The organism is Streptantibioticus silvisoli, assembly GCF_027947535.2.
GTDB lineage: Bacteria > Actinomycetota > Actinomycetes > Streptomycetales > Streptomycetaceae > Streptantibioticus_C > Streptantibioticus_C silvisoli.
In genome coordinates this window covers 1-57671 of sequence record NZ_JAAGKO020000004.1, presented here as the reverse complement: position 1 = coordinate 57671, position 57671 = coordinate 1, and the positions used below count along the sequence as shown (strand labels likewise).

The 57671-nt window shown below is 72.3% G+C and carries 47 protein-coding genes (1 of these 47 running past the window's edge); 26 read left to right on the top strand and 21 right to left on the bottom strand.

Annotated elements, in window-relative coordinates; translation table 11 throughout:
- From cydD to hisC, 4 genes are all read right to left on the bottom strand, one after another.
- Positions 1–3208: the 5' portion of a thiol reductant ABC exporter subunit CydD gene (cydD, locus tag POF43_RS04310; RefSeq protein WP_282704411.1), read on the bottom strand. It extends 548 nt beyond the left edge of the window; the window shows 3208 of its 3756 coding nt (coding positions 1–3208); its start codon is at positions 3206–3208; the stop codon falls past the left edge of the window.
- A 487-nt stretch (positions 3209–3695) separates the two neighbouring features.
- Entirely contained in the window at positions 3696–4700 is a 1005-nt protein-coding gene (gene cydB, locus POF43_RS04305; protein ID WP_271325682.1) for a cytochrome d ubiquinol oxidase subunit II, read from the bottom strand.
- Positions 4701–4715: 15 nt separating this feature from the next.
- Entirely contained in the window at positions 4716–6545 is a 1830-nt protein-coding gene (locus tag POF43_RS04300) for a cytochrome ubiquinol oxidase subunit I (protein ID WP_282704410.1), read from the bottom strand.
- 280 nt (positions 6546–6825) lie between these two features.
- Positions 6826–7923, bottom strand: coding sequence for a histidinol-phosphate transaminase (gene hisC, locus POF43_RS04295; RefSeq protein WP_271313972.1), 1098 nt, complete (start codon positions 7921–7923; stop codon positions 6826–6828).
- Between the two features lie 482 nt (positions 7924–8405).
- On the opposite strand from hisC, the gene POF43_RS04290 reads away from it, so the two are divergent.
- The 4 genes from POF43_RS04290 to POF43_RS04275 all read left to right on the top strand — a co-directional run bounded on the left by POF43_RS04290 (position 8406) and on the right by POF43_RS04275 (position 12749).
- The gene (locus POF43_RS04290) at positions 8406–9506 is read left to right on the top strand and encodes a LacI family DNA-binding transcriptional regulator (RefSeq protein ID WP_271313973.1); all 1101 of its coding nucleotides are present in this window, start codon (positions 8406–8408) and stop codon (positions 9504–9506) included.
- A 219-nt stretch (positions 9507–9725) separates the two neighbouring features.
- Positions 9726–10793 (top strand): metallophosphoesterase, encoded by a 1068-nt coding sequence (locus tag POF43_RS04285; protein ID WP_271313974.1) that lies wholly within the window; start codon positions 9726–9728, stop codon positions 10791–10793.
- 345 nt (positions 10794–11138) lie between these two features.
- Complete coding sequence (locus POF43_RS04280) at positions 11139–12152, top strand: hypothetical protein (RefSeq protein ID WP_271322990.1); 1014 nt, start codon at positions 11139–11141, stop codon at positions 12150–12152.
- Between the two features lie 258 nt (positions 12153–12410).
- Positions 12411–12749 (top strand): SH3 domain-containing protein, encoded by a 339-nt coding sequence (locus POF43_RS04275; RefSeq protein ID WP_271313976.1) that lies wholly within the window; start codon positions 12411–12413, stop codon positions 12747–12749.
- Positions 12750–12855: 106 nt separating this feature from the next.
- Here the strand turns inward: POF43_RS04275 and POF43_RS04270 are convergent, their stop codons facing one another.
- Positions 12856–13413 (bottom strand): hypothetical protein, encoded by a 558-nt coding sequence (locus POF43_RS04270; RefSeq protein ID WP_271322989.1) that lies wholly within the window; start codon positions 13411–13413, stop codon positions 12856–12858.
- Positions 13414–13536: 123 nt separating this feature from the next.
- Positions 13537–15318 (bottom strand): phosphomethylpyrimidine synthase ThiC, encoded by a 1782-nt coding sequence (thiC, locus tag POF43_RS04265; protein WP_271313978.1) that lies wholly within the window; start codon positions 15316–15318, stop codon positions 13537–13539.
- 195 nt (positions 15319–15513) lie between these two features.
- Here thiC and POF43_RS04260 point away from each other — a divergent pair, with 195 nt between their 5' ends.
- The gene (locus POF43_RS04260) at positions 15514–15711 is read left to right on the top strand and encodes an NfeD C-terminal domain-containing protein (protein WP_271313979.1); all 198 of its coding nucleotides are present in this window, start codon (positions 15514–15516) and stop codon (positions 15709–15711) included.
- A gap of 133 nt (positions 15712–15844) precedes the next feature.
- Positions 15845–17341 carry an SPFH domain-containing protein gene (locus POF43_RS04255; RefSeq protein ID WP_271313980.1) on the top strand — a complete coding sequence of 499 codons (1497 nt, stop codon included), beginning with the start codon at positions 15845–15847 and terminating at the stop codon, positions 17339–17341.
- Positions 17342–17479: 138 nt separating this feature from the next.
- Here the strand turns inward: POF43_RS04255 and POF43_RS04250 are convergent, their stop codons facing one another.
- Together POF43_RS04250 and POF43_RS04245 are read right to left on the bottom strand one after the other, a co-directional pair.
- Positions 17480–17695, bottom strand: coding sequence for a DUF5326 family protein (locus POF43_RS04250; RefSeq protein WP_271313981.1), 216 nt, complete (start codon positions 17693–17695; stop codon positions 17480–17482).
- Between the two features lie 148 nt (positions 17696–17843).
- Positions 17844–18161 (bottom strand): cupin domain-containing protein, encoded by a 318-nt coding sequence (locus POF43_RS04245; protein ID WP_271313982.1) that lies wholly within the window; start codon positions 18159–18161, stop codon positions 17844–17846.
- A gap of 51 nt (positions 18162–18212) precedes the next feature.
- On the opposite strand from POF43_RS04245, the gene POF43_RS04240 reads away from it, so the two are divergent.
- The 3 genes from POF43_RS04240 to POF43_RS04230 all read left to right on the top strand — a co-directional run bounded on the left by POF43_RS04240 (position 18213) and on the right by POF43_RS04230 (position 20420).
- Complete coding sequence (locus POF43_RS04240; protein ID WP_271313983.1) at positions 18213–18593, top strand: phage holin family protein; 381 nt, start codon at positions 18213–18215, stop codon at positions 18591–18593.
- A gap of 104 nt (positions 18594–18697) precedes the next feature.
- On the top strand, positions 18698–19825 hold the full coding sequence (locus POF43_RS04235; RefSeq protein ID WP_271322988.1) for a cystathionine gamma-lyase: 1128 nt from the start codon (positions 18698–18700) through the stop codon (positions 19823–19825).
- Positions 19826–19919: 94 nt separating this feature from the next.
- Positions 19920–20420: an NUDIX domain-containing protein gene (locus POF43_RS04230; RefSeq protein WP_271313985.1), complete on the top strand. Its 501-nt coding sequence runs from the start codon at positions 19920–19922 to the stop codon at positions 20418–20420.
- A gap of 3 nt (positions 20421–20423) precedes the next feature.
- Here the strand turns inward: POF43_RS04230 and POF43_RS04225 are convergent, their stop codons facing one another.
- From POF43_RS04225 to POF43_RS04215, 3 genes are all read right to left on the bottom strand, one after another.
- The gene (locus tag POF43_RS04225; protein WP_271313986.1) at positions 20424–21416 is read right to left on the bottom strand and encodes a pyridoxamine 5'-phosphate oxidase family protein; all 993 of its coding nucleotides are present in this window, start codon (positions 21414–21416) and stop codon (positions 20424–20426) included.
- Positions 21417–21476: 60 nt separating this feature from the next.
- Positions 21477–23768 carry a globin domain-containing protein gene (locus POF43_RS04220; protein ID WP_282704409.1) on the bottom strand — a complete coding sequence of 764 codons (2292 nt, stop codon included), beginning with the start codon at positions 23766–23768 and terminating at the stop codon, positions 21477–21479.
- Positions 23769–24196: 428 nt separating this feature from the next.
- Complete coding sequence (locus POF43_RS04215; protein ID WP_271318385.1) at positions 24197–24829, bottom strand: HAD family hydrolase; 633 nt, start codon at positions 24827–24829, stop codon at positions 24197–24199.
- A 292-nt stretch (positions 24830–25121) separates the two neighbouring features.
- Between POF43_RS04215 and POF43_RS04210 the strand changes: the two genes are divergently transcribed.
- Positions 25122–25886, top strand: a complete 765-nt coding sequence (locus tag POF43_RS04210; RefSeq protein WP_282698735.1) for a hypothetical protein — start codon at positions 25122–25124, stop codon at positions 25884–25886.
- A gap of 191 nt (positions 25887–26077) precedes the next feature.
- Here the strand turns inward: POF43_RS04210 and POF43_RS04205 are convergent, their stop codons facing one another.
- Together POF43_RS04205 and dnaB are read right to left on the bottom strand one after the other, a co-directional pair.
- Positions 26078–26323: a hypothetical protein gene (locus POF43_RS04205; RefSeq protein WP_282704408.1), complete on the bottom strand. Its 246-nt coding sequence runs from the start codon at positions 26321–26323 to the stop codon at positions 26078–26080.
- A 526-nt stretch (positions 26324–26849) separates the two neighbouring features.
- Positions 26850–28406, bottom strand: a complete 1557-nt coding sequence (gene dnaB / locus POF43_RS04200; protein ID WP_271313127.1) for a replicative DNA helicase — start codon at positions 28404–28406, stop codon at positions 26850–26852.
- 471 nt (positions 28407–28877) lie between these two features.
- Between dnaB and POF43_RS04195 the strand changes: the two genes are divergently transcribed.
- A complete protein-coding gene (locus POF43_RS04195) occupies positions 28878–30263 on the top strand; it encodes an MATE family efflux transporter (RefSeq protein ID WP_372515819.1) in 1386 nt (461 codons plus the stop codon).
- Positions 30264–30797: 534 nt separating this feature from the next.
- On the opposite strand, the gene rplI is transcribed toward POF43_RS04195, so the two are convergent.
- The 4 genes from rplI to rpsF all read right to left on the bottom strand — a co-directional run bounded on the left by rplI (position 30798) and on the right by rpsF (position 32510).
- A complete protein-coding gene (gene rplI / locus POF43_RS04190; protein WP_271313128.1) occupies positions 30798–31244 on the bottom strand; it encodes a 50S ribosomal protein L9 in 447 nt (148 codons plus the stop codon).
- Between the two features lie 17 nt (positions 31245–31261).
- Positions 31262–31498, bottom strand: coding sequence for a 30S ribosomal protein S18 (gene rpsR, locus POF43_RS04185; protein ID WP_271313129.1), 237 nt, complete (start codon positions 31496–31498; stop codon positions 31262–31264).
- Between the two features lie 42 nt (positions 31499–31540).
- Entirely contained in the window at positions 31541–32143 is a 603-nt protein-coding gene (locus POF43_RS04180) for a single-stranded DNA-binding protein (protein WP_271313130.1), read from the bottom strand.
- A 76-nt stretch (positions 32144–32219) separates the two neighbouring features.
- Entirely contained in the window at positions 32220–32510 is a 291-nt protein-coding gene (gene rpsF / locus POF43_RS04175; protein ID WP_271313131.1) for a 30S ribosomal protein S6, read from the bottom strand.
- A gap of 217 nt (positions 32511–32727) precedes the next feature.
- Between rpsF and POF43_RS04170 the strand changes: the two genes are divergently transcribed.
- From POF43_RS04170 to POF43_RS04160, 3 genes are all read left to right on the top strand, one after another.
- Entirely contained in the window at positions 32728–33036 is a 309-nt protein-coding gene (locus POF43_RS04170; protein ID WP_271313132.1) for a hypothetical protein, read from the top strand.
- Between the two features lie 134 nt (positions 33037–33170).
- Positions 33171–34289 carry a lipid II:glycine glycyltransferase FemX gene (locus POF43_RS04165; protein WP_271313133.1) on the top strand — a complete coding sequence of 373 codons (1119 nt, stop codon included), beginning with the start codon at positions 33171–33173 and terminating at the stop codon, positions 34287–34289.
- Between the two features lie 58 nt (positions 34290–34347).
- Entirely contained in the window at positions 34348–35379 is a 1032-nt protein-coding gene (locus tag POF43_RS04160) for an alanine racemase (RefSeq protein ID WP_271313134.1), read from the top strand.
- A 60-nt stretch (positions 35380–35439) separates the two neighbouring features.
- On the opposite strand, the gene POF43_RS04155 is transcribed toward POF43_RS04160, so the two are convergent.
- Positions 35440–36951, bottom strand: coding sequence for a glycosyltransferase family 87 protein (locus tag POF43_RS04155; protein ID WP_271322955.1), 1512 nt, complete (start codon positions 36949–36951; stop codon positions 35440–35442).
- A gap of 114 nt (positions 36952–37065) precedes the next feature.
- Positions 37066–39858: a transglycosylase domain-containing protein gene (locus POF43_RS04150; protein WP_271322954.1), complete on the bottom strand. Its 2793-nt coding sequence runs from the start codon at positions 39856–39858 to the stop codon at positions 37066–37068.
- 372 nt (positions 39859–40230) lie between these two features.
- Between POF43_RS04150 and POF43_RS04145 the strand changes: the two genes are divergently transcribed.
- The 5 genes from POF43_RS04145 (at position 40231) to POF43_RS04125 (ending at position 44850) form a co-directional block, all read left to right on the top strand.
- The gene (locus tag POF43_RS04145; protein ID WP_271313137.1) at positions 40231–40860 is read left to right on the top strand and encodes a PadR family transcriptional regulator; all 630 of its coding nucleotides are present in this window, start codon (positions 40231–40233) and stop codon (positions 40858–40860) included.
- Between the two features lie 67 nt (positions 40861–40927).
- Entirely contained in the window at positions 40928–42010 is a 1083-nt protein-coding gene (locus tag POF43_RS04140) for an inositol-3-phosphate synthase (protein ID WP_271313138.1), read from the top strand.
- Positions 42011–42090: 80 nt separating this feature from the next.
- A complete protein-coding gene (locus POF43_RS04135; protein ID WP_271313139.1) occupies positions 42091–43386 on the top strand; it encodes an MFS transporter in 1296 nt (431 codons plus the stop codon).
- A 121-nt stretch (positions 43387–43507) separates the two neighbouring features.
- A complete protein-coding gene (locus tag POF43_RS04130) occupies positions 43508–44092 on the top strand; it encodes an LppU/SCO3897 family protein (protein ID WP_282704407.1) in 585 nt (194 codons plus the stop codon).
- 74 nt (positions 44093–44166) lie between these two features.
- Entirely contained in the window at positions 44167–44850 is a 684-nt protein-coding gene (locus tag POF43_RS04125) for a hypothetical protein (RefSeq protein WP_271324949.1), read from the top strand.
- Between the two features lie 96 nt (positions 44851–44946).
- Here the strand turns inward: POF43_RS04125 and POF43_RS04120 are convergent, their stop codons facing one another.
- Positions 44947–46440 (bottom strand): CCA tRNA nucleotidyltransferase, encoded by a 1494-nt coding sequence (locus POF43_RS04120; RefSeq protein ID WP_372515817.1) that lies wholly within the window; start codon positions 46438–46440, stop codon positions 44947–44949.
- A 156-nt stretch (positions 46441–46596) separates the two neighbouring features.
- On the opposite strand from POF43_RS04120, the gene POF43_RS04115 reads away from it, so the two are divergent.
- From POF43_RS04115 to trxA, 7 genes are all read left to right on the top strand, one after another.
- A complete protein-coding gene (locus tag POF43_RS04115; protein ID WP_271313142.1) occupies positions 46597–49152 on the top strand; it encodes a DUF6049 family protein in 2556 nt (851 codons plus the stop codon).
- Positions 49153–49195: 43 nt separating this feature from the next.
- Entirely contained in the window at positions 49196–51454 is a 2259-nt protein-coding gene (murJ, locus tag POF43_RS04110) for a murein biosynthesis integral membrane protein MurJ (RefSeq protein WP_282698736.1), read from the top strand.
- 125 nt (positions 51455–51579) lie between these two features.
- The gene (locus POF43_RS04105) at positions 51580–53292 is read left to right on the top strand and encodes a protein kinase family protein (RefSeq protein ID WP_271323823.1); all 1713 of its coding nucleotides are present in this window, start codon (positions 51580–51582) and stop codon (positions 53290–53292) included.
- A 27-nt stretch (positions 53293–53319) separates the two neighbouring features.
- Positions 53320–54006 carry an RNA polymerase sigma factor SigM gene (gene sigM, locus POF43_RS04100; protein WP_271323822.1) on the top strand — a complete coding sequence of 229 codons (687 nt, stop codon included), beginning with the start codon at positions 53320–53322 and terminating at the stop codon, positions 54004–54006.
- Positions 54003–54959, top strand: coding sequence for an anti-sigma factor family protein (locus POF43_RS04095; RefSeq protein WP_271323821.1), 957 nt, complete (start codon positions 54003–54005; stop codon positions 54957–54959). Before sigM ends, POF43_RS04095 begins: the two co-directional genes overlap by 4 nt.
- A 225-nt stretch (positions 54960–55184) precedes the next feature.
- Positions 55185–56168, top strand: coding sequence for a thioredoxin-disulfide reductase (gene trxB / locus POF43_RS04090; protein ID WP_271315129.1), 984 nt, complete (start codon positions 55185–55187; stop codon positions 56166–56168).
- 42 nt (positions 56169–56210) lie between these two features.
- On the top strand, positions 56211–56540 hold the full coding sequence (trxA, locus tag POF43_RS04085) for a thioredoxin (RefSeq protein ID WP_271315130.1): 330 nt from the start codon (positions 56211–56213) through the stop codon (positions 56538–56540).
- A 122-nt stretch (positions 56541–56662) separates the two neighbouring features.
- Here the strand turns inward: trxA and POF43_RS04080 are convergent, their stop codons facing one another.
- Complete coding sequence (locus tag POF43_RS04080) at positions 56663–57280, bottom strand: GNAT family N-acetyltransferase (RefSeq protein WP_271315131.1); 618 nt, start codon at positions 57278–57280, stop codon at positions 56663–56665.
- Positions 57281–57671 lie beyond the last annotated feature (391 nt).

Sequence of the window (57671 nt, the reverse complement as noted above, 5' to 3'; positions counted from 1 at the left end):
GCGCCGCGGCGTCCACACCGCCCAGCCGGTAACCGCCGGACTGCGGCTCGACGAACCGCAGCAGCGCCTGCGCCAGCGTGGTCTTACCGGCCCCCGACACGCCGACCACGGCGATCCGCTGCCCGGCCGCCAGCGTCAGCCCGACACCGTCCAGCGCGGCGTGCTCACGGCCGGCGTGGCGAACCGTCAGGTCCGTCACCACCAGCGGGAACGGCGACGCGGGCGGCGTGCGCGGCACGGCGGGTTCCCGCACCGGCACCGGTGCGTCCAGCACCTCCCGCACCCGGGCCGCCGCCCGGTGGCCGCGCTGGCGGTGCCGCACGGCGAGCGGGATGCCGGCGACCGCCTCGAACGCGGCCAGCGGCGTCAGCACCACCACCGCGAGCGCCACGCCCGGCAGCCGGCCGGCCGCGACCGCGGCGACCCCCGCCCAGGCGCTCGCCACCACCGTCAGCCCGGTGATCAGCGCGGTCAGCCCCGACCCGAGCGCCGCCGACGCCGCCGACCGCGCGGCCAGGCCGGTCAGCGCCCGGTCGGCACGTTCCACCGCCGCCAGCCGCCGGGGCAGCGCACCGGCCACCGTCAGCTCCGCGGTGCCGGACAGCAGGTCGACGACCTCCGTCGACAACGTGCCCCGGGCCGGGGCCAGCCGGGCCTCCGTCCGCCGCGACACCGCCGCCGTCAGCCACGGCACACCCGCACCGGCGGCCAGCAGCCCCACCGCCAGCACGGCACCGGCCTGCGGCAGCAGCCAGGCGGTGAGGCCCACCGCCGCCAGCCCGGCCGGAACCGCGCCGGCCACCGGCAGCACCCAGCGCAGCAGGTAGTCCTGCACCGAGTCGACGTCCGCCACCAGCCGCGACAGCAGGTCGCCGCGCCGCGTCTCCCGCAGGCCCGCGGGCGCCAGCCGTTCCAGCCGGGCGAACACCGCCGCCCGCAGATCCCCCAGCGAGCGCAGCACCGCGTCGTGCGACACGAGCCGTTCCGCGTACCGGAAGACCGAACGCCCGATGCCGAACGCCCGGGTGGCCGTGGTCGCCACCAGCAGGTACAGCACCGGCGGCTCCTGCGACGCCCGCGAGATCAGCCACCCCGACACCGCCAGCAGCCCGGTAGCGCTCACCAGGGCCAACGCCCCCAGCACCACCGCCAGCGCGAACCGCCCCCGCAACGGCCCCGCGAGGCCGCGGACCCAGCGGAGGGGGGTGGTGGGGGGTGGCGGCGGTGCGGTGGCGGGGGACGTTGCTGTGGGGGCCGGGACGAGGGCGGCAGGCGGGGCCGTGGTGAGGGACGGCGCCGTGGCGGGCGGAGCCGTGGCGGGCGGGGCGAGGGGTGCCTGGGCGGTAGGGGCCGGGGACGGCGCCGTGGCAGGCGGTGCGGTCGGCACCGGGGCCGGTGTCGGAGGCCGCGTCCCGGTCATCAGGTCAACGCATTCCGCGAATTCACCCGAACCGATGACCGAGTCCAGGCCGATTACCGAGTCCAGGCCGATTACCGAGTCCAGGCCGATTGCCGAATCCGAGTCGACGACCGAGTCCGAACCGACGACCGAGTCCGGGGCGGCGGCCGTCTCCGGGGCGATCCGGACGACGCGGTCGGCCAGGGCCAGCAGGGCCGGGCGGTGGGCGACGAGGATCACCGTGCGGCCCTGGGCCAGTCGCCGCACGGCCTCGACGACGGCGGCCTCCGTGCGGTTGTCCAGGCCCGCGGTGGGCTCGTCGAGCAGGAGCAGCGGCCGGTCCGCGAGGAACGCGCGGGCCAGCGCGAGGCGTTGCCGCTGCCCGGCGGACAGCCCCGCGCCGCCTTCGCCGAGGAGAGTGTCAGTGCCGCGTGGCAGGCTTTTCACGAAGTCGAGGGCGTTCGCGGCGGCGAGCGCTCCGGTCAGCTCTTCGCCGGTGGCGTCGGGGCGGGCGAGGCGCACGTTCTCCGCGACCGAGCCGGCGAAGAGATGGGGATGCTGGGGGAGCCAGGCGATCTGCTCCCACCAGCTGTGAGGATCGAGGGAGGTGAGATCGGTGCCGCCGACACGAATACGCCCGACGCTGGGCGTCACGAAACCGAGCAGCGCGGCCAGCAGCGTCGTCTTGCCCGCTCCGGACGGGCCGACCACCGCCACCGTCTCACCCGGGACGACGGTGAACGTGGTCCGCGGCGGCGAGGCCGGCTCCCTGCCCGGGTGACGGACCGACAGCCCCTCGACGGACAGCACGGCACCGCGCAGGTCCGGCGCCGGCACGGTGCCGGCCGCCAGCGGCTCGGCCTCCAGGACGGCGAACACCTCGTCGGCGGCGGCCAGTCCCTCCGCCGCCGCGTGGTACTGCGCGCCGACCTGGCGCAGGGGCAGGTACGCCTCCGGGGCGAGCACCAGCACCAGCAGGCCGGTGCGCAGGTCCAGGCCGCCGTCGACCAGCCGGAAGCCGATGCCGACGGCGACCAGGGCCACCGAGATCGTGGACAGCAGTTCCAGTGCGAAGGAGGAGATGAAGGCGATCCGCAGCGTCGCGAGCGTGGCGCGCCGGTAGTCGTCGGTGACCCGCCGGACGGCGGCCGCCTGCGCCTTGGCCCGGCCGAACACCTTCAGCGTCGGCAGACCGGCCACCACGTCGAGGAAGTGCCCCGACAACCGGGCGAGCAGCCGCCACTGCCGCTTCATCCGGGCGTCGGTGTACCAGCCGATGAGGGCCATGAACACCGGGATCAGCGGCAGCGTCAGCACGATCACCAGCGCCGACTCCCAGTCGGAGGTGGCGATCCGGACCAGCACGACCGCCGGGACCACGACCGCCAGGGCGAGTTGCGGAAGGTAGCGCGCGAAGTAGTCGTCGAGCGCGTCCACACCGCGCACCGCCAGCGTGGTCAGCTCACCGGTGCGCCACCGGGCGAGCCGGTCCGGGCCGAGCCGGACCGCGCGGCCCAGCAGGCGGCGGCGCAGTTCGGACTTGACGGCCGCGCTGGTGCGGTGGGCGGCGAGTTCGGTCAGCCAGCCGACGACGGCCCGGCCGACGGACACCGCCGCCAGCAGGCCGATCGCCGACGCCAGCCGCTCGGTCCCCTCGTGGTGCTGGAACGCGCCGGTGACGATGTCGGCGATCAGCACCGCCTGGGCCACCACGAGCCCGGCGCCGGCCAGGCCCAGCGCTGCTGTCGCGGCCAGGAAGACCCGGGTACTCGCGGCGTACCGCAGCAGACGGGGATCGACGGGACGCATGACGGCTCCTTTTCCGGCGTTCGGGGAGGTGAGGTGGGTGCGGGGGTGCGGGGACGCGGGGAGGTGCGGGGAAGCGGGAACGGAGAGGAGGTGCCGGACGCCGCGGTGGCTGACGTCCAGCCGCACGGCTCCGGGTGCGATGCGGCGTGCGGCCCGGCGTGCGGTGCGGCACACGGTCCGGCGTGCGGTGCGGCACACGGTCCGGCGTGCGGTGCGGTGGCCGGCGGCTCGGCGTGCCGTGCGGTGGCCGGCGGCTCGGTCGCCGCCGCCTGCCCGGTAGCCGCCCGGCGGCCGTCCCGGCGGCCGTCCCGGCGGCCGACGAACCGTACGCACCCCGGCGCCCGCTCGAAGCCGCCGTCCGCCCGGGGTCACCGTCCGCTCAGGGCCCCCGCCTACTCGGGACCGCCGGCCACTCGGGACCGCCGGCCACCCGGGGCCGGCCACCCGGGGCCGCCGGCCACCGTGGCGTGCGCCGCCCGCGGAGGGCTCAGTGCGGGAGGGGGTCCGGGATGTGCTGGGTGCCGATGCGTTTGCGGAAGACCCAGTAGGTCCAGGCCTGGTAGGCGAGGACGAGGGGGGTCATGACGGCGGCGATCCAGGTCATCAGCTTCAGGGTGTAGGGCCCGGCCGCCGCGTTGACGACGGTGAGGCTCCACGCCGGGTCGGTGGTGGAGGGCATGACGTCGGGGAAGAGGACGAGGAAGAGCGTGGCGACCAGGCCGGCCACCGTGACGCCGGACAGGGCGAAGGCCCAGCCCTCGCGGCCGGCCCGGTTGCAGACCAGCGCGGCGGCGAGTGCGACGAGGGCGGTCAGCAGCGCCGCGAGGCTGTAGGCGTCGCCGGCGCGCTGGGTGAGCGCCAGGAACACCGCCGCGACGGCCAGCGTGACCACCCCGAGGCGCGCCGCGATCCGGCGGGCCCGCACGCGTACCGGGCCCAGCGTCTTCAGGGCGGCGAACACCGCGCCGTGGAAGGTGAACAGCAGCAGCGTGAGCATGCCGCCGAGCAGCGCGTACGGGCCGAACAGCGCCCCGAGGCCGCCGGTGACGTCGTGCTGGGCGTCGATCGGCACGCCGCGGGCGATGTCGGCGAAGACCGCGCCCCACAGGAAGGCGGGGACGAGGGAGCCGTAGAAGATCACGTGCTCCCAGTTGCGCTTCCAGCGGTGGTCGTCGCGCTTGGCGCGGTACTCGAAGGCGACGCCGCGCAGGATCAGGCAGACCAGCACCACCAGCAGCGGCAGGTAGAAGCCGCTGAACAAGGTGGCGTACCAGTCGGGGAAGGCGGCGAAGGTGGCGCCGACCGCGGTGAGCAGCCAGACCTCGTTGCCGTCCCAGACCGGGCCGATGGTGTTGATCAGGACCCGGCGTTCCTTCTCGTCGCGGGCCAGCAGCTTGGTCAGTACGCCGATGCCGAAGTCGAAGCCCTCCAGGAAGAAGTAGCCGGTCCACAGCACGGCGATCATCACGAACCAGAGGTCGTGCAGACGCATGGTCGTTCCCTCCGGTCAGTACGCGAAGATCATCGGCTTGTCGGACTCGGCGCTGTCCGAGCCATCCGGATCACGCCCGGCCCCCACGACCGCACCGGAGTTCCCGCCCCCGGAAGCCGCCTGCTCCCCGGAGGCACCGGCCCCGTCGGCACCGGCATCCCCGCCGGCCGGTTCGGCGAGGGCGGCCAGGCGGGCGGTGAGGCCGGTGAACGTCACGGGCGGCGGGGGCTGTTCGTCGACGACGGGGCCGGCCTTGGCGTAACGGGCCATGAGGCGGACCTCGATGACCGCCAGCACCGCGTAGAGCAGGGTGAAGACCGACAGCGAGGTGGCGATGTCGAAGGTGGTGACGCCGGGGGAGACCGCGTCGCTGGTCTTCATCAGGCCGTAGACCACCCAGGGCTGGCGGCCCATCTCGGTGAAGACCCAGCCGAAGGAGTTGGCCGCCAGCGGAAAGCCCATGGTGAGGATGCCGATCCGCCAGGACCAGCGGGTCGCGGCCGGCCACAGCTCGCGGTGCCGGGTGAGCATCAGCCGGGGCACCTCGTCCTCGGCGGTGCGGAAGCGCGGCGCCAGCCAGAACCGGCGCCGGGTGGTCCACAGCCCGACGAACGCGGCGGCCGCCGAGGTCATGCCGAAGCCCATCATCAGCCGGAATCCCCAGAAGGTGACGAAGATGTCGGGGATGTAGTCGCGCGGGCTGCTGCCGTACTCGGCGGCCTCCTGCCTGGCCACGTCGTCGATGCCGGGCACCGACGAGCGGAAGTCGTCGTGGGCCAGGAAGGACAGCAGACCGGGCACGGACAGCTCGACGGTGTTGTGGCCCTTGTCGACGTCGCCGACCGCGAAGATCGAGAACGGCGCGGGGGAACTGGTCTTCCACAGCGCCTCGGCGGCGGCCATCTTCATCGGCTGCTGCTGGAACATCACCTTGCCGAGCGCGTCGCCGCTGACCGCCGTTCCCATTCCGGCGATCACCGCGAGCACCAGCCCGGCCCGCAGCGAGGTCCGCATGACACCGATCTTCTTGTCATACGACCGCCCCGCCCCCACCGAAGCCCGCGCCCCGGACACACCCTCCGCCGCCGAAGACCCCGCCACCGAAGACCCCGCCACCGAAGCCCGAGCCCCGCTGGAAACACCCACCCCCGAAGCGCCCGCCCCGGAAGAAACCCCCACCCCCGGAGAAGCTCCCCCCGCCCGCTTCGCCCGCCACAGGTGGAACGACGACACCCCCACCACCAGCGCCGCGCCGGTCAGGAAGGACGCGAAGAGCGTGTGGGCGCCCTGGACCAGGGTGGTGTTCTGGGTGAGCACGCTGACGATGCTGGTCAGCCGGGCCCGGTGGGTGTGCGGGTCGATCACGTAGCCGTTGGGGTGCTGCATGAAGGAGTTGGCGGCCAGGATGAAGTACGCCGACAGCAGAGTGCCGACCGCGACGATCCAGATGCAGGCGCAGTGCAGCTTGCGGGGCAGCTTGTCCCAGCCGAAGATCCACAGGCCGACGAAGGTCGACTCGAAGAAGAAGGCGATCAGCGCCTCCATCGCCAGCGGCGCGCCGAACACGTCGCCGACGAACCGCGAGTAGGCGGACCAGTTCATGCCGAACTGGAACTCCTGGACGATGCCGGTGACCACGCCCATCGCGATGTTGATCAGGAAGAGCTTCCCCCAGAACTTCGTGGCGTGGAAGTACTTCTCCTTGCCGGTCCGTATCCAGGCCGTCTCCAGGCCGGCGGTGAAGGCCGACAGGCTGATCGTCAGGGGGACGAAGAGAAAGTGGTAGACGGTCGTGATGCCGAACTGCCAGCGCGCCAAGGTCTCCGGGGCCAGTGCGAGGTCCACGTCGCGCGCCTCCTTCCAGGGAAGAGCAAGCCGCTTGTGAATGCGTTCACATTCACAAGCATTATGTCCCCGCTTGCCGCGCCCCCGGCACCGGGGGTGGGTGACGCCGTTCACAGCCGGACCCCGTTTCACCGGCGGAAACACCGAGGGGCACGCCGCAATGGCGTGCCCCTGGGGTGCGTTGACCGGCCGCGCGTGACGGCCGTCACTTTGTCCGGAACGTTCGATGTGAGTCAGATCATGCGGTGACCCGGAGATCGTCCCGGCGTGCGGCGCCGGATCAGAGTCCGGCGCGGTACGCCTCGGCCGTCCGCAGGAAGAGGTCGTTGGCCTCGGTCTCACCGATCGTCACGCGCACGCCCTCGTCGCCGTACGGGCGGACCATGACGCCGGCCCGCTCGCACGCGGCGCCGAAGTCCTGCGTGCGGTCGCCGAGCCGCAGCCAGACGAAGTTGGCCTGGCTCGGCGGCACCGTCCAGCCCTGCGCGGTCAGCGCCGCGCTCACCCGGGCGCGTTCCGCCACCAGCGCCTCGACCCGCACCAGCAGCGCGTCCTCGGCGCGCAGCGAGGCGACCGCCGCGTCCTGGGCGAGCCGGCTGACGCCGAACGGCACCGCGGTCTTGCGCAGCGCCTCGGCCACCGGCTCGTGGCCTATGGCGAAGCCGACCCGCAGACCGGCCAGGCCGTACGCCTTGGAGAAGGTGCGCAGCACGCAGACGTTGGGCCGCTCCCGGTACAGCTCGACGCCGTCGGGCACCTCGGGGTCGCGGATGAACTCCCGGTACGCCTCGTCCAGCACCACCAGGACGTCGGACGGCACCGCGTCGAGGAACGCCGCCAGCTCCGCGCGGCGCACCACGGTGCCGGTCGGGTTGTTGGGGTTGCACACGAAGATCAGCCGGGTGCGGTCGGTGATCGCGGCCGCCATCGCGTCCAGGTCGTGCCGCTCCTCGGCGTCCAGCGGGATCTGGACCGGTCGCGCGCCGGAGATCTGGGAGACGATCGGGTACGCCTCGAAGGACCGCCAGGCGTAGAGGATCTCGTCGCCGGGGCCGGCGGTCGCCTGGACCAGCTGCTGCGCCACGCCGACCGAACCGGTGCCGGTGGCGACATGGCTCTCCGGCACGCCGAACCTCTTGGCGAGTTCGCTGGTCAGCCCGGTGCAGGCCAGGTCCGGGTAGCGGTGCATCTCGCCGGCCGCGGTGACGGCCGCCTCCAGCACACCGGGCAGCGGCGGGTAGGGGTTCTCGTTGGAGGACAGCTTGTAGGCGGGCCTTCCGTCGGCGCCGGCCGCCGGCCGGCCCGGCTTGTAGACCGGAATGCCGTTCAGCGCCGCCCGCAGCCGCGGTTCCGGCCCGCGGCCAGTAGTTTCCGTCACCAGGTCCTCCTCGACCTATCCCCGCACATCGTCCTTGCGCCCGTTCGGCCGTGTCGCGGACCACCGTTCGCGCCCGGCGCATCACGGAGGCGATGTGGCATATCACCTCGTATATCGCGAAGCCGGGTGCGCGCGCCATGATCCGGAACACGTACCTCCCCGCACCGACCGATCGACCGGTGGGGGGCCTGGTCCCAGCCTATGAGGGGCGCGTACCGAGCGGGAGGGGGGCAAATCCCCCGCACGCGCTGGTGGCGCACGCCATAGTGCGCATCCCTCGTACGGGTGATGCTTTACCCGTCCGGATTCTGGACCACACGACTGGCTGACCGGACAGTAATGCTCATGACCCGCCGCCAAGTGACGGGTTGGCCTGGCATTCGAAGGACGTAACCCACCACCCGTCATGCAGAAACGTCACAGCTCAGGGCGGTCGGCGGCGGCGCGGCAGGGGACCGTCGGAGCCCTACTATCGGCCTGCCATGACAGCAGCAGGTAACCATCAGGCGAGCCGGTCCACCGGACGGCGGCTGGGGCGGGCCGGAATCCGGGACGTGGCCGCCGCGGCCGGGGTCTCGATCACGACCGTCTCCGACGCGCTCAACGGCAAAGGGCGCCTCCCCGACGCCACGCGGCGGCATGTCCGCGAGGTCGCCAACCGGCTGGGCTACCGCCCGTCGGCCGCGGCCCGCACACTGCGCACCGGGCGCTCCGGCCTGATCGGCCTGACGGTGACCACGTACGGCGAAGAGCCGTTCACCTTCACCGAGTTCGCCTACTTCGCCGAGATGGCCCGCGCCGCCACCTCGGCGGCGCTGGCCCGCGGCTACGCGCTGGTGATCCTGCCGGCCTCCTCGCGGCACGACGTGTGGAGCAACGTGGCGCTGGACGGCACCGTCGTCATCGACCCCTCCGACCACGACCCGGTCGTCGCCGACCTGGTCCGGCAGGGCATCCCGGTGGTCAGCGACGGCCGCCCGGCCGGCAACCTCCCGGTGCACGCCTGGGTGGACAACGACCACGAACAGGCCGTCATCGGCATCCTGGACCACCTCGCGGAGGCCGGCGCCCGGCGCATCGGCCTGCTCACCGGCACCAGCACCGACACGTACACCCGGCTGTCGACCTCCGCCTACCTCGACTGGTGCGAACGGCACGGCCAGGAGCCGGTCTACGAGGCCTATCCGGCCCACGACCCGTGCGCCGGCGCGGTGGCCGCCGACCGCCTGCTGGCCCGGCCGGACCGCCCGGACGCGGTCTACGGGCTCTTCGACCCCAACGGCACCGACCTGCTGGCCGCCGCCCGGCGCTACGGGCTGCGGGTGCCGGACGACCTGCTGCTGGTGTGTTGCAGCGAACGCCCGGCCTACGCGGCCACCGAACCGCCGATCAGCACGCTGTCGCTCAAGCCGGGCCGCATCGGCACCGCGGTCGTGCAGCTGCTGATCGACGCCATCGAGGGCGCCGAACCGGGCGAGCCGGTCGAGCAGGTCATGCCGACCGACCTGATCGTGCGGGCCTCCTCACGCCGCCGCCCGCCGCGCACCACCGTCAGCCCGCCGCGTTCGCCGGAGGACCGCTGACCGCCACGCGGCCCTCCGCCGGCGCCACGCGGCGGCGGAGAGGTCGCGGATTGCGGCGCATTGGCGGAGGTTTGTCCACCCCGCCCCGATTGGCAGGCGTCAGGTGCGTCGCAACAGGGGAGCCGCCTTCCTATGATGGGCGGATGACACCGCAGGCCGCCCCGGCGCACACCGCTCCGGACGTGACGCGGTGACGGCGGCGCGAAGGTGGAGGGGCCGATGACTCAGGGGGCCGGTCTGGAACCCGTATCGCCGGTAACCGCTGCGGCGGTGGAGGACTGGCAGCCGGCGGAGCAACCCCTCGCGCCACCGCTGCCCGCCCAGGCGCCGCCGCCTCCCCCGCTGCCGCCCGCGCCGGTCGGCGAGCCGTCGGTGGACTACACGCCGACCGCGCACGACCTGCCGGTGATCCGGCCGGGCACCGACCGGCCGACGATGCGGCTGACCGCGCCCGCCGTCGAGGGCACCGGTCCGACCGGGCCGCTGTTCGTCGTCGGCGACGTGCACGGATACCTCGACGAACTGCGCTCCGCCCTGTCCGCCAACGGCCTGATCGACGAGGCCGGCCACTGGGCGGCCGGCGCCGCCCGGCTGTGGTTCCTGGGCGACTTCACCGACCGCGGGCCGGACGGCATCGGGGTCATCGACCTCGTCATGCAGCTGTCGGCCGAGGCCGCGGCGGCCGGCGGCTACTGCAAGGCCCTGATGGGCAACCACGAGCTGCTGCTGATCGGCGCCAAGCGGTTCGAGGACACCCCGGTCAACTCCGCGGCCGGCACCGCCTCGTTCCTGGCCGCCTGGCGGCTCAACGGCGGCCAGACCACCGACATGGACCGGCTCCGCGACCACCACATCGCCTGGATGTCCCGGCTGGACGCGGTCGCCCTGGCCGAGGAGCACCTGCTGCTGCACTCCGACACCACCGCGTACCTGGAGTACGGCACCAGCATCGACGCCGTCAACGACGCGGTGACCGGGATCCTCCAACGGGGTGACGCGGACGAATGCTGGGAGCTGTTCCGCAAGTTCACCAAGCGCTTCGCCTTCCGGGGCGAGAGCGGCGGCCTCGCGGTGCGCGAACTGCTCGACGCCTACGGCGGCCAGCAGGTCGTGCACGGCCACAGCCCGATCCCGTACCTGCTCGGCGAGGCCGGTGAGGACGGCGGCGACCCGACCCCGCACACCGTCGAGGGCCCGCACCTGTACGCCGACGACCTCGCCGTCGCGATGGACGGCGGCGTGACGATGGACGGCACCCTGCTGGTGGCCCGGCTCCCGCTCGGCTGACGGGGAGCCCCCTCCACGGGCTTCCGGGTTTTCGGTTCTTCGGGTTCTCGGGTCTTCGGGTCTTCGGGTCTTCGGGTTTCCGGTTCTCCGGGTTCTCGGAGTTTCCGGGTTCCCGGGTTCTCGGGGCGCGCGCGGGGCCGGCCGACGCCGGGACGCACGTTCCGGCGTGCAGAGCCGCGCCGGGGGCGTGGTCGAGCAATTCGGAAAACTCTCTGTCAGCCTGTCAGCCCCGCGCTCTACCATCGGGGTGTCCGTCACAGGCTCGCCTCCGCTTCCGGCCGGCCGCTCCGGGATCCGACGGCGCCCGGGCAGGTCCCGGGTGCGCGGGGGCTTCGGGGGATGCACATGAACAGCGCTCCGCACCTGCTGACCGAGGACCGCCCGCAGTTCGAGCGGGTTCTCGACCAGGCTCTCCGAGCGATGTCCGCCGCGCCGCCCACGACCGCGTCGCCGCGCCGGCCCAGCTCCGAGCAGCTGCGCGCCATGGCGCTCGCCGCGTCGGCCGCGATATCCGCCTGCGCCGCCGCCGAGTACGAGGTCTTCCTGCGCCTGCGCGACGCGGACCGCGCCACCCGCACCCGGGGCGGCGCGCAGACCGCGCAGGACTCCGACGCCACCGGTGCGGTGCCGCCCGGCGTTCCGGTGCCGGGTGTGGCCAACGCGGTGTCCGGCGCCGGGCTGTTCCCGATGATGGCGGTGCTCACCCCGGTGCTGGCCGGCGTCGCCGCGGTCATCTTCCTGCTCGTCGGCTACCTGCTCGGCGCGATGAGCCCGGCACCGTCGATCGCCGGATCGCTGCGCACGGCGGGCTGGACCTTCCTGGCGCTGGCCGGCGCGGCCATCCTCGTCGGCACCGTCGGCATGCTGATGACCGCGGTACGCGACGGCTCCACCGCCATCCACGCCTCCGACCCCGCGGCGGCCGACGAAGTCGCCGCCGCCCGGAACGCCTGGTCGGCGGCGCTGCTGGAACGCGGCCTGCTGCCGTTCCTCACCGAAGCCGCGGCGACGGGGTCACCGTCCGGCGGACCCCCGGCCGGCGGTGGGGCACCGGGCGGGAGCGGTACGCGGGCCCGCGGCACCGGGATCGGCCGCCCGAAGTCGGCGGGCGCAGCGGGGTTGGGCGGTCCGGTGGACGGCGGCGCCCCGGCGGGCGGATCGCGGAACGGATCGCGCACGTCGAGCGGCTTCGGCTACTCGGCGCCCGGGTTCTCCAGTCCCGGCGGTGGCGAGCCCCGGGCTGCCGGACCGCGGTTCTCCAGCCCCGACTTCTCCAGTCCGGACTTCTCCAGCCCCGACTTCACCGGGCCGCAGGGGCCGGTGCCCGGCGAGCGGGACGCGGACGGCGAGCGCGGCTGACAGCCGTACGGGCGAGGGTGTTTCCGCCGGAAACCCGATGGGCCACCGAGCGGTAAATCCGACGGATACCCGAACGGACCAGCACATAGCGCGACGAAGAGCGCGTCATTTGTGCCACTTTGGCTGTAGTGCGAAACGCCGGGTGGCTCCTCGGGGCATCCGCGCGGATCGCACACGGTTCGTCGGCGGGCACGGCGCCGGCCGACGACGGTGCATCCCCAGGCCCGTCGCGGGCCGCGCTTTCACAGGAGTGAGCAGATGCAGTCGAAGCTCAGCAGGATCGCCCTGGCGGCCGCCGCCGGCGCCATGGTCACCGTCAGCGTCGCCGGTACCGCGACCGCGGCCGGGTCGGCGTGGGAGGCCAAGGGCCGGGTCACCGCCAACGGCGGCCTGTTCGTCCGGGCCCGACCGGACACCGGCAGCCGGGTGGTCGGGTGGCACGCCCAGGGTTCGATCGTGAGCATCAAGTGCAAGGAGAACGGCGGGAACGTCCACGGCAACCGTCTCTGGTACCAGCTGAGCGACCACACCTTCGGCTGGTCCTCAGCCCGTTACATCCAGAACCTGGGGCGGTCGCCGGAGTGGTGCGCGCGCTGATCGGCTGACGGACGCGCGACTCAAGGACGCCAGAACCCGGGGTCCCCGGAGCCTGAAAGCTCGGGGGACCCCGGGTTTTCGCGCTGCCGCGCGGTGGCGTGGCCGGTCAGCCGTTCTGGCCGGGCCCCTGCTGCGGGTAACCGGCCGGGTTCTGCTGCGGGTAACCGCCCGGAGCCGGCTGCTGCGGGTAACCGCCGGGTGCCGGCTGGGAGTAGGCACCCGGAGCCGGGTAGCCACCGGGGGCCGGCTGCTGCGGGTAGCCACCCGGAGCCTGCTGCGGGTACCCGCCGGGGGCGCCGTAGCCGGCCGGGCCGCCCTGCTGGGGGTAACCGCCCGGGACCTGCCCGGCGTACATCGCGGCCTGGGCGGCCTGCGCCGTCTTCACCTTCTGCCGCGCCGACATCGAGCGGAAGAAGTTGACGATCATCAGGACCGGCAGGATGAACGCCTTGAAGAAGATGATGTAGCTGCCGCCCTGGAAGACGAATCCCAGGTAGATGCCGTAGCCGAAGAAGCCGACACCGAAGAGCGCGTTGAGTACGCGCCAGCCCTTGGTCAGGCCGCCGGTGTTGAGCACGCCCATGACCAGCATGACGAGACCGCTGAAGATGAGCAGTACGACGTACCAGGAGAAGAGCGGGTTACTGCTGAAGTCGAGATTCACGTGGGGTCCTGGTCGATTGTCGGACATGCGGCCGGTACGGGACGAACGCGTACGGTACTAGAGCGCGAACACCCTTGTCCCACCTTTTAGGTGACGGTTTGGTCGCCCCTTTCAGGTGACGGTTTATTCGACGACCGGCAGCTGGATCCGGTTGCCGCCCGCCGCGAACTCCGCCGCCTTCGCCGCCATGCCCGCCTCGATCTCCTCGGCGGTGGCGCCGTGTTCGCGCCGGATGTCGTGCGAGATCCGCATGGAGCAGAACTTCGGACCGCACATCGAGCAGAAGTGCGCGGTCTTCGCCGGTGCCGCCGGCAGCGTCTCGTCGTGGAACGCCCGTGCGGTGTCCGGGTCCAGCGACAGGTTGAACTGGTCCTCCCAGCGGAAGGCGAACCGCGCGTCCGACAGCGCGTCGTCGCGTTCGCGGGCCCCCGGGTGACCCTTGGCCAGGTCGGCGGCGTGCGCGGCGATCTTGTACGTGATGACGCCGGTCTTGACGTCGTCGCGGTCCGGCAGCCCCAGGTGCTCCTTGGGGGTGACGTAGCAGAGCATCGCGGTGCCCCACCAGGCGATCATGGCGGCGCCGATGCCGGATGTGATGTGGTCGTAGCCGGGCGCGACGTCGGTGGTCAGCGGGCCGAGGGTGTAGAACGGCGCCTCGTCGCAGATCTCCTGCTGGAGTTCCACGTTCTCCCTGATCCGGTGCATCGGGACGTGTCCCGGTCCCTCGATCATGGTCTGCACGCCGTGCTCGCGGGCGATCCGGTTCAGCTCACCCAGGGTGCGCAGCTCGGCGAACTGCGCCTCGTCGTTGGCGTCGGCCACCGACCCGGGCCGCAGCCCGTCGCCGAGGGAGAACGTCACGTCGTAGGCGGCGAGCAGGTCGCACAGCTCGGCGAAGTGGTCGTACAGGAAGTTCTCCCGATGGTGCGCCAGGCACCACGCGGCCATGATGGAGCCGCCGCGCGAGACGATGCCGGTGGTGCGGCGGGCGGTCAGCGGCACGTACCGCAGCAGCACCCCGGCGTGCACGGTCATGTAGTCCACGCCCTGCTCGGCCTGTTCGACGACGGTGTCGCGGTAGACCTCCCACGACAGCTCCTCCGCCCGGCCGCCGACCTTCTCCAGCGCCTGGTAGAGCGGCACGGTGCCGATCGGGACGGGGGAGTTGCGCAGCACCCACTCGCGGGTGGTGTGGATGTCGCGGCCGGTCGACAGGTCCATCACGGTGTCCGCGCCCCACCGGGTGGCCCAGGTCATCTTCTCCACCTCCTCCTCGATGGACGAGGTGACGGCGGAGTTGCCGATGTTGGCGTTGACCTTGACCAGGAAGCGCTTGCCGATCACCATCGGCTCGCTCTCCGGGTGGTTGACGTTGACCGGCAGCACCGCCCGGCCCGCCGCGATCTCCTCGCGCACCACTTCGGGGTCGACGCCCTCGCGCAGCGCCGCGAACTCCATCTCGGCGGTGACCACGCCGCGGCGCGCGTACGCCAGCTGACTCACCGCCCGCCCGTCCCGGCCGCGCAGCGGCGGCCGTCCGGCACCGGGGAAGACCGGCTCGCCCGGCGCCTGCGGCCGGTCGCCGTCGTCCTGCGGGCGGTCGCCGTCGTCCTGCGGCCGGACCGGGCGGCCCGGGTACTCCTCGGTGTCGCCGCGTTCCGCGATCCAGCCGGCCCGCAGCGCCGGCAGCCCGCGCCGCACGTCGGTGACGACGGCCGGGTCGGTGTACGGCCCCGAGGTGTCGTACAGGGTGACGTCGCCCCCGTCGGTCAGCCGCACCCGGCACACCGGCACCCGCAGGCCGGCCCGGTCGCCCTGGAGGTACGCCTTGCGCCGCCCCGGTGCGAGGGTGCCGGCGTCGCCGCCGGTCCGCGTTCCGGGCGTGCTGATGTCCTGCTCGGTCATGAAGACCCCACTCCCTACGCCGGCATTACCCGGTACAGGTTCATCGGTCGGCGCGGCGGTCGGCCGTACGTCGTGTACGGCCCGGTCAGCGCCCTCTCAGCCCGGTGCCCCGAGCTCCCGCGTTGGCAAAGGTGTCGTTGAAACTACCGGTTCGTCCCCACCGGGCGCCAGGCCGGGGTGGGTTACCCTCCGGGAATGGTGGGACTGCAGGGCCGGGTGACCGGCACGATCGGGCCGGGACTGGTGGGCGAGGTCATGGTCGCGGTGCGCGGCGGTGCCGAGCACTTCCTGGCGTACCCGGTGATTTCCGGTGAGCGGATCGACATCGGGACGCTGGTGGTCGTGGTGGAGTACCAGCCGCCGCGCTCGGTCTACGTGGCACCGCTCGTCTGACGGCGGCCGCGAGCGGCGGAGCCCAGGTGTCAAAACGGCGACAAGATTGACGTTGCCCGTTGGCGGCCCCCGTGCCCGGGAGGACACTCGCGTCGTCGGCCCGACTCCGGGTCGCGATAAGGGGGCATTGCCGATGATCATCGGCGTCGTGGCGGGTACCGCACTCGTCGCACTCATCATCCTGATCGTGCTGTTCAAGCTCATGTGGCGGGTCGCCGAGCCGAACGAGGCGCTGGTCATCTCCGGTTCCCGGCACCGCACCGACGGGGTGGACAACGGCCTGGGGTTCCGCATCGTCACCGGCCGCGGCACGCTGGTGATCCCGGGCGTCCAGGCGGTCCGCAAGCTGTCACTCGACCTGAACCAGACCGAGTTGTCGGTCGAGTGCGTCACCCAGCAGGGCATCCCGCTCAAGGTCCAGGGCGTGGTGATCTTCAAGGTCGGCGACGACTACGTGTCGATCGCCAACGCCGCGCGGCGCTTCCTGGACCAGCAGAAGTTCATGGGCAACCGGGTCCACAACCTGTTCGCCGGTCACCTGCGCTCCATCGTCGGCGGTCTGACGGTCGAGGAGATGATCCGCGACCGCGACAAGCTGACCGCGCAGACCCGGGCGGCCTCCGGCACCGAGATGGAGAAGCTGGGGCTGATCGTCGACTCGCTGCAGATCCACGAGATCGACGACCCGACCGGCTACATCAAGAACCTGGCCGCCCCGCACGCCGCCGCCGTCCAGCGGGACGCGCGGATCGCCCAGGCGGAGGCGTCCCGGCTGGCCACCGAGGCCGAGCAGAAGGCGGCCGCCCGCATGTCGGAGGCCACCCGCGACAGCGAGATCCTCCAGGCCGGCTACCAGGCGGAACGCGACAAGGCCGCCGCCACCGCCCAGCAGGCCGGCCCGCTCGCCGAGGCCGCCGCCCGCCAGGAGGTCGTCGTCCAGGAGACCCGGGTCTCGGAGCTGGAGGCCAACCGCCGCGAGATGCAGCTCCAGGCGGACGTCCGCAAGCCCGCCGACGCGCACGCCTACGAGCGCCGCACGCTGGCCGAGGCCGACCGGGACGCCCGTATCTCGGCCGCGCAGGCCAACGCCCGGGAGACCGAGCTGGCCGCGGCCGCCGAGGCCACCCGGGTGAAGACCCGTGCCGCGGCGGAGGCGGAGGCCACCAGGGCGCGCGGTGAGGCGGCGGCCGCCTCGACCCGCGCCACCGGTGAGGCCGAGGCGGCGGCGGCGAAGGCCCGCGGTCTGGCCGAGGCGGAGTCCGACCGGGCCAAGGGGCTGGCCGAGGCCGCGGCGATCCAGGCCCGGGCGGCGGCGCTGGCGGAGAACCAGGAGGCGGTCGTCGCGCAGCAGCTCGCCGAGAAGTGGCCGGAGATCGTGCAGGCCGGCGCGGCCGCCTTCGGCAACGTCGACCACATGGTGCTGCTCAACGGCGCCGACGGCATGTCGGAGATGTTCGCCAAGGCCCTCACCATGGGCGGCACCGGACTGGGTCTGGCCCGGCAGCTGCTGTCCGCGATGAACCCCCCGGCGACCGCTCCGGCCGCCGACCCGGCGGGCCCGGTGGCCCCGGTGACCCCGCTGAACGGCACCCGCATCACCGTTCAGGAGGAGGGGCCCCAGTCGGTCTGACAGCCCGGCTGACAGCCCGGTCCGGCAGGTGCCGGTGACGGCGTCCGCTGGACACGGCGGTGCCCGCGGTACGGAGTCTCCTCCGCCGCGGGCACCGGCCGTTCAGGGGCGTGGTTCAGACGGCTGCCGGGCAGCCGGTCACCAGTCCTTGCGGGACGAGTTGCTGGACGAGGTGAAGCGTTTGACCACGAAGACCAGTCCGCCGACCAGCACGGCGAAGAGGATCACCTTGAACAGCAGCCCGACCACGAAGCCGATGATGCTGGTGATCAGCCCGCCGAAGATGAACAGCGCGATCACCGGAATGACGACCCACTTGACCCACCACGGCAAACCGTTCAGGAACCCGTTCACGATGAGACTCCCTCCGCCCCTCTGCGAATCCTTCTGATGCGAGCTTACGGCCGTCCAGCGGGTTCGCCGAGGCATCCGGGACCCCATCCGTCCCTGAGGAAACCCTTACGGGTGATCGGGCCCACGTCCCTGAGAGCGACCGCCGCCGTCACTTCTCCGGCGGTGAGAAGACCACCAGGACCCGCAGGTCCTCGGTGATGTGGTGGAACCGGTGCGGGGTCCTGGCCGGCACGTACACGACGCTGCCCCGGGCCACCACCGACGTCTCCTCGCCGACCGTGATCGACGCCCGGCCGCTCACCACGAGGTAGATCTCGTCCTGGTCGTGCGGCGACTGCGGGTCGGCCTCACCGGCCGGAAGCGCGTAGAGCCCCGCCGACATGTTGCGCTCCCGCAGGAACTGCAGATACGCGCCGTCATGGGCCGCTCGCTCCGCGTCCAGATCGTCGAGCCGGAACAATTTCATTACGTCTGTTCCCTTGTCCTGGGGATCACCCTGTCTGCGACGATCCCCTGCATGAAGAAATTCGTGGTCAAGACCCTGGCCAACGCGGTCGCCCTCGGGGTGGCCGTCTGGCTGATCAAGGGCATCACTCTGACCGGTACCGACACCGGGCACAAGGTCCTCGCGCTCATCCTGGTGGCACTCGTCTTCGGCGTCATCAACTGGCTGGTCAAGCCGGTGGTGAAGTTGCTGTCCTTCCCGCTGGTGGTGCTCACCCTCGGCCTGTTCACCCTGGTGGTGAACGCCCTGATGATGCTGTTGACCTCCTACCTGGCCGGCAAGCTCTCGATCGACTTCCACGTCTCCGGCTTCGTGGCCGCGGTGCTCGGCGGCCTGATCGTCAGCGTCGTGGCCTGGGTGCTGCACCTGATCCTGCCGGACGACGACGACTGACATCGCCCATGTTTCACGTGAAACATCACTCTTCGCCCGATGGCGATGTTTCACGTGAAACACCCTGTTTCACGTGAAACATCGCTTCACCTCCAGGAGGCCCCATGTCGGAGCGCCCCACCGGCGACGGCACCGCCAGCGTGCACGCCGGACGCCCGGCCGCCGAGCCCTACACCCCGTCGCTGCCCGGCCCGGTGTTCGTCTCGCACTACCACCTGCCCGGCGAGGCCGCCGGCCCGTACACCTACGGCCGGGACGAGAACCCGACGTGGACCCACCTCGAAGCGGCCATCTCGCAGCTGGAGGCGCCCGGTGCGGACGCCGACACCGTGGTGTTCGCCTCCGGGATGGCCGCGGTCTCCGCCGTGCTGCTGTCCCAGGTGCGGACCGGCGACACCGTCGTGCTGCCCTCCGACTGCTACCAGGCCACCCGCTCGCTGCGGCAGCGCCTGGACTCCTGGGGCGTCGACGTGCGGCTGGCACCCACCGCCGGCGACCAGCAGCTCGACGTCCTCGACGGCGCCCGGCTGCTGTGGATCGAGTCGCCCTCCAACCCGGAGCTCGACGTCTGCGACATCCGCCGGCTGGCCGCCGCCGCGCACGAACGCGGCGTCCTCGTCGCCGTGGACAACACCCTCGCCACCCCGCTCGGCCAGCGGCCGCTGGAACTCGGCGCCGACTTCTCGCTGGCCAGCGGCACCAAGGCGCTCACCGGCCACGGCGACCTGCTGCTCGGCTACGTCACGGTGACCGACCCGGCGCTGGCCGCCGCCGTCCGGCTGTGGCGCAAGACGGTCGGGGCGATCCCCGGCCCGATGGAGGCCTGGCTCGCGCACCGGTCGCTGGCCACCCTGCACCTGCGCGTCGACCGTCAGGCGGCCAACGCCGTCGCGCTCGCCGACGCGCTGCGCGGCCGCCCCGAGGTGACCGGCCTGCGCCACCCCGGCCTGCCCGACGACCCCGCGCACCGGATCGCCGCCGGCCAGATGCGCCGCTTCGGCTCGGTCGTCTCCTTCGTCCTGCCCGGCCGCGAGCACGCCGAACGCTTCCTGGCCGCCCTGCAGCTGACCACCGAGGCCACCAGCTTCGGCTCCGTCCTCAGCACCGCGGAACGCCGGGGACGCTGGGGCGGCGACGCGGTGCCGGACGGCTTCATCCGCTTCTCGGTCGGCGTGGAGGACGCCGAGGACATCGTCACGGACGTCCTCCAGGCCCTGGACGCCGCCCGGTAGCGGGACGAGACTGCCGCGCATGGCCAGAACCCGCGATTCCGATTGCGGCCCTCCGGGGCGTTTCGGCAGCCGCCCGGCGCGGCATGGTCCCACCATGCCAGCGCACGACCCCGATCCTGCCGCCCGGCCGGTGATCAAACGCACGGCCCGCGCGATCCTGCTCGACGACGACCAGCTCATCCTGATCAAACGCGTCAGACCCGGCGTACCGACCTACTGGGTGACCCCCGGCGGCGGCGTCGAGCCGGAGGACGCCACCGTGACCGAGGCACTGCACCGCGAGGTCGACGAAGAGGTCGGCGCCAGGGTCAGCGATCCGGTGACCGCCTTCGTCGACACGGTCGAACACGTCGGCGAGGACGGCACCGCTGGCGTCAAGATCCAGTACTTCTTCGCCTGCCGCCTGGAGTCCATGGACCTGTCCAGACGCCACGGCCCGGAGATCGAGCAGCCCAACGGCACCTACGACGTGGTCCGCGTCCCGTTCACCCCCGAGGGCGTCACGTCCGTCCGGCTCACCCCGGCGTCGCTGCGCACCTACCTGGCCGCCAACATCGAAGGCGTCCGCGCGCTCCTCGACCCCGACGTCGGCTGACGGTCAGCCGAACCAGCCGCGGAACGCCCCGGCGCCGTGCACCGGGGCGGGCGGCACCGCGCCTGCCTGCGGATCGCGGCGGTGGGCCCTGGCCAGCGCGCGTTCCGCCTCCCGGCGCCACATGTCCGGGTCCGGCAGCCCGGCCCGGTCCGCCCGGGACCGCACCGCCAGCCTGGCCCGCTCCGCCACGTCGGCGGGGGCCGGGCCGGGCAGCGGCGCGCCGGTGCCCCTGGCCGGTGCCGCTGGCTGCGCCGTGCGGCGTGCCGGATGGCGGGGCTCCTCGCGGGGGCCGTGGTGGGTGACGCTTTCGCGCCCCTCTGCGGTGCGGCCCTCCGCCGCGCGGCCTTCGGCGGCGGTGTGGAAGAAGTCGCCGCCCTTGCGGTGGACGTCGTCGGTGCCCCAGGCGCGGTCGCCGTCCGCCGTACCGCTCGCCGCGCCGGCCGGCGGCGCCTTGACCAGGTGCGGGATGTGCTTGGAGCAGTGGATGTAGGCCTCCTTGATGCCGACCTCCACCCAGATCTGCGGACGGCGGCCCGGCACCGGGTCGACCGGCAGGTCGGTGCGCCAGATCCGCATCAGCTCGTCGGGGACCAGCCGCGCCCGGCCGTTGACGTGCAGGCCGATACGGTCCCGGCCGAAGTCGACCAGCAGCAGGCCGACGTGCGGGTTCTCCTTGATGTTGCCGAGCGACGCCATGACGCCGTTGCCCCGGTACTCGGGGTAGGCCAGCGTCCGGTCGTCCAGCACCAGGACGAACCCGGGCGGCCCGGCCCGCAACGAGCTGTCGCACTCTCCCCCGGCGTCGGAGGTGGACAGGAAGAACATCTCCTGCCGGGCGACGAACTCCCGCATCCGGGTGTTGAGCCGGTCGCGCACCTGCTCGTCGTAGAACCGGCCGGCCCGGTCCACGGTGCCCAGTTCCCGCTGGAGCGCGTGCTCGCCCTCACCGCCCGGCAGCCCGGCCGGGGCCGCCGGGTCGTGCTGATGCTGGTTCACCGTGTCCTTTCCCGACGCCGTACGTGCGCGACGAGATCGTGGCCGCGCCCCGGAGCACCGTCAGTCGCGTGCCGAGACAAGCTCTTCCAGGGAGTCGTGCCGGATGCGGTAGTTGGGCATCCCGATGCCCAACAGCGCGTCGACACTGCTGCGGATCATCCCGGGCGGGCCCGACAGGTAGGCGTCGTACGCCGGCCAGGGCCCGAACCGCGCCACGATGTCCGGCAGGTGACCGGCCACCAGGCCGCCCTCGGCGTTCAGGGTGTCGGAGACCACCGGCCGCACCGACAGCCACGAGTGGCGCTGCTCCATCTCCAGCATGGTGTCGAGGTCGTACAGGTCGTGACCGCTGCGCGCCGCGTAGAAGACGTCGACCGGCCGTCTGCGCCCGTGTTCGGCGACGTCCTCCACCAGCGCCTTGATCGGCGCGATGCCGGTGCCGCCGCCGAGGCACAGCAGGCCGTCGTCGGTCTCGTGGTTGACGGTCATCGATCCGGCGGGCGGCCCGATCCGGATGACGTCACCGGGCCGGGCACGGTTGACGACGGCCGAGCTGACCCAGCCGGCCGGGACCGCCTTGACGTGGAAGGACAGCAGCCCGTCGGTGCGCGGCGCGGCGGCGAAGGAGTAGTGCCGCCACACCCGCGGCCACCAGGGCACCTCCAGGCTGGCGTACTGGCCGGCCAGGAAGGGGTACGGCTGGTCGGGCCGCACGGTGATGACGGCGATGTCGGCGGTGCGCCGCTCGTGCGAGACGATCTCCGCCTGCCACCACGGCGGCGCGACGTGCTCGTCCTCGGCCGCCGCGTCGATCATGATCTGCGAGATCGCGGTGTAGGCGCGCACCCAGGCGGCCTCCACCTCGTCGTTCCAGATCTCCGACGCGTACCGGGTCAGCGCCCCGATCAGGCACTCGCCGACCGCTGGATAGTGCTCGGGCCGGGTGCCGTACTTGCGGTGGCCGCGGCCGAGGTTGGCCAGGTACGCGGTGAGCGTCTCGGCGTCGTCGACGTGCTTGGCGGCGGTCAGCAGCGCCCGGAACAGCCGGTCGCGCTGGGTGTCCATGGCGGCCGGGAACAGCTCGCGCAGGTAGGGGTGGCGCAGGAACAGCAGCGCGTAGAAGTACGAGGTCGTCTTGTCGGCGACCGGTTCGATGACCCGCATGGTGCGGCGGATCAGGACGGCGTCCGGCGAGGCCGTCTCGTCCGGGCCGAACGACGCGGTGCCCGTCGGCTCCTCCGCGACGGGTTCCGGCTCGGGAGCGGGGGCCGGCGCAGGGGTGGGAGCCGGGGCCGGCGCCGGGGCCGGGGCGGCGCGGCGGACGGGCTCGGCGGGTGCCTGCTCGCGGCCGTACGCAGCCGGTCCACGGTCGTACGGCGGCGGGGCGGGGGACGTCGGCGCGGCGGGCGCGGCCGGCTGCGGTGCGGCGGGGGCGGCCTGCTCCTGGGCCTGCGGGCCGAACCAGGCGCCCTCGGGCCGCTGAACGGCGCGGGCCTCGGGCGCCTCGGGCCGGCGGGGCCTGGTCCACGGCGACGTCTCGTCCGGGTGGCCGGCGGCCCGGTCACCGCCGGAGGGGCGAACCGGCGGTCGCGGCGGTCCGGCGGCGGGCCCGGCACCGTCGAAACGGGCGCCGGGGGGCCGGTGGCGCGGCTCGGGGGCGCGGTCCGCCTCCCGGCCGTAGTGATCCGTCACGGAGCCGTAGCGGTCCGCCTGGCGGCCGTACCGCCCGCCGTCGGCGCCGTAACCGGCGGGAGCGGGGTACCCGGACGGCGGCTCGTAGCCGGACCGGTCCTCGTACGCCGAAGGGGCCTGGCGGCCCGGACGGTCCTCGTAGCCGGACGGACGCCCGTAACCGGAGCGGTCCTCGTAGCCCGAAGGGGCCTCGTAGCCGGAGCGGTCCTCGGAGCCGGGCGCGGGCGCGTTACCGGGGCGTGCCTCGTACCCGGACGGCGGCTCGTAGCGGGAGGGGGCCGGGCGCGGGGTGTCGCGCGGTGTCTCGGGGGCCGGCGAGCGGCCGAAGAGGCTCGGGCGGCGGGCCGGCGGCTCGGGGGCGGGGCTCGCCCGGTGGCGTTCCGCACCGGTGCCGACCGGCCGTATCGCGGAGGGGGGACGGCTGGGTATGGGGGCGTGGCCCAGCCGCTGGGGAGCGGCCTGCGGGTCGTTCTCCTCGGCCGGCGGGTTCACCTTGGTGAACCACCCCCAGCCGCCCTGGTCGTCCTGTCCCGGCCGGGAGCGGGCGGACGCGTCCGCGGGACGGCCGGAGCCCGCTCCGTTGTCCCGGCCCGCCGAACTGTGGGTCATGGCGTCCATCGTCTGCCTCGCCTCGAACATCTCCCGGTCGTTTCCCAGCATCCACAATCGGAACGTGTCAGCGCTCAGGCCGCCCGCGCGTCCCGCCTTCGCCACCGCCTCCCGTGAGGCCGTGCGAGGACAAGAGCGTGGCATACCACGCCCGGGAACGGACAAACAGCCGGAAGTCCGGGTAACGCACGTCCTGTTCACGTTAGGGTGAGTCGGCTCGCGGCGCCGGCCCGGTCGCGGCCGGTCGTGCGCGGGGACCCTGGCGCATTTCCGACGTCACGGCGGACCAACCGCGAACGAACGGACTCGACCATACCGGGCGGCCGTAATTCCACAAGTCCCGCTCCCCCCTGCCCGGCCGGCGCCGCCGTTATGTCGGCAATCGCCCGGACAGATGACCGCAATCGCCGCGCACCCGCAACACCGGCCGGAAAACGTGGCATGACGTCGTGTCAGCCGCAATCACGGCCCGCGCGGGCTCAGCGCGGGAGCGTCAGCGCGTACGCCTCGCGCAGGTCGTCGCCGCGGTAGGCCAGGGTCGCCAGGGCGGCCACGTTGTGGTCGCCGTTGACCGCCACGGAGACCGGCACGACGCCGAACAGCGCGGTGTCGGAGAGCGAGTCGCCGTAGGCCACGCACTCCGCGCGGGTGACGCCGTAGTCGGCGCACAGCCGGTCCGCGATGAGCACCTTGGATTCGGGCCGCAGAATGCCCGTGAGGTCCAGCGGGACGTCGCCGAAGGGGGGTTCGGGGAAGCGGGTGCCGTGCGCGGCGTGCGCGCCCCATTCCAGCAGCCGGCGGACGAAGAAGTCGGGGGACATCGATATCACCGCGCAGTACTCACCGCGCGCGCGGATGTCCGACCAGACCTCGCGGATACCGGCGAGCCACGGGGCGCCGTCGAAGGCGGCGGCGACCCGTTCGGCGGTCAGCTCACGCCACAGCCCGTACGCCTGGCCCGCGTAGGCCCCCGAGTCGATCTCGCCGACCGCGAACCGGGCGTCCATCTCCCGGAACTCCTCGACCAGGCCCAGTTCCCTCGCCAGCTCCACGTTGGCCGAACTGCCGCGCAACAGCGTCCCGTCCATGTCGAACAGGTGCAGCCTCGACACCGCGCTCCCCCTCGCTCCCGCTCCGCGCCCGGCACGGCCGCCGCACGCACCACGACTTCGGCACCATAACCGCGGGCGGACCGCTGATCACACCGGTATTTGGCGGATCCGGCCGCTGGCAGCACGGGCGGCGCCATCCCCGCCCCGAGGCCGGGCGCCGCGTTACCCCCGGTAGCTCTGGGCGGACCTCCTTGGTTGAGCGGAAAACTACCTGGTGGAGGGGGGTGCCGAGGTGTCCGCCTGATGATCTTCCGGGCCGTCAGCTGACGGTGCGGCAGTAGGCTCAGGGTCCATGTCGCACCAGTCCGTTGATCAGACCGCGATCGTGAAGACCCTCCTCAGCCTGGTCGGGCGATCCACGCTGCCGGTGCGGCAGGCACGGTCCGACGAGCGCCACGGCACGGCGTTCTGGTTCGACGACCTGGTGGCCGCGGGCCCGGACGGACCGGTGGTGCGCCAGTACCTGGTGACCGCCGACGCGATGACCCGCTTCGACCTGGGCGAGCTGGTACTGCGGCCCGAACTGTGCGACCCGCCGGTCAACCCGGACGTGCTGCTCATGCCGGGCTTCGCCGAGCAGTGGATCCGCCTGGAACGCCTCGGCCTGGCCGTCATGCCCACCACTGGCCTGCACGCGCACGCCGAACGCCGGGGTTGGCGCTGGACCACCGACCCGGTGGACGACGGCCTGGCCGCCGCGGTCGGCGACCTGGCCGCCCTCGACGGCCGCCCGGCCCCGGCCTACGCCGTCGGCCACCCGGTACCGCCGCGGCCCGGCGACGGCAGCGGCCCGGCGGTGGTGGCCGGCCACGTCTACCGCCGCAACGACAACACCCTCGGCTGGCAGGGCGCGATCCCCGACGGCCTGGCCGGCGCCCCCGTCCTCGCCGTCCCCCCCGGCCCGGACGGCACCGCCGACCCGCTGTGCATCGGCGCCCTGCTGCCCGGGAGGGGGCGCGACACCGTTGTCACCTTCGACCACGTCCGGCTGGCCCTGAGCGACCTGGCCCCGCCCCCGCCACCGCCCCCACGCCCCCGCTGGCCCCGCCGCGCCTGAACAGCGCCCCGACGGGGTCCGCCCGCCCCGGTCCCGGCTCCGCGCACACCGGTGCGCCGGACTCCGGGGCGCACGGCGGCACTCGCCGGGAGAACCGGCGCCGTGCGGGACGCGGCGATCCGGGCGGTACTGGACCCTTCGCCGCCCGGGTGGCCCGCACGGTGCCGCTGGAGGCCCTGCGGGCCCACGTCTCACCGGCGCTGGGCGACGTACGGCCCGGACGCAGCGACCTCGGCCTGGTGGCCGTGGCGGACGGCCGCCCGGACCCGGCGGCTGGACCGCGCGATGGCGGCGGACGAGTCCGCGGCGGCGAAGCTGTACCGCTGCTCCCCGGACGCCGCCCGGCTCGCCGCCCCCGGGGCCCGCCGCCTCGCGTGGGCGGGCAGCCACTGGACCGAACGCACCGTCACCCCCGTCACCCGACGCGAACTGCGCACCGCCGGCCCGCCCCTGCGCGGGCCACTCCCGGCCGATCTGCTCCCGGCCGTCACCGGCGCCGCACGGGCCGCGTTCGTCCGCGCCGGCCTGCGCGGCTTCCGGCTGCCCGCCGCCAACGCCCGCGCCCGCTGGCTGGACGACCTGTGGGTCGGCCTCGGCCTGCTGACGTACGCGCGGGCCACCGTGACGCTGCGGGACGGCCGGCCGATCACCGAGAGTGCGGCGCTCGACGTCCCGACCGGCCTCGGCGCCCCCGCCGACGTGGTCGCCGACACCCGCGGCCGCCGCTACGACCCGGCCACGGGGCCGCTGTCCCCGTACGCCCGGCTGCGCCCCGCCCGACGGACCCGCCCCCACCGGCGCCCGGCACAGCGGTCCGTCACGGCAGGCGGCGGTGTGCGGGGTCCGGGCGGAGAGGGCGTCGGCGGCGAGGTCGCGGGCCGAGGGGCGCGTCCTGAGGGCGCCGGGGCGGGCCGGCGCCGGGCGGGCGGCGGGGCACGGTGGCCGATGTCGGCGCGGCCGGTGTCAGACGTTGCCCGCCATGTCGACGAAGCGGGAGTAGTGGCCCTGGAAGGCGACGGTGATGGTCGCGGTGGGGCCGTTGCGGTGCTTGGCGACGATGAGGTCGGCCTCGCCGGCGCGGGGGGACTCCTTTTCGTAGGCGTCCTCGCGGTGCAGCAGGATGACCATGTCGGCGTCCTGCTCGATGGAGCCGGACTCACGCAGGTCGGAGACCATCGGCTTCTTGTCGGTGCGCTGTTCGGGACCACGGTTCAGCTGGGACAGCGCGATGACCGGCACCTCCAGCTCCTTGGCGAGCAGCTTGAGGTTTCGCGACATCTCCGAGACCTCCTGCTGGCGGCTCTCGGGACGGCGGGAGCCGCCGGACTGCATCAGCTGGAGGTAGTCGATGACGACCAGCCGCAGGTCGTTGCGCTGCTTGAGGCGGCGGCACTTGGCGCGGATCTCCATCATCGACAGGTTGGGCGAGTCGTCGATGTAGAGCGGACCGGCCGACACCTCGGGCATCCGGCGGGCCAGCCGGGTCCAGTCGTCGTCGGTCATGTTGCCGGAACGCATGTGGTGCAGGGCCACCCGGGCCTCGGCGGACAGCAGGCGCATGGCGATCTCGTTGCGGCCCATCTCCAGGGAGAAGAAGACGCTGGGCAGGCCGTGGGTGATGGAGCAGGAGCGGGCGAAGTCCAGCGCGAGGGTGGACTTGCCCATCGCCGGGCGGGCCGCGACCACGATCATCTGACCGGGGTGCAGCCCGTTGGTGAGCGAGTCGAGGTCGGTGAACCCGGTGGGCACACCGGTCATCTGGCCGCTGCGCGAGCCGATCGCCTCGATCTCGTCGAGCGCGCCCTCCATGATCTCGCTGAGCGGCAGGTAGTCCTCGCTGGTGCGCTGCTCGGTGACCGCGTAGATCTCCGCCTGCGCGGAGTTGACGATCTCGTCCACGTCACCATCGGCCGCGTAACCCATCTGGGTGATCCGGGTACCGGCCTCGACCAGGCGGCGCAGGACCGCGCGCTCGTGGACGATCTCCGCGTAGTACTCGGCGTTGGCCGCGGTGGGGACGACGTTGACCAGGGTGTGCAGGTAGGAGGCGCCGCCGACGCGGGTGATCTCGCCGCGCTTGGTCAGCTCGGCGGCCAGGGTGATGGGGTCGGCCGGCTCGCCACGGGCGTAGAGGTCGAGGATCGCGGTGTAGATCGTCTCGTGCGCCGGGCGGTAGAAGTCGTTGCCCTTGATGACCTCGACGACGTCGGCGATCGCGTCCTTCGACAGCAGCATGCCGCCGAGCACGGACTGTTCGGCGTCCAGGTCCTGCGGGGGTACGCGCTCGAAGCCGCCCTCGGACCAGCCGCCGCGCTCCCGGTCGCCGTCGCGCCCGCCGTCGCGGTCACGGTCCCGGCCGGAACCGCGTTCCCGGCCGCCGCCGTCGCCGTCGCGTCCCCGGCCGCGGCCGGGGCGTGCGGCGGGCAGCCGTTCGCCCGCGCCGCCCGGGTCGTCCGGGAACGGCGGATCGATCGGCGGCGCGTCTCCCCAGTGGTCGTCCGTGGGCTCGGGCTGGCTCACCCCCGCCACCTCCTCCCGGTCCATCACAGACCCCCTGCCGTGCACCCTTTTCTACGGCACGGGTCGGACATTCAAAGGCACCCGGCTCCGCTTCGGGCGCGTCGGTTCCCCGGTTCGCGCGACGCGATCCCGGCGCCCGGAAACAGGCGGGTGCCGCCCTACCGTAGGTCCCCCCGGCTCCGTCAGCCAAGATGGTTATCCACAGGCCATGTGGATGAACGCCCCCATCCTGTGGAGAAGCCCGGAAAACCTGTGTACAGCGCGGGGGACAGCGCTGTGGACAAGCCGGAGCGCTCCCCGCCGCACCCGCCTTGACCTGCGCATTCACCATCCACCGGCTGTGCAGGAGAAAAAGTTTCCCGGACGGCCGAAGATCACACCCGACCCTGCGGAGCCGATCACTCAGCGCCACCAAAGGTAAGCACTGGAAATGCCTTGTGACCATTACCTGTGGACGATTACCCTGAGCCGGTGACCTCGGCCCCCAGCACCCCCGGCGGCACCGCTCACCACCGGCCGCCGCAGCCCCCGAAAACCCCCAAGGACGTCCGGCGCCGGCACGACCGGGAAATCGTCGCGCTCGCTCTGCCGGCCTTCGGCGCCCTGGTCGCCGAACCGCTCTTCGTCATGGCCGACAGCGCGATCGTCGGCCACCTCGGCACCCCGCAACTGGCCGGACTCGGCGTCGCCGCGACCCTGCTGACCACCGCCGTCAACGTCTTCATCTTCCTCGCGTACGCCACCACGGCCGCCGTCGCCCGCCGGGTCGGCGCCGGCGACCTGTCCGCCGCCGTCCGGCAGGGCGTCGACGGCATCTGGCTCGCCCTGCTGCTCGGCGTCCTCGTCGTCGCGGTCGCCGTCCCGGGCGCCCCGGCGCTCACCGGGCTGTTCGGCGCGTCGGGCAACGCCAGCGGCTACGCGGTCACCTACCTCCGCATCAGCTGCCTGGGCATACCGGCGATGCTGATCGTGCTGGCGGCCACCGGAGTCCTGCGCGGCCTGCAGGACACCCGCACCCCGCTCGTGGTCGCCGTCGCCGGATTCACCGCCAACGCCGGCCTCAACCTGGCGCTGGTCTACGGCGCCGGACTCGGCATCGCGGGGTCGGCGTGGGGCACGGTGACCGCGCAGTGCGGCATGGCGGCGGTCTACCTCGCCGTCGTGGTGCGCGGCGCCCGGCGGCACGGGGTACCGCTGCGCCCGGACCTGGCCGGTATCCGAGCCTGCGCCACGGCGGGGGTGCCGCTGCTGGTGCGCACGATCAGCCTGCGGGCGGTCCTGGTGATCGCCACCGCGGTCGCCGCACGGCTGGGCGACGCCGAGGTGGCCGCCCACCAGATCCTGGTCACTCTGTGGAGCCTGCTGGCGTTCGCGCTGGACGCCATCGCCATCGCCGGCCAGGCCATCATCGGCCGCTGCCTGGGCGCCGGGGACACCGACGGCGCGCGGGCCGCCTGCCGCCGCATGGTGGGCTGGGGGACCGCGGTGGGGGTCGTCCTGGGGGCCCTGGTGGCCGTGGGGCGGCCGCTGTTCATCCCGCTGTTCACCTCCGACCCCACGGTCCGCGGCGCCCTGCTGCCGGCCCTGCTGGTCGTCGCGGTGACCCAGCCGATCTGCGGGCCGGTCTTCGTGCTGGACGGCGTCCTGATGGGCGCGGGGGACGGCCCCTATCTGGCGTGGGCGATGGTCGGCACGCTGGCGGTCTTCGTCCCGGCCGCCCTGGCGGTCCCCGCGCTGGGCGGCGCGCTCACCGCGCTGTGGTGGGCGATGGCCCTCTTCATGCTGACCCGCCTGCTGTTCCTGGGGGCGCGGGCCCGCTCCGGCCGGTGGATCGTCACCGGCGCGGTCCGGGAGTGAGGCGGCGGCGGGTCCGACGCAGTCCGGGAGCAAGGCGGCGGGGGTCCGACGCGGGCTCGACCCCGGTGATGTTTCACGTGAAACACGTACCGGCCACCGGCCTCGTTTCACGTGAAACATGACCCCTGAAGCAAGAGCGGCTCGGCATGCCCCGGGCCGGGTCGCGCTCCTACCGGGCCGGCGCCTACTCCGGCGGAGCCGACACCGTCCAGAACGCGCCGCACACCAGCCGAGCCAGCACCACACCATCCACGCGCCGCCCTCCGGCGGAGCCGGCAGCATCGCACCGGCCAGGCACACCCCACGCGGCCTCAAGCACGCCACACGGCCCGCCACGCCACACCACCCCGCCCGGGCCACGCCGCCCTCCGGCGGAGCCGGCAGCACCACACCGGCCAAGCGCACCCCACGCGGCCCCGGCAACCCCGCGCGGCCCATCCCGTTTCACGTGAAACATGACCCGGAACAGCCGCAGGGCCGGTCCTCCCCGAGGGGAGGACCGGCCCTGCGTCATGACTGCGCGGAGCGCTCAGGTCAGGCGCCGACGACCTCGAGGTCGAGGCGGACCGAGACCTCCGGGTGGAGGCTGATGGTCACCTGGTGCGCACCGACGGTCTTGATCGGCGCGACGAGCGCGACACGGCGCTTGTCCACCGAGGGACCGCCCGCGGCCTGGATCGCCGAGGCGACGTCGGCCGGGGTGACGGAGCCGAAGAGACGGCCGGTGTCACCCGCGCGGGTCGACAGCTTGATCTTGACGTTCTCGAGCTTGCCCTTGACCTCGTTGGCCTGCTCAAGGGTGTGGATCTCGCGGATCCGGCGCGCGCGGCGGATCTGCTCGACGTCCTTCTCGCCGCCCTTGGTCCAGCGCAGCGCGAAGCCGCGGGGGACCAGGTAGTTGCGGGCGTAGCCGTCCTTGACGTCGACGACGTCGCCTGCGGCACCGAGGCCACTGACCTCGTTGGTGAGGATGATCTTCATGCGTCGGTCACCCTCTCTCAGCGAGCAGTCGAGGTGTAGGGCAGCAGCGCCATCTCACGGCTGTTCTTGACGGCCGTGGCGACGTCACGCTGGTGCTGCGTGCAGTTGCCGGTCACGCGGCGGGCACGGATCTTGCCGCGGTCGGAAATGAACTTCCGCAGCAGGTTCGTGTCCTTGTAGTCAACGTAGTTGACCTTGTCCTTGCAGAACGCGCAGACCTTCTTCTTCGGCTTGCGCGGAGGCGGCTTCGCCATGTTCTCTCTCCTGTGAAATCAAGAAGTGGTGTGCAACCGCCCTTAGAAGGGCGGCTCGTCCGAGTAGCCGCCGCCGCTGCCGCCGGAGCTTCCGCCCCAGTTGCCGCCGCCACCGCCGCCGCTCTGGCCGCCGGCCGGTGCGCTGGTCGCCCACGGGTCGTCGGCCGGGGCGCTGCCGCCCTGACCGCCGCCGCCGGAGTTCCCGCCGCCCCAGTTGCCGCCGCCCTGACCGCCGCCCTGGCCACCGCCGTAGCCGCCCTGACCACCCTGGCCGCCGCGGCCGGCAGTCTTGGTGACCTTGGCGGTCGCGCTGCGCAGCGAGACGCCGACCTCTTCGACGTCGAGCTCGTAGACCGTCCGCTTCACGCCTTCGCGGTCCTCGTACGACCGCTGCTTGAGCCGGCCCTGCACGATGACGCGCATACCGCGCTGAAGTGACTCGGCCGCGTTCTCCGCCGCCTGCCGCCAGACCGAGCAGGTGAGGAACAGGCTCTCGCCGTCCTTCCACTCATTGGTCTGCCGGTCGAAGGTGCGGGGGGTGGACGCGACACGGAACTTCGCGACCGCCGCACCGGAGGGGGTGAAGCGCAGCTCGGGATCGTCGACAAGGTTGCCGACGACCGTGATGACGGTCTCGCCTGCCATGGTGGGTGACCTCTCGGCGGTTGTGCTGTGCTGCTGGCTGCTCGGTGCCGTACTCAGCTCTGGGCGCGCGAGGCGCTCAGTGCATTTCCGGGCGGAGGACCTTGGTCCGCAGAACCGACTCGTTCAGGTTGAGCTGACGGTCCAGCTCCTTGACGACCTCGGGCGTGGCGTTGAGGTCGAGAACCGAGTAGATGCCCTCGGGCTTCTTGTTGATCTCGTAGGAGAGACGACGACGCCCCCAGGTGTCGACCTTCTCCACCTTGCCACCGCCGTTGCGGATGACGGCAAGGAAGCTCTCGATCAGGGGGGCGACGGAGCGCTCCTCCAGATCCGGGTCGAGGATGACCATTACCTCGTAGTGACGCATGGTGGAACCCACCTCCTCTGGACTCAGCGGTCACGGCGTTTCCGTGACAGGAGGGTTTACTGTGCGTCGCACCGGCAAGAAGGCTCACCGGTGCAGACGGTCCACACTACCTGTCAACCACCCCCGGCTTGAAATCGGCCGGTAGCGGGGACAATCTGTACACAAGGGTTTGCACGGCGCCACGACGCGCGCGACCTTCCGTTCACGGAGGTGCCCCATGTCACAGACCTACCGGCCCCACGACGTCATGAGCCTGCTCAATTCCGACGGCAAGGCCCATCCACGGGAGAACGGGCTGGCGCTGGCCACCGCCGTTCTGGGACTGCTCGCGGTCATCACGGCGATCTTCCCGAGCCTGCACCTGATCAGCTCCTGGGCCGGCCTGGCCGGCTTCCTGACCGGCGGCTACGCGCAGTTTGTCTCCCAGACCACCGGCGAGCGCTTCATCGCGGTGATCGGGCTCGGCTGCGCCGGGCTCGGCCTGGCCCTCGGGATCGCGCACGGCGGTCTGTGGGGCGGTATGTGACCACCGCCGCCGCGCGGCCCCGAAGGCGCCACGCACCGCGGAGAGCGTCACGCCGCAGAACGGGGCGTTCCCCACGCGCAGTAGGCTTCCGCCGGTAGTCCGGTTGGAACCCGCAAGCGTGGGGAGCGCCACGAATGAGCCTGACCCTGAGGACCATCAGTCCCGAGCAGCATCTGGCGTACATCCAGAGCCTGCCCGCCGCCAGCCACATGCAGGTTCCCGCGTGGGCCGGCGTGAAGGCCGAGTGGCGCTCGGAGAACCTGGGCTGGTTCGACGCCGAGGACCGTCTGGTCGGTGTCGGCCTGGTCCTCTACCGTCAACTTCCCAAGGTGAAGAGGTACCTGGCGTACCTCCCCGAGGGGCCCGTCATCAACTGGTACGCGCCCAACCTGGAGGAGTGGCTGCGCCCGATGCTGGCGCACCTGAAGGCGCAGGGCGCCTTCACGGTGAAGATGGGACCGCCGGTCATCATCCGGCGCTGGGACACCGCCGCCATCAAGGCCGGTATCGCCGACCCGGACGTCAAGCGGCTGCGCGACATCGAGGCCAGCGTGATCGAACCGCGCGCCTTCGAGGTCTCCGACCGGCTGCGCCGCATGGGCTGGCAGCAGGGTGAGGACGGCGGCGCCGGCTTCGGCGACGTCCAGCCGCGCTACGTCTTCCAGGTCCCGCTGACGGACCGCAGACCGGAGGACCTGCTCAAGGGGTTCAACCAGCTGTGGCGCCGCAACATCAAGAAGGCCGAGAAGGCCGGCGTCCAGGTGGTGCAGGGCGGCTACGACCAGCTCCCGCTGTGGCAGCAGCTGTACGAGGTCACCGCCGAGCGCGACCACTTCCGGCCGCGCCCGCTGTCGTACTTCCAGCGGATGTGGACCGTCCTCAACTCCGAGGACCCCAACCGGATGCGGCTGTACTTCGCCATGCACGAGGGTGAGGCGGTCGCCGCGGCCACCATGCTCATCGTCGGCGGCCACGTCTGGTACTCCTACGGTGCCTCCGCGAACCACAAGCGCGAGGTGCGGCCCAGCAACGCCATGCAGTGGCGGATGCTCCAGGACGCCCACGCGATGGGGGCGAGCGTGTACGACCTGCGCGGCATCAGCGACTCGCTGGACGAGACGGATCACCTTTTCGGCCTCATCCAGTTCAAGGTGGGTACCGGTGGCCAGGCGGCAGAATACTTGGGTGAGTGGGACTTCCCGCTGAACAAGCTGCTTCACAAGGCCCTCGACATCTACATGTCGCGCCGCTGACCGCACGGTCCGCGCCGCTTCCCGTTCCACCCTTCACCAGGAAGGTCCCGACACCGCCATGGCGCTCACCCTGTACGTCGACACCGCGCGCTGGCGTGCGCACCACAAGTCCGTGGTGGACCAGTTCCCCGCCCTGATCCCGGTCTGCAAGGGCAACGGCTACGGCTTCGGCCACGAGCGGCTGGCGGACGAGGCCACCCGGCTGGGCTCCGACATGCTCGCCGTCGGCACGACGTACGAGGCCGCCCGGATCAAGGACTGGTTCGGCGGCGACCTGCTGGTCCTGACCCCGTACCGGGTCGGCGAGGAGCCGGTGCCGCTGCCGGACCGGGTCATCCGCTCGGTCTCCTCCGTCGAAGGGGTGCGCGGGCTGGTCGGCGCGCGGGTCGTCATCGAGGTCATGAGCTCGATGCGGCGGCACGGCGTCACCGAGGACGACCTGGGCAAGCTCCAGCACGCCATCGAGGACGTCCGGCTGGAGGGCTTCGCCATCCACCTGCCGCTGGACCGGGCCGACGGCTCGGACGCGGTGGAGGAGGTCTTCACCTGGATGGAACGGCTGCGCGGTGCCCGGCTGCCGTTGAACACCATGTTCGTCAGCCACCTGAAGCCGCAGGAGCAGGCCGCCCTCCAGCAGCAGTTCCCGCAGACCCGGTTCCGGGCCCGGATCGGCACCCGGCTGTGGCTGGGCGACCACGACGCGACGGTGTACCGCGGCGCGGTGCTGGACGTCACCCGGATCGCGAAGAACGAGCGGTACGGCTACCGCCAGCAGCGGGCGGCCGGCGACGGCCACCTGGTGGTCGTGGCGGGCGGCACCTCGCACGGGGTGGGTCTGGAGGCCCCCAAGGCGGTGCACGGCGTCATGCCGCGCGCCAAGGGCGTCGCACGGGCCGGCCTGGCCACCGTCAACCGGAACCTGTCCCCGTTCGTGTGGGCCGGCAAGCAGCGGTGGTTCGCCGAGCCGCCGCACATGCAGGTGTCGATCCTCTTCCTGCCCGGCGACGTCGCCCCGCCCGCGGTCGGCGACGAGCTGGTGGCGCACCTGCGGCACACCACCACGCAGTTCGACCGCATCGTCGACCGCTGAGCGGACCGCCGACCGGCGCTCGGCCGGCCGGCGGCGCCGGTCGCGGAGTCGGGGGCGGGGTCAGTCGAGGGGCCGGCCGTCCGGTGGCACCGGGGCGGCGGGCCTGCCGCTCGCGCGGCGTCGGCCGCCGGCCACCCGGCCGCCGCCCAGCGTGACCATGTCGGGCGCGCCGTCCAGCACCCCGCCGGAGGGGTCGTCGGAGCCGTCCAGCCGGACCGGGTCGTTGCCCGACCGCATGGCGTCGCGGACCACCATGAAGCACAGGTAGGCCGTGCCGATCAGGTGCAGCGCGATCGCGATGTCGTAGCCACCCATCGGCAGGCCCTTGTCGTTGCCGCCGGTGGTGTACGACAGGTACATCCAGATGCCGAGGAAGTACATCACCTCGCACGCCTGCCAGATCAGGAAGTCGCGCCAGCGCGGCCGGGCCAGCGCGGCCAGCGGGATCAGCCACAGCACGTACTGCGGCGAGTAGACCTTGTTGGTCAGGATGAACGCGGCCACCACCAGGAAGGCGAGCTGGGCGAAGCGCGGGCGGCGCGGGGCGCCCAGGGCCAGCAGGGCGATCAGCAGGCAGGCCAGCACCATCAGCGCGGTCGCCAGGCCGTTGGCCAGCCCGACCGAGATCGGCAGGCCGGTGCGCTGGGAGATCATCAGCCACACCGAGCCGAAGTCGATGCCCCGGGTCTGGCTGTAGGAGTAGAACTGCTTCCAGCCCGGCCAGGCCAGCCACATCACCGGCAGGTCCGCCACCAGCCAGGCGGCAGCGGCGGCGGCCACGCACTTCAGGTACGGCCGCATCCGCCCGCCACGCAGGCACAGGAAGAGCAGCGGGCCCAGCAGCAGCACGGGGTAGAGCTTGGCGGCGGTGGCCAGTCCCAGCAGCAGGCCGGCCGCCACCGGCCGTGAGCGGGCCCACAGCAGCATCCCGACGGCCGTCAGCGCGACCGCCAGCAGGTCCCAGTTGATGGTGGCGGTCAGCGCCAGCGCGGGGGCCAGCGCGACCAGCAGCGCGTCCCACGGGCGGCGCCGGTGGGTGCGGGCGACCGCGACGACGGTGACCACCGCGCAGACCAGCAGCATCGCGGCGTTGACCAGCCAGTACACCTGCTCGCGGTGCACCAGGTCGGAGCCGTGCGGGGTCAGCCAGGAGGCGATCTCCATGAACAGCCCGGTCAGCACCGGGTATTCCAGGTACCCCATGCCGCCGGAGATGCCGTTGGGGATGTGGTCGAAGTACGGCACCTGGTCGTCGGCGAAGCCGCGGGCGAAGAACAGGTGCGGGATGTCGGAGTAGCAGGCGTGGGTGTACTGGTCGTTGGCGCCGAAGAACCAGGCGTGGTCGTAGCAGGGCACCTTCTGGGCCATGCCCAGCGCGAACAGCACGATGGCGGCGAGGACGATGATCCGCACCGGGTTCCACCAGCCGCGGCGGTCGGAGATCGCGCGGCGGCCGGCCGGGCCGCCGATCAGCTCGCTGCCGGCCCGGGCCACCGGATCCTCGGCGCTGGGCAGCACCGCCGGGCCCCGCCCGGCCGCGGCGCTCTCGTCGTTCTCGCGCACGGTCGTCATGCGGGACATCCTGCCGTACCCGCCCGGGGGCCGGGCGCGAGGCATGACGAAGGCCGCGGGACGTCTGTCGCGTCCCGCGGCCTTCGCGGTGTTCATCCGGGCGTGCGGCGGGGGCTATCCGGTGTTGCCACCGAACAGTCCGCCGTTGGCCCCGCCACCGTTGTTGCCTCCGCCGTTGTTGCCGCCCCCGGTCCCGGGGCCGGTACTCGGCGTGGTGGACGGCATGCCGCCGCCCCCGGTGCCGCCGTTGCCACCGCCGGTGCCGCCGCCGGGCTGGCAGCCGAAGAAACCGCAGCTGTCGGACGGGCCGGGCAGCGGGGTGCCCGAGACCGACGGCGAGATCGACGGGGACGGTGAGGTGGACGCCGACGCGCTGGGCGACGGGGTCGCCGACGGCGACGGCGAGGAACTGGCGCCGTGCGCGTTGACCGCGGTGCCCAGCTTGGGCACCGGCGGGAACTGCTTGACCGGCTGGCCGGCCAGCGCCTGCTTCATGTACGCGGTCCAGATCTCCGTCGGGTAGGACGCGCCGAAGATCTTGGCGTTGCCGCCGAGGCCGTACATGGGCAGGAACGTCGGGGGCTTGGCCTGGTCGTTCATCCGGAACATGCCGATGGACGTCGCCAGTTGCGGGGTGTAACCGGTGAACCACGCCGACTTGTTGCTGTCGGTGGTGCCGGTCTTGCCCGCCGCCGGGCGGCCCAGGTTCAGCGCGTAGGTGCCGGTGCCGTGCTGGACCACGTCCTGAAGGACGCCGGTGACGTTCTGCGCCACCGCGGAGCTGTAGGCCTGGGTCGAGGTGGAGTGGTGCTGGTAGATCGCCACACCCTTCTGCTCCACCTTGGTCACCGAGTACGGCTCGTAGTGCTCACCGTTCGAGGCGAAGGTGGAGTAGGCGTCGGCCATCCGGATCGCCGACGGCGAGGAGGTGCCGATGGAGAACGACGGGTACTGGTCGCTGGCCAGGCTGTCCTTGTTGACGCCGGCCGCCAGGGCCGACTTCTGCACCATGTCGGTGCCGACGTCCATGCCGAGCTGGACGTAGGTGGAGTTCACCGACTCCTGCATGGCGTGTTCCAGGGTGTTCGACGGGAAGTTGTCACTCTCGTCGTTGGCCTGGAGCCACTCCTTGCCGTCCTTGTCGGTCCACACCTGGCCGTTGTACTGCAGGACCTTCCAGTTGTTCTTGCCCGGATACTCACTCTTGGGCGAGACGATCGTCCGCTCCGACAGTGGTTGCTCCGTGGGCCCGTTGGGATCCCGCACGCCGTACTGCATGGCGGCCGCCAGGACGAACGGTTTGAACGTCGAGCCCACCTGCGCGCCGGTGTAGTCGGCGTTGTCGGTGAAGTGCTTCAGGTAGTCCACGCCGCCGTAGATGGCTCTGATCGCGCCGTCTCCCGGCACCACCGACGCACCGCCGAACTGCACGTAGGTGTCGGTCTTGGGCCGCAGCTTCGTGTTGAAGCTGGCCTTGGTGACGTCGGTGACCGCCTTCTGCATCGCCATCACGTCCTTCTTGTTGAAGGTCGTGTAGATCTGGTAGCCGCCTTGCGCCAGGTCGCGCGCGGTGACCGGGCTGCTGGCCTCGACGTAGTTGTCCGCCAGGTCGGTCAGATAACCGATCTGGCCCGCCTTGTTGGTGGCCGGCTTCGGCGGCTTGGGCATCGGGAAGGTCTTGTACTGCGCCCGCTGGGAAGGGGTCAGGTCGTGCGTGTCCACCTCGCGGTCGAGGATCCAGCTCCACCGGGCCTTCGCCCGGGTCAGGTTCTCGCTCGGCGTGGCGCCGGGCCCGATACCGCCGTTGGGGTCGTAGAGGTTGGGGCCGTTGAGCAGCGCGCCCATGAACGCCGACTGGGACACGCTCAGCTTGTCGCAGTCGATCCCGTAGTAGGCCTGCGAGGCGGCCTGGATGCCGTACGCGCCGCGCCCGTAGTAGCCGGTGTTGAGATAGCCCGCGAGGATCTTCGACTTGGGCATCTGCTCGCCGACCTTGATGGAGATGAGCATCTCCTTGAACTTGCGGGTGACCGTCTGGCTCTGGTCGAGGTAGGTGTTCTTCACGTACTGCTGCGTGATGGTCGAACCGCTCTGCGTCTCACCTCCCTCGGCCATCTTCACGATCGCCCGTGCGACGCCCTGCGGGTCGATCCCGGAGTCGGTCCAGAACGTCGCGTTCTCCGCGGAGACCACGGCGTTCTGCATCGGCTTGGGAATGTCCTGGATGTCGACGATCTGCCGGTTGAGGTCGCCGCCGCCGGAGACCACCATCGGCGTCCCGTCGGCCCAGTAGTAGACGTTCTTCTGGGTCGCGGCGGCCGCGTTCTCGCTGGGCACGCCCACCGTCAGGTACGCGACGCCGATCAGGGCCACCAGGGTGCCGCAGAACGCCACCGTGATACCCATCGACTGCCGCCACGACGGCGTCCAGCGACGCCAGCCGTGCTTGCCCCAGCGGGGGTAGTCGATCAGCCGCTTCGGCTTGGGGCCGTTGGGTCCGTGGGGCCCGTTGGGTCCGTTCGGACCGCGTCCGCCGCCACCGGTGCCGCCGCCGCCCCGGCGGCCGCCGCCGGCACCGGGGCCGTCGGGTCCGCCGGCCGCCCGGCGCCGGCCGCCGCGCTGCGCGGCGCGGCGCGCCTCGGCGCGGCCGCCGTAGGGCCGCTCCGGTTCGCTGTCGTGGTGCCGGGCCGGGGCCCCCCGGTACGCACCCCCCGTTCCGTTCGTGTCACCGGGGCCCGAGGGGCCGCCGGTACCGGATGGATCTCTGCCGCCGTAGGGACCCGGGCCGCTCCGGGGAGGCGTGGGACGCCCCCCGGCCGGCGACGGGGACGGGGGCTGTGCTCCGCGGCGGCCTGCGGCGCGCCCGCCGCCGTTTGGCTGCGGCGGCTTGCGGCGGTGCTCGCTCATACTTCCAGCTACTCCTCGGACAGGCGGATCCGCCTGAAGGTGGCAGTTGTGTTCCGGTCCCCCCGGACTGCGGCCCCGCCGGGCCACACGACACCTAGGACCATGACGCCTGCTGGCATCACATAGTTCCCGATGCTCTGCATGGCGAACAGAGTACGCACCGTCAAACCCCGAGCTAAGTCAACCTTCGTCGCATATCGGACAGTTGGTCGTCCGCAACTTCCTGTGTGACGGCGTTCACCACGAGACACCTTGCGAGAAGCACATGCCCGTTCTATCGTCACGATGTATCGAGTCGATACATCAGAACGACATAAGGAAGCAGCTGACGGCAGGGCGCCACGCGTCCGGGAGTACGGCGGGGAGGCGACCATGAGCAGGCGTTCCGGCGTTCTGGAGTTCGCCGTCCTCGGACTGCTCCGCGAATCGCCGATGCACGGGTACGAGCTGCGCAAGCGGCTCAACACCTCGCTCGGCGTCTTCCGCGCCTTCAGCTACGGCACGCTCTACCCATGCCTGAAGACCCTGGTCGCCCAGGGCTGGCTGACGGAGGAGTCCGCGTCGCAGGAGCCGCTGTCGGCGGCACCGCTGGGCGGGCGCCGGGCGAAGATCGTCTACCGGCTGACCCCGGCGGGCAAGGAGCATTTCGAGGACCTGCTCGCGCAGAGCGGGCCGGACGCCTGGGAGGACGAGCAGTTCGGCGTCCGCTTCGCCTTCTTCGGCCACACCGAGCGCGAGGTACGGATGCGGGTGCTTGAAGGGCGCCGCAGCCGGCTGGAGGAACGCCTGGAGCGGATGCGCGCCTCACTGGCCCGCACCCGCGAGCGGCTCGACGACTACACCCTCGAACTGCAACGGCACGGCATGGAATCGGTGGAACGTGAGGTCCGCTGGCTCAACGAGCTGATCGAGACGGAACGGACCGGGCGCGGACGCGCCGCGGACCGCGACGCCGCCGGTCCGGCCCGGGAAGGCACCGATCCGCACAGCACCACCACCTGAGGGCCCGTCTCCGCCGGGCCGTCCGATCAACCGTTTACCACCACCGATAACACAGGGAGCAACCGGAATGGGTTCGGTTCGCGTAGCCATCGTCGGCGTCGGCAACTGCGCCGCGTCACTGGTGCAGGGTGTCGAGTACTACAAGGACGCCGACCCGGACAACCGCGTCCCGGGCCTGATGCACGTGCGCTTCGGCGACTACCACGTGGGGGACGTCGAGTTCGTCGCCGCCTTCGACGTGGACGCCAAGAAGGTCGGCCTGGACCTCGCGGACGCCATCGGCGCCAGCGAGAACAACACCATCAAGATCGCCGACGTGCCGCAGACCGGTGTCACCGTGCAGCGCGGTCACACCCTCGACGGCCTGGGCAAGTACTACCGGCTGACGATCGAGGAGTCGCAGGAGTCGCCGGTCGACATCGTCCAGATCCTCAAGGACCGCCAGGTCGACGTCCTGGTCTGCTACCTGCCGGTCGGCTCCGAGGCCGCGGCGAAGTTCTACGCCCAGTGCGCCATCGACGCCAAGGTCGCCTTCGTCAACGCCCTGCCGGTCTTCATCGCCGGCACCAAGGAGTGGGCGGACAAGTTCACCGAGGCCGGCGTGCCGATCGTCGGCGACGACATCAAGTCGCAGGTCGGCGCCACCATCACGCACCGCGTGCTGGCCAAGCTGTTCGAGGACCGCGGCGTGGTGCTGGAGCGCACCATGCAGCTGAACGTCGGCGGCAACATGGACTTCAAGAACATGCTCGAGCGCGAGCGCCTGGAGTCCAAGAAGATCTCCAAGACCCAGGCCGTCACCTCCCAGATCCCCGACCGGGAGCTGGGCGCGAAGAACGTCCACATCGGCCCGTCGGACTACGTCCAGTGGCTGGACGACCGCAAGTGGGCGTACGTGCGTCTGGAAGGCCGCGCGTTCGGCGACGTGCCGCTGAACCTGGAGTACAAGCTGGAGGTCTGGGACTCCCCGAACTCCGCCGGCGTCATCATCGACGCGGTGCGTGCCGCGAAGATCGCCAAGGACCGCGGCATCGGCGGCCCGATCCTGTCGGCCTCCTCGTACTTCATGAAGTCCCCGCCGGTGCAGTACTTCGACGACGAGGCCCGCAACAACGTCGAGAAGTTCATCAAGGGCGAGGTCGAGCGCTGATTCCGGGCGCCGGCTGAGCACCGTCGTGGGGTTCTCGGGCAATGCGCCCGGGAGCCCCACGCGTGTGTGAGGCTGTGCGCATGGCCGTCACCGCAGACCTCCGCGTACTGCTGCGGTTCGCCGACTTCCGGCGGCTGCTCGTGGTGCGCCTGCTGTCCCAGCTGTCGGACGGCGTCTACCAGGTCGCCCTGGCCACCTACGTGGTCTTCACCCCCGAAAAGCAGGCGTCGGCGGCGAGCATCGCCGCGGCGATGGCCGTCCTGCTGCTGCCCTACTCGCTGCTCGGGCCGTTCACCGGCGTGCTGCTGGACCGCTGGCGGCGCCGCCAGGTGCTGCTGTACTGCAACCTGCTGCGCGCGGTCTTCGCGGCCGGCACCGCGCTGCTGATCCTGGCCCGGGTGCCGGACTCGCTGTTCTACCTGTCCGCCCTGTCGGTCACCGCGGTCAACCGCTTCGTGCTGTCCGGCCTGTCGGCCGCGCTCCCCCGGGTCGTCGACGGCGAACGGCTGGTCGTCGCCAACTCGCTGTCGCCCACGGCCGGCACCATCGCGGCCACGGCGGGCGGCGGCGTGGGCTTCCTGGTCCGGCTGGGGCTGGGCGCCGGTTACGGCCCGGACGCCGTGGTGGTGGGGGTCGGCGCCGTGCTGTACCTGTGCGCCGGGCTGTCGGCGCGCACCATGGCGCCCGGCCGCCTCGGCCCGGACCCCGGGGTGCTCCAGCCCCGGTTCGGCGCGGCGCTGGCCGGCACCGCGCGCGGCCTGGCCGACGGCCTGCGGCACCTGGCCGGCCGCCGGGCCGCGGTGCACGCGCTGGCCGCGATGACCGTCCTGCGGTTCTGCTACGGCGCGCTGACGGTCATGCTGGTCCTGCTGTGCCGGTACGCCTGGGCCGGTTCGCCGGACGCCTCCGGGGGCCTGGCACTGCTGGGCGTCGCGCTCGCCGTCTCCGGCGCCGGGTTCTTCCTCGCCGCGCTCATCACCCCGTACGGCACCGGGCGCTTCGGCACCGCGGGCTGGATCACCGTGTGCGCCGCCGCCTCCGCCGTCCTGGAACCCGCGCTGGGGCTGCCGTTGACCCCGGCGCCGGTGCTGGCGGCGGCCTTCGTGCTGGGGGTGACCACCCAGGGCGCCAAGATCGCCACCGACACGGTGGTGCAGACCTCGGTCGACGACGCCTTCCGCGGCCGGGTGTTCTCCCTGTACGACGTGCTGTTCAACGTCGCCTTCGTCGGCTCGGCCGCGGTCGCCGCCGCCATGCTCCCGCCGGACGGGCGTTCACCGGCGCTCATCCTCATGATCGCGGTGCTCTACGCGCTGGCGGCCGCGGGCATGGTTCGGGCGATGCGCGGGCTTACGTCGGCATTTGACCGGGCGTAAGTGTCACGTGAAGGCCACAGTCCGGATTCCGGGTTGCTGGCCTGTCATACCGAACGGCTAACGTACACAGCATTCGTTTCAGGCCAGCCAGGCCGATGAGTTTCAGCAGGGGGAATCCACCGTGTCCACTCCGCCGCCGCCGCAGGGACCGAACCCGTACCAGCAGCCGCAGCAACCGCCGCAGGGCGGCTACGGGTTCCCGCAGCAGCCCCAGCAGCCGGGCGGCTACCCCACCCCGCCGCCGCAGCAGCCGGGCGGCTACCCGACCCCGCCGCCGCCGCCGCAGCCGGGCTTCCCGCAGCAGTCGCAGCCGGGGTTCCCGCAGCCCGGCTACCCGCAGGGCGGATTCCCGCAGGGCGGCTACCCGACCCCCGCGCCGGCGCCGAAGAAGCGCGGCAAGCTCTTCCTCCGGCTGGGCATCCTGGTCGTCGTGATCATCGTCGGCATCGTCGTGGCCGTCCTCAACACCGACGACTCGCAGACCGTCAAGGCCGGGGACTGCGTGCAGAACACGGGTTCCGACAGCGACCCGACGCTCAAGCAGGTCGACTGCGGTGACGCCAAGGCCCAGTACAAGGTCCTCAAGAAGGTCTCCGGCACCTCCGACGGCCAGACCGCCTGCGAGAACGTCACCGGCGCCACCAACGACTTCTACGAGACGGAGAACGGCAGCTCCTTCGTTCTCTGCCTGGCCGCAAACAAGTAGCACCCGCACACCACGCGAAGTGGGGCGATGTTTCACGTGAAACATCGCCCCACTTTCGGCATCGAGGACACGTCATGACCCAGCCGCCGTACGGGTCCGCTCCCTACGGGGGACCACCCGGCGCCCAGATTCCGCAGCAGCAGGCCGCACCCGGCATGGTCCCGGCTCCGCCGCTCGCCCCGAACTACGCCCCGCAGCAGCCCGGACCGTACGGGCCGCCCACGCCCGCGCAGTACGCACAGCCGGCACCACAGGGCTACCCGCCGAACGACTACCCACCGCAGGCCTACGCCCCGCCGCCCTACGGCCAGCCGCCGTACGGCGCCGGGCAGAACCCGTACGCCGCCCAGTGGGGCCAGCAGCAGCAACCGATGGGCACCGTCTGCCGCTTCTGCGGCGGCTTCCCGGCGGTCGAGGCCACGGTCCGCGGCCACCAGGGGATGCTGGTCGTGATGCGCTTCCTGTCGCTGAAGGGCCCGTTCTGCCGCGACTGCGGCATCGCGGTGCACCGGCAGATGTCCACGCGCACGATGTGGCAGGGCTGGTGGGGCTACCTGTCCTTCCTCATCACACCGTTCACGCTGCTGTACAACCTGTCCCCGCGCTCGAAGTTCAACAAGCTGCCCCCGGCGCAGGGCGGCTTCCGCCCGCCGTCCGACCCCGGCAAGCCGATCTTCCTGCGACCCGGAGCACTCGGGCTGCTGGCACCGCTGTTCGTGCTCTTCGTGGTGATGATCGCCGTCCTGGCAAGCAACTGACTTCCGGAGACCGCATCGCCCGGATATGACGAAGGGGCGATGTTTCACGTGAAACATGGTGTTTCACGTGAAACATCGCCCCTTTCGGACATCGCCCTACCGGGCCGCCCACCACTGCTTGAGCGCGGCCACCGCGTCGTCGTACGCCATCGGTCCGTTCTCCAGCCGCAGTTCCAGCAGGTGCTGGTAGGCGTTGCCGATGACCGGGCCGGCCGGCACCCCGAGGACCTCCATGATCTGGTTGCCGTCGAGGTCGGGCCGGATGGCGTCCAGTTCCTCCTGCTCCTGGAGCTGGCCGATGCGCTCCTCCAGCGAGTCGTAGGTACGGGCCAGCGCGGTGGCCTTGCGCTTGTTGCGCGTCGTGCAGTCGGACCGGGTCAGCTTGTGCAGCCGCTCCAGCAGCGGTCCGGCGTCCCGCACGTACCGGCGCACGGCCGAGTCCGTCCACTCCCCGCTGCCGTAGCCGTGGAAGCGCAGGTGCAGCTCCACCAGCCGCGAGACGTCCTTGACCATGTCGTTGGGGTACTTCAGCTTGGTCATCCGGGCCTTGGTCATCTTCGCGCCGACCACCTCGTGGTGGTGGAACGAGACCCGGCCCTCCGGCTCCGCCTTGCGGGTGCGCGGCTTGCCGATGTCGTGCAGCAGCGCCGCCAGCCGCAGCACCAGGTCCGGGCCCGCGGTCTCCAGGTCCATCGCCTGTTCCAGCACCGTCAGCGTGTGCTCGTAGACGTCCTTGTGCCGGAAGTGCTCGTCCCGCTCCAGGCGCAGCGCCGGCAGCTCGGGCAGCACCCGGGCCGCCAGACCGGTCGACACCAGCAGCTCCAGGCCCTTGCGGGGGTGATCGCCGAGGACGAGCTTGTTGAACTCGTCGCGCACCCGCTCGGCCGAGACGATCTCGATCCGGTCGGACATCTGCGTCATCGCGGCCACCACCTCGGGCGCCACGTCGAAGTCCAGCTGGGCGGCGAACCGCGCCGCCCGCATCATCCGCAGCGGATCGTCGGAGAACGACGCCTGGGGTGTCCCCGGCGTCCGCAGCACCTGCTTCGACAGGTCCTCCAGGCCGCCGTACGGGTCGATGAACCGCGGCCCGGGCAGCGCCACCGCCATCGCGTTCACCGTGAAGTCCCGGCGCACCAGGTCCTCCTCGATGGTGTCGCCGTAGGACACCTCCGGCTTGCGCGAGGTGCGGTCGTACGCCTCCGAGCGGTAGGTCGTCACCTCGATGAGGAACGAGTTGCCGTCCGCGTCGGCCTTGCGGCATCCCACGGTGCCGAACGCGATGCCGACCTCCCAGACCGCGTCCGCCCAGCCGCGTACCAGTTTGAGCACCTGCTCGGGCCGGGCGTCGGTGGTGAAGTCCAGGTCGTTCCCGAGCCGGCCGAGCAGGGCGTCCCGGACCGAGCCGCCGACCAGCGCGAGCTGGAAGCCGGCCCGCTGGAAGCGCTCGGCGAGATCGTCCGCCACCGGCGTCAGCCGCAGCAGACCGCCCACCGCGCCGCGCTGCGCCTCACTGAGCTCGGTCGGTCGCGTGGTCGGCCCTTGTCGCGGGGGCGGCGTGGAGTCGTGGTCATCGTTGGCGTTCGGCACAACAGAACAGAATACGTGTACCGCCCGTTCCGGCGCCTCCGGCGTGTGTCGCCGGGACGATCTTGAAGCCACTCCGCAGCACGGGTACCCAGCAGCCATCGTTACCATGCCAGGACGCACATCCGATGGCGATCAGAGAAACGGGCGGACGAGCGCGTGGGCGAGGCGGCACAGCACCCCGGAACGACTCATGCCCATGTGTGGCTGCGGCGCGCCGCAGCGACCTTCGCGGGCGCAGTCGTGCTGACCGGCGTCGTACGCCTGCCCGCGGCCACGGCCGCGCCCGCACCGGCGTCCGCGTCCCCCAGCGGCTCCAGCGCCGCCACGGTCGCGATCGACTCCATGACGCCGGCCGTGGCCGGCAAGGGCGGCACGCTGAAGATCACCGGAACGGTCACCAACGACAGTTCCGAGACCATCACCGGTGGTCACGTCGGGGTGCACGTCGCCCCGGACGGACCGCTGGGCAGCCGCAGCGACATCGGCACCACACCGGCGACCGGCAACTTCAACGACTACACCGACGGCGCCGAGGTGCCCGGCCACACCGCCGGGCTGCCGTCCATCGCCCCCCATGTGAGCCGTCCCTTCACCCTCGACATGCCGGTGAAATCGCTGGGCCTGACCGCCACCGGCGTCTACGCGCTGGGGGTCAGCGCCTCGGGCAGCACGAAGGCCGCCGACTTCGGGCACGTGGTCGGCATCGACCGCACCTACCTGCCGTGGAACGGGCCGGACAGCGGCAAGAAGCTCGACACGACCTACCTGTGGCCGCTGATCGACCGGCCGCACATGGACATCCGCACCCCCGGCGGCGACGACGAGGAAGCGCCGCTGTTCCGCGACGACGACCTCGCCGCCGAGCTGGCACCGGGCGGCCGGCTGGAGCAGCTGGTCACCCTGGGCCGCAAGCTCCCGGTCACCTGGGTCATCGACCCCGACCTGCTCGCCTCCGTCGACGCCATGACCAAGCCGTACAAGGTCGTCGTCCACCAGGGGAACACCACCAGGACGGTCAACGGAACCGGCACCCAGTACGCCCGGCAGTGGCTGAACGAGCTCCAGACCGCGGTGCAGAGCGGCACCCAGGTGGTGGCCCTGCCGTTCGGTGACCCCGACATCGCCTCGATCGCGCACAACGGCAAGAACGTCCCCGGCACGATCGCGCACCTCCAGTCGGCCACCGAGATGGCCACCACCACCGTCCAGACCATCCTGGGCGTCGTCCCGCGCACCGACTTCGCCTGGCCGGTCGACGGCGCCGTGGACCAGTCCGTGGTGTCCACCGCCGCAGCCGGGGGCGCCGACGAGATCATCGCCCGCAGCGACAGCCTCGCCGAGAACGGCCGGCTGCCCTACACCCCGACCGCGGAGCGGCCGATCGGCGGCGGCGACACGGCGATCGTGGCCGACGCCGCGCTGTCCACCGCGTTCTCCGGCGCCATCTCCACCGCCGCGCAGTCCACCACCGCGATCCAGCGGTTCCTGGCCCAGTCCATGGCGATCCGCGACCAGCAGCCGCAGCTCCAGCGCAGCATCGTGGTCGCCCCGCAGCGGATGCCCAGCGCGACCCAGGCCCAGGCGATGGCGGAGGCCATCCACGACGCCACCGCCGGCGGCTGGACCAAGGCGATCCCGCTGGGCGACGCCGCCACCGCGGCCGCCGACTCCGGCGCCGACCGGTCCGTGCCCAGCGCCCACTCCTACCCCCGGTCACTGCGGCGCCAGGAGATCAGCACCGCCGCCTTCCGGCAGATCCAGTCGGTGCAGGACTCCCTCAACAGCTTCCTGGACGTCCTCAGCCGCAAGGACCGGGTCGTCACCCCGTTCGGCAACGCCATACTCAGCTCGATGTCCACCGAATGGCGTGGCGACCGCGGGCCGGCCGGCTCGTTCCGCGACGACATCGCGGCGTACCTGAGCGATCTGACGGGCGACGTGCACATCATCAAGAAGGAGTCGATCACGCTGTCCGGCCGCAGCGCGACGATCCCGGTGACCGTGCAGAACAGCCTCAACCAGCAGGTCTCCGGCCTGGAGCTGCGGCTGGTGTCCAACCAGTCCAACCGCCTCAACCCCGGCCTCGCCCAGACGGTCGACATCGACGGCGGGCACAGCCGCTCGCTGCGGTTCCAGACCACCGCCCGGGCCAACGGCAAGGCGCAGGTGACCGCCCAGCTCTACACCAAGGACGGCACCCCCTACGGCCGCCCCATGCAGTTCCAGGTGAACGTCACCTCCATCACCGACACCGTCATGCTGGTGATCGCGGTCGGCCTGCTGCTGCTCGTGCTGGCCGGTATCCGCATGTACCACCAGCGCAAGCGCAACGCCCTGCTGGCCGGGGCCGACCCGGACGAGGCCGGCGAGGAGGCCGTGGCGGAGGCGGACGGCACCGCGGACGAGGCCGGTCAGGACACCGTGGCCGGCCCGGCGGAGGACGCCCCGGCCCCCCAGGACGACCCGGTTCCGGCGAACGCGTCGGACGCGGCTGAAACCGACAGCGCGGACACCGGCGTCCCAGCTGACGGGCGGGCCGGCGCGGAGGGCGAGGAGCCCGCCGCTCCTTGCGTCCCCGCTGCCCGCGACGGCGAGGACAGCGGCGCCCGGCCGGCCGCCCCGACCGTTCCCGGGCAGCCGGGTGACCCGGCGCAGGACACCTCGGCCGAAGGCGCGGAGCCTCCGGCCCCGGGTGAGAAGGTGGAGCGATAGCCAGGAACCGGTTCTGGATCACGGACCATAAGGTGGGGCAGTGATGAACGCGCCGTACGACGGGGAGCGTGACCGGGCAGCGTCGTACGACGACGACACTGCTGCGGGTTCGCCCCCGCCAGAGCCCCGCCCCGCCGCGCCCGCTCCACCGGCGTACCCCCGGACCGAATCGCCCTACGCCGAGTCCCCGTACGCCGGCGATCCGTACGACCACGCCGCACCGCACAGCGACCAGCCCTGGTCCTACCACCAGCCGCAGCAGCCCGCCCAGCCCTACGGCGGACCGCAGCAGGCCCCTCAGCCCTACGGCGCCCCGCAGCAGTCCCAGCAGCCGGTCCAGCCCGCCGCGCCCTACGGACGGCAGCCTCCGCCGCCGTACGGCACGCAGCCCTACGGCGACCGCCCCTACCAGCAGACCCCGGCCGGCCCTGCGCAAGGTGCCCCCGGGCAGGGCGGCGGGAACCCCTGGGCGCCCACCGCCCCGGGCCCCGGCGGCCCCGCGGAGCAGGACCCGGCCGCCGGACCGACGGTCGACGCCACGGCCCCGCTCTTCCGCGACCAGCGCGACGCCGGCATCGGCCCCGAACAGGGCTACGCCTTCCCGGACTTCACCGACGCCCCGGACGAACCCGAGCCGGAGCCGGCCCCCGCCTCCTCTGGCGGCGGCCGGGCCGCCAGCCTGATGAAGTCCAGCGCCGTGATGGCCGCCGGCACCCTGGTCTCCCGGCTCACCGGCTTCCTGCGCACCCTGGTCATCGGCGGCGCCATCGGCGTGTCCACCCTCAACGACAGCTACCAGGTCGCCAACACCCTGCCGACCATGATCTACATCCTGGTCGGCGGCGGCGCGCTCAACGCGGTGTTCATCCCGCAGCTGGTGCGCGCGATGAAGGACGACGAGGACGGCGGCGAGGCCTACGCCAACCGGCTGCTGACCCTGGTCGTCGTCGGCCTGGCCGCGGTCACCACCGTCATGGTGGTGGGTGCCCCGGTGCTGGTCCGGCTGATGTCGCCGAAGATCGCCTCGGACCCGGCGAGCATGGCCGTGACCGTGTCCTTCACCCGCTACTGCCTGCCCACCATGTTCTTCATGGGCGTGCACGTGGTGCTGGGCCAGATCCTCAACGCCCGCGGCCGCTTCGGCGCGATGATGTGGACCCCGGTCCTGAACAACATCGTGGTCATCGCCGGCTTCGGCGCCTACATCTGGGTCTTCGGCACCGCCCGCCACTCCAACGTGGACGCCGCCACCATCTCCCCCGAGGGCGTCCGGCTGCTGGGCATCGCCACCCTGCTGGGCCTGACCGTGCAGGCGCTGTCGATGATCCCGTACCTGCGGGAGTCCGGGCTGCGCATCCGCCCGCGCTTCGACTGGCGCGGCCACGGGCTGGGCCACGCGGCCAAGCTGGCCAAGTGGACGTTCCTGTTCGTGCTGGCCAACCAGGTCGGCATGACCGTCGTCATCCAGCTGGCCACCTGGGCCGGCGCGGTGGCCAGCAAGCAGGGCCACCCCGGCACCGGCATCACCGCCTACAACTACGCGCTGCTGCTGTGGCAGATGCCGCAGGCCATCATCACCGTCTCGGTCATGACCGCCGTCCTGCCCCGCATCTCGCGCGCGGCAGCCGACGGCGACGCGGCCGCCGTCCGCGACGACCTGTCGTACGGCCTGCGGACCTCGGCCGTCGCGATCGTGCCGGCCGCCTTCGCGTTCCTCGCCCTGGGCGTTCCGCTGGCCACGATGATGTACTCCAGCGCCGGCGAGGCGGGCGCCCACAACATCGGCTACGTCCTGATGGCCTTCGGCCTCGGCCTGATCCCGTACTCCATCCAGTACGTGGTGCTGCGCGGGTTCTACGCCTACGAGGACACCCGCACGCCGTTCTACAACACGGTGATCGTCGCCGTCGTCAACGCGGCCGCCTCCGGGATCTGCTTCGCCGTGCTGCCGGCCCGCTGGGCGGTCGTCGGCATGGCCGGCTCCTACGGCCTGGCGTACATCGTCGGCGTCGGGGTGGCCGTGCGGCGGCTGCGCAAGCGCCTGGGCGGCGACCTGGACGGCCCGCACGTGGTGCGCACCTACGCCCGGCTGATCGGCGCCAGCCTGCCGGCCGCCCTGCTCGGCGGTGCGGTGGCCTACGGCATCACCGGAGTGCTGGGCGACGGCTTCACCGGCTCGCTGGCCGCGGTGGTCGGCGGCGGCATCGTCCTGCTGGCCGTGTTCTACCTGGCGGCACGGCGTATGCGGATCGAGGAGATGACCGCCATGGTCGGCATGGTCCGCGGCCGTCTCGGCCGGTAGCGGACGCCGGGGGCAACCATCCTGCGCCGTCGCGTGTCGTGCACGACGGCGGACTGTGGGCACAATTGTCCTTGGCGCGAAGACCTGAAACGCATCGTGCACACGGATGGGGAGGCAGAACGACGGTGGCGGAGCGCAGCACGGCTGCCGTCGACGTGGCCAAGGAGAGCGGCGAACCGCCGCTCGCCGCGACAGCGGACGAAGCCACGGACGACGGGGCCAAGGGCCAGAAGCGGGACGCGGACGCATCCGACACGGTGCGTGAGGACGACACCGCCGACGACGCGGCGACCAGACCTGTGCCCAATCCGGAGCCACCCGAGTTGCACAGCGGCCACAAGCTGGCCCGGCGCTACCGTCTGGAGGAGTGCGTCACCCGGCTGGACGGCTTCAGCAGCTGGCGCGCGGTCGACGAGAAACTGCGCCGGGCGGTGGGCGTCGACCTGCTGCCCGCCGACCATCCCCGGGCTCGTGGCGTGCTGTCCGCGGCCCGGTCGGCCGCCCTGCTGGGTGATCCGCGGTTCGTGCAGGTGCTGGACGCCGTCGAGGAGAACGACCTCGTCTACGTCGTCCACGAGTGGCTGCCGGACGCCACCGAGCTGACGGCGTTGCTGGCGGCCGGACCGCTGCAGCCCCATGACGCCTACCAGATGGTCAGCCAGGTCTCCCAGGCGATGGCCAGCGCGCACCGCGAGGGGCTGGCCCACCTGCGGCTGACCCCGGACGCGGTGCTGCGCTCGGAGTCGGGCCAGTTCCGGATCCGCGGCCTGGCCGTCGACGCGGCGCTGCGCGGCGTGTCGACCGACCGGCCCAAGCGCACCGACACCGAGGCGATCGGCGCCCTGCTCTACGCAGCGCTCACCGCCCGCTGGCCGTACCACGAGGACGCCTACGGACTCGTCGGACTGCCCAAGGACCTCACCGTGGTTGCCCCGGACCAGGTGCGGGCGGGGGTGCACCGCGGGCTGTCCGAGGTCGCCCTGCGCGCCCTGGTCAACGAGGGGGCCACCCCGTCCCGGCACGAGTCGCCGTGCACCACGCCGGAGGAGCTGGCCAAGGCGGTGGCCGCGCTGCCGCGGATCCGCCCCCCGGAGGCGCAGGCGCCCACGTTCGCGCACACCGCCTACCGCCAGCCGCCGGCCCGTCCGGTGCCGCAGGCGGTCCCGCGGCCGGCCCCGGTCGTCGTCTCGCCCCCGCCGGCCCTGCCCGGCCGTACCGGCAAGGTGCTGAAGTGGGGTGTCGCCGCACTGCTGATCGCGGCGCTCGGCCTGGGCAGCTGGCAGGTCGCCGACGCGCTGCTCAATCACGGCGGCAATCCGGCACCGGCGCACAGCGAGAAGGGCAGCGGCGGGTCGCCGGTCGTCTCGCACAAGCCCCTGCGCATCGTCGACGCCCAGGAGTACGCGCCCTACGGGAACCCCGAGCACCTGAACGAGGCGAAGCTCACCTACGACGGGAACACCGGCACCTACTGGCGTACCCACTCCTTCCAGGACGGGCCGTCCATCACGAGTGTCAAACCGGGTGTCGGCATCGTCTACGACCTCGGTTCCGCGCAGGCGGTGAGCAGCGCGTCGGTCGGTCTGCTCTTCGGCGGCGACCACACCACCGCCACCCTCTACGCGGCGGACTCCCTGTCGTCGTCGGTACTGCCCACAGGGTTGCGGAAGCTCGGCACGGGCATCACCACCGGTAAATCGGTCAAGCTCTCGGTGACCCACCCGGTCAAGACCCGGTATGTCGTGGTCTGGTTGACGGCCCTGCCCTACGCGCCCGCGGACGCGTACAGTCAGGCGGGCTACAAGCAGGCCATCACGGAAGTGGCTTTCACCGGCTGAGCCACCTGCGCAGGAGGGGGCGGAACGTTGGGTGAGGGTCCGCGTGAGGCGGCCGACGACCACGAATTGCTCGCCCGGCACGTCGCGGGTGATCCGGACGCCTTCGGAGAACTCGTCCGCCGGCACCGCGACCGCCTGTGGGCGGTCGCGGTCCGCACACTGGGTGATCCGGAGGAGGCCGCCGACGCCGTCCAGGACGCCTTGGTCTCCGCGTTCCGCGCCGCCCACACCTTCCGGGGACAGTCGGCGGTCACCACGTGGCTGCACCGGATCACGGTGAACGCCTGCCTGGACCGGGCCCGCAAGGCGTCCTCCCGGCGGACCTCCCCGGTGCCGGACACCGAACGGCTCGACACCCTCCTGGAGCCGCACGAGGCCGCCGACCTGCCGACCGAGCGGGGGGAGCTGCACCGCGAGGTGATGGACGCCCTCGCCTGCCTGCCGGCCGACCAGCGGGCCGCGCTCGTCCTGGTCGACATGCAGGCGTATCCGGTGGCGGAGGCCGCCGAGATCCTCGACGTGGCGCCCGGCACCATCAAGAGCAGATGCGCCCGGGGCCGGGCCCGGCTGCTGCCCCTTCTGGACCACCTGAGAGTGACCTCCCGGGGCACCGCCCGGACCGGCGGACGGAACCGCTCGGAGGCCGCATCCGTCCCAGAGGCATCGGCGAACGATCCGACGAGCGCTGTGAAGGGCGGAGGTGGACAGCAGTGACGACCGCTGGCACGGACGATCACCCCGAGGTCGCCGAGATCTCCGCCTTCACCGAGGGCCTGCTCCCGCCCGAGCGCACCACCGAGGTGCGCAGCCACCTCGACCACTGCGTCCTGTGCGCCGACGTGCGCGACTCGCTCGCCGAGATACGCGGCCTGCTGGGCACCCTGCCCGGGCCGCCGCGGATGCCGGAGGAGGTCGCCCGGCGCATCGACGCCGCCCTGGCCGCCGAAGCCCTCATCGACGCCACCACGCCGGACAGCAGCGCCACGTCCACCCTGGACACCGCGGGCAACCACGCCGCGACGTCGGCCACCGGTACCTCCCACGGGCCGCGCGGTGTGGCCGCACCGGCCGGGACGGACGCCGGCGGCTCGCATGTTTCACGTGAAACATCGCCGGCCCCGGACCGGCCCGCCGGACGGGCCGGCGGAGCGAGCGGTCCCGGCCGGACGTCCCGTGGCGCCCGCCGCCGCTGGCGGGTCCTCACCGCCGCCACCGGCGTCGCGGTGCTCGGCCTGGGCGGACTGCTGGCCCATGAGCTGAACACCGGCGCCAGCGACGGTCCGTCCGCCGCAGGAACGCGCACGACGGCCGCCGGCACCTTCTCCGGGGTCGCCCTGCCCGCCAAGGTCCACGAGCTGCTCGGCGGCACCACACCCCAGGCCCGGCCCAACGCGGCCACCGGTGGGGAGAACTCCCCGTTCGCCAGCAGGACGCCCGCGGTGCCCGCCTGCGTCCTGAAGGCCACTGGCCACTCCGGCAGCGCGCCGGTCGCCGCGTCGCGGGGCACCTACGACGGCCGCACCTCCTACCTGGTCGTGCTGCCGCATCCCTCCGACCCCCGTGCGCAGGTCGACGCCTACGTGGTCGACGCCTCCTGCGCGGCCCCGGGCGCCTCCTCCGGCGCCGTCGGCACCGTGCTGGCCCAGCACACCTACCCCCGCGGCTGACGGGCCCCGGAGCGGTCCGCGGACGGTACCGGTCAGGCGCCCACCCGCCCCGCCGGCGGCGGACCCGCCGTCCCCGCCGGGAGCCGGCAGTGTGCGGCGGCCCGGCCGCGGGGCCGGAGGCACGTTCCGCGGTACGGGAATGCGCGCCCCGTAGTATCCGTTAGGCGGGATGAGACGTCCCCGCACGTTTCCCCCAGCAGTCGCCAGAGACGAGGAAGACAAGCCGTGAGCGATGTCCGTAACGTGATCGTCATCGGGTCCGGACCGGCGGGCTACACCGCTGCGCTCTACACCGCCCGGGCCTCCCTGAACCCCCTCGTCTTCGAGGGTGCCGTGACGGCCGGTGGCGCGCTGATGAACACGACCGAGGTGGAGAACTTCCCCGGTTTCAGCGACGGCATCATGGGCCCGGACCTCATGGACAACATGCGGGCCCAGGCCGAGCGCTTCGGTGCCGAGCTGATCCCCGACGACATCGTCGAGGTCGACCTCACCGGCGACATCAAGACGGTCACCGACTCGGCCGGCACCGTCCACCGGGCCAAGGCCGTCATCGTCACCACCGGCTCCCAGCACCGCAAGCTCGGGCTGCCGAACGAGGACGCGCTCTCCGGCCGCGGGGTCTCGTGGTGCGCCACCTGTGACGGGTTCTTCTTCAAGGACCAGGACATCGCCGTGATCGGCGGCGGTGACACCGCCATGGAGGAGGCGACCTTCCTGTCGCGCTTCGCCAAGTCGGTCACCATCGTCCACCGCCGGGACACCCTGCGGGCCTCCAAGGCGATGCAGGACCGGGCGATCGCCGACCCGAAGATCTCCTTCCTGTGGGACAGCGAGATCGTCACCGTGCACGGCGACGCCAAGCTGTCCGGGCTGACGCTGCGCAACGTGAAGTCCGGCGAGACCTCCGAGCTGCCGGTGACCGGACTGTTCATCGCGATCGGCCACGACCCGCGCACCGAACTGTTCAAGGGGCAGCTGGCGACCGACGACGAGGGCTACCTCACCGTCCAGGCCCCCGGCACCCACACCAACCTCACCGGTGTCTTCGCCGCCGGTGACGTGGTGGACCACACCTACCGTCAGGCGATCACCGCGGCCGGCACCGGTTGCTCCGCCGCCCTGGACGCCGAGCGGTACCTCGCGGCGCTCAGCGACGCCGAGCACACCGCCGAGCCGGAGAAGTCGACGACCGCCGCGGCCGTCTGACCCCCAACACCCACCGAGCTACCACCTGAGGAGACATCCACCATGGCCGGTGCCGTCAAGCACGTGACCGACGCGACCTTCGAAGAAGAGGTCCTCAAGAGCGACAAGCCCGTCCTGGTCGACTTCTGGGCCGAGTGGTGCGGTCCGTGCCGTCAGATCGCCCCCTCGCTGGAGGCCATCGCGGCGGAACACGGTGAGTCGCTGACGATCGTCAAGCTCAACATCGACCAGAACCCCGACACCGCGGCCAAGTACGGTGTCATGTCGATCCCGACCCTGAACGTCTACCAGGGCGGCGAGGTCGTCAAGACCATCGTCGGCGCGAAGCCGAAGGCCGCGCTCCAGCGCGACCTGGAAGCCTTCATCGGCTGACCGAACCGCAGCGCGCGGAACGCGAGGAGGGGCACCCGGCGGGTGCCCCTCCTCGCGTTCTCAGCCGTCATGTTTCACGTGAAACATCGTCCGCGCCTCGTCCGGAAGGCGTCGACGGCGCATCACAACGGGCGCAGGGCCGGCTCCTTCTGCACCGCGCCGAGCAGCCGGTCCAGCGCCATCTCGACGTCCTCCTTCCACGACAGCGTCGACCGCAGGTCCAGTCGCAGCCGGGGATACCGCGGGTGCGGCCGCACCGTCTTGAAGCCCACCGACGTCAGGTGGTCGGCGGGCAGCACGCAACCGGGTTCCTCCCACTGCGCGTCGCCGAACGCCTCGATGGCCTTGAAGCCGCGCCGCACCAGGTCCTTGGCGACCGTCTGCACCAGCACCCTGCCCAGCCCCTGCCCCTGGAATCCGGGCAGCACCCGCGAGGTCATCAACTGCACGGCGTCCGGGGAGACCGGGCTCGTGGGGAAGGCGGTGGAGCGCGGGACGTAGGCGGGCGGCGCGTAGAGCACGAAGCCGGCGGCCACGTCGTCGACGTAGACCACCCGGCCGCAGGAACCCCACTCCAGCAGCACGGCGGAGATCCACGCCTCCTTCTCCAGCTCCGGCTTGCCCGCCCGCACGGCGGCCTGCCCACTCACCGGGTCCAGTTCCCAGAAGACGCAGGAACGGCAGCCCTTCGGCAGATCCGGGAGGTTGTCCAGCGTCAGCGGTACGAGTCGGCGGCCCATGCGGTCAGGACTCCGATCCGGGCGCGGCGCACACGCAGCGCCTCCTCGACGGGCATCGCGCCAGGCGGAACGCCGGTCCCGCGACAGGAGCGCCGGCCGGCCATGCCGCCGGATGTGCCTGGTGTGCGGCGCCTTCGTATCGCACCGATCTCATGGGCTGCCCCTCACCATGGATGTGCCGTGTCCAGTCCATCGCATCGTAACCGGGCCCCGGTCCGCGGTGGGCGACCGCCGACACGACGGCGGGCCGCGTCCTGAAGGACGCGGCCCGCCGGGTACGACGCCCTGCGGCGCCGCGGTTCAGCGCACGCGGGGTCGTCGCCCGCCACCGGCTCCACCACGGCCAGCGGGCGCGCCAGCACCCGGCCCACGCCCGGCCCGATCGCGCCGA

Excerpts from the sequence above, each read along its gene's own strand:
- thiC (WP_271313978.1), bottom strand. The coding sequence starts at position 15,318 with ATGACCGAGCAGGACATCAGCACGCCCGGAACGCGGACCGGCGGCGAC.
- POF43_RS04140 (WP_271313138.1), top strand. The coding sequence starts at position 40,928 with ATGGGTTCGGTTCGCGTAGCCATCGTCGGCGTCGGCAACTGCGCCGCG.
- POF43_RS04125 (WP_271324949.1), top strand. The coding sequence starts at position 44,167 with ATGACCCAGCCGCCGTACGGGTCCGCTCCCTACGGGGGACCACCCGGC.
- cydB (WP_271325682.1), bottom strand. The coding sequence starts at position 4,700 with ATGCGTCTGCACGACCTCTGGTTCGTGATGATCGCCGTGCTGTGGACC.
- POF43_RS04260 (WP_271313979.1), top strand. The coding sequence starts at position 15,514 with ATGGTGGGACTGCAGGGCCGGGTGACCGGCACGATCGGGCCGGGACTG.
- murJ (WP_282698736.1), top strand. The coding sequence starts at position 49,196 with ATGAACGCGCCGTACGACGGGGAGCGTGACCGGGCAGCGTCGTACGAC.
- POF43_RS04275 (WP_271313976.1), top strand. The coding sequence starts at position 12,411 with ATGCAGTCGAAGCTCAGCAGGATCGCCCTGGCGGCCGCCGCCGGCGCC.
- POF43_RS04165 (WP_271313133.1), top strand. The coding sequence starts at position 33,171 with ATGAGCCTGACCCTGAGGACCATCAGTCCCGAGCAGCATCTGGCGTAC.
- POF43_RS04210 (WP_282698735.1), top strand. The coding sequence starts at position 25,122 with ATGTCGCACCAGTCCGTTGATCAGACCGCGATCGTGAAGACCCTCCTC.
- POF43_RS04080 (WP_271315131.1), bottom strand. The coding sequence starts at position 57,280 with ATGGGCCGCCGACTCGTACCGCTGACGCTGGACAACCTCCCGGATCTG.
- POF43_RS04230 (WP_271313985.1), top strand. The coding sequence starts at position 19,920 with ATGCCAGCGCACGACCCCGATCCTGCCGCCCGGCCGGTGATCAAACGC.
- POF43_RS04280 (WP_271322990.1), top strand. The coding sequence starts at position 11,139 with ATGAACAGCGCTCCGCACCTGCTGACCGAGGACCGCCCGCAGTTCGAG.
- POF43_RS04235 (WP_271322988.1), top strand. The coding sequence starts at position 18,698 with ATGTCGGAGCGCCCCACCGGCGACGGCACCGCCAGCGTGCACGCCGGA.
- POF43_RS04180 (WP_271313130.1), bottom strand. The coding sequence starts at position 32,143 with ATGGCAGGCGAGACCGTCATCACGGTCGTCGGCAACCTTGTCGACGAT.
- rplI (WP_271313128.1), bottom strand. The coding sequence starts at position 31,244 with ATGAAGATCATCCTCACCAACGAGGTCAGTGGCCTCGGTGCCGCAGGC.
- POF43_RS04150 (WP_271322954.1), bottom strand. The coding sequence starts at position 39,858 with ATGAGCGAGCACCGCCGCAAGCCGCCGCAGCCAAACGGCGGCGGGCGC.
- POF43_RS04155 (WP_271322955.1), bottom strand. The coding sequence starts at position 36,951 with ATGACGACCGTGCGCGAGAACGACGAGAGCGCCGCGGCCGGGCGGGGC.
- trxA (WP_271315130.1), top strand. The coding sequence starts at position 56,211 with ATGGCCGGTGCCGTCAAGCACGTGACCGACGCGACCTTCGAAGAAGAG.
- POF43_RS04245 (WP_271313982.1), bottom strand. The coding sequence starts at position 18,161 with ATGAAATTGTTCCGGCTCGACGATCTGGACGCGGAGCGAGCGGCCCAT.
- POF43_RS04285 (WP_271313974.1), top strand. The coding sequence starts at position 9,726 with ATGACTCAGGGGGCCGGTCTGGAACCCGTATCGCCGGTAACCGCTGCG.
- POF43_RS04290 (WP_271313973.1), top strand. The coding sequence starts at position 8,406 with ATGACAGCAGCAGGTAACCATCAGGCGAGCCGGTCCACCGGACGGCGG.
- POF43_RS04240 (WP_271313983.1), top strand. The coding sequence starts at position 18,213 with ATGAAGAAATTCGTGGTCAAGACCCTGGCCAACGCGGTCGCCCTCGGG.
- POF43_RS04255 (WP_271313980.1), top strand. The coding sequence starts at position 15,845 with ATGATCATCGGCGTCGTGGCGGGTACCGCACTCGTCGCACTCATCATC.
- POF43_RS04220 (WP_282704409.1), bottom strand. The coding sequence starts at position 23,768 with ATGCTGGGAAACGACCGGGAGATGTTCGAGGCGAGGCAGACGATGGAC.
- rpsF (WP_271313131.1), bottom strand. The coding sequence starts at position 32,510 with ATGCGTCACTACGAGGTAATGGTCATCCTCGACCCGGATCTGGAGGAG.
- POF43_RS04170 (WP_271313132.1), top strand. The coding sequence starts at position 32,728 with ATGTCACAGACCTACCGGCCCCACGACGTCATGAGCCTGCTCAATTCC.
- POF43_RS04135 (WP_271313139.1), top strand. The coding sequence starts at position 42,091 with ATGGCCGTCACCGCAGACCTCCGCGTACTGCTGCGGTTCGCCGACTTC.
- POF43_RS04145 (WP_271313137.1), top strand. The coding sequence starts at position 40,231 with ATGAGCAGGCGTTCCGGCGTTCTGGAGTTCGCCGTCCTCGGACTGCTC.
- POF43_RS04160 (WP_271313134.1), top strand. The coding sequence starts at position 34,348 with ATGGCGCTCACCCTGTACGTCGACACCGCGCGCTGGCGTGCGCACCAC.
- rpsR (WP_271313129.1), bottom strand. The coding sequence starts at position 31,498 with ATGGCGAAGCCGCCTCCGCGCAAGCCGAAGAAGAAGGTCTGCGCGTTC.